Raw genomic sequence first — 57,671 nt, forward strand, 5'->3', positions numbered from 1 at the left:
GGTGTTGCCATTGCGGCTTGGCTGCCGCTCGGTTTGCTGTCAAAACTCCAAAGCGGTGTTACAGCGCCTTGATACTGACTACCATCGCTTTTCAGCTCAACAAAAGTCATTGAGCTTAATGTAACCTCTGAAGGCGCTGAAATAACCGCTTTAAGAGCTGGCTGGTTATCTACAACGATGACTTTTTCCGATTTGCTATGCGATGATTTACCATCATAAACGGTTAAAGTAATGGTGTATTCACCCGCAAATTTAGAGGCGAAAGAGGCAAGGTTATTGTTAGGGCTTACTAATGTATATTCATCAACATTAGCAGGTGCAGTGACTTGCCATTTATAACTGAGATTATCGCCGTCTGAGTCTGAACTGTTGCTCGCATCTAACCGTAGATGCTCGTTGATGGCAATTTCCTGTTTTGTGAGTGTGAAATCAGCGACAGGAGGCGTGTTCACACTTGGTGTGGTTTTTTCTTTTACACGGATCTCAAACTGTGTTGTCGATTCGTTACTACCTGACTTGATTGTTAGCCCTACAATGTAGCTACCTGCAACATCAGCGGTAAAGTGCGCTTGCTTAGCATTGGGGTTAGATAACTGAGCGTTACTGCCTTGAGGTTTGGCTTGCCACTGCCATGTTATTTCGGCATTTTCAGGGATCGTACTTCCCGCTGTGCTAAGCTGAATGACGTTGCCTGTCTCCCCAAAGGCACTTGCCTGAATTTTAGCGACAGGCTTAGTCGTGGTATCCGTTCCTGAATCTGTATTATCGTTATTTGAATCCGTGTTGCCATTATTTCCATTTTTGCCGCTATCCTGATTGATTGGTGTGGTGTCACCGCCTGAACCGCCGCATCCTGCTAGTAATAGTGAACAACAAAGTATTGATGTTATTAAGTTTTTGTTCATTTAATTATCCTTTTAAGTACCTCAACTGGGAAATGTATCCTGATGACCAAAATATTTCCAGTTAAAATTTGTTCAGTGCAAAATTTAACTTGTTTAGGTTTTGAAGTTTCGACTATAATCGCCTTAAATTTCGAAACGAAACTTATTTAATGACTAAACGAAACACTCAACAGCGCAGACATACTATTCTTTCATGGGTAAATGAATACGGTGAAGTAAGCGTAGAATCACTCGCTGCTGAGTTTGAAACGTCAGAAGTTACGATTCGTAAGGATTTAACAGCACTAGAAAAAAGTGGCCTGTTACTACGCCGCTATGGCGGTGCGATAGCCCTTCCTAAGGAGATCACCGCATCAGGTAAAGACGAGCAAGACTCGGTACGTAAAACGGCCATTGCCAAAGCGGCCGCTGAGCTGATTAAAGATCACAATCGCATCATTATCGATAGCGGCAGAACCACAGAAACCCTAATTCCTGAGCTTGCACAAAAGCGCGGCTTAGTCGTGATGACCAATGCGATGAATATCGCTAATCGATTGTTATCACTAGAAAATGAGCCAACCTTATTGATGACCGGCGGGACATGGGATCCGCACTCAGAATCCTTTCAAGGGCAAGTAGCAGAACAAGTACTGCAATCCTATGACTTTGACCAGCTTTTTATTGGTGCCGATGGCATTGATGTAGAGCGCGGCACAACCACATTCAACGAATTAATTGGGCTGAGCCGTGTGATGGCAAAGTCAGCCCGTGAAGTGATTGTGATGGTCGAATCCGACAAGATTGGCCGTAAAATTCCAAACTTAGAAATACCTTGGGCACAGATCACCACTTTGATCACCGACAACAACTTGGCCGATGACCTCCGCCAAGCGATCGAAGCGCGTGGCATACAACTTATCTGTGCTGAACTACACACAACGTGCAAATAATGGAGAGATTATGTGTGGAATCGTAGGCGCTGTTGCTGAGCGTCCAGTAAACAAAATTCTTATCGAAGGCCTAAAACGCCTTGAGTACCGTGGTTATGACTCTGCGGGTGTCGCGCTTTGCGAAGGCGGCGCACTCAATAGCGTGAAAGCCGTAGGTAAAGTGGTAAACCTAGAATCTGCGCTTGAAAATGCAGAAGTAAAAGGTACTACTGGTATCGCGCACACGCGCTGGGCAACACACGGTGGCGTAACAGAAGCTAACGCGCACCCGCATATTTCTAATAGCGAAATTGCGCTGGTACACAACGGTATTATTGAAAACCACGAAGGTTTGCGCGCGGCGTTAAAAGAAGACGGCTACGAGTTTTTATCTGACACCGACACCGAAGTGATGGTACACCTGATCCATCAACTCAGACAGCAACACACTACATTACTTGCTGCCGTGCAAGCAGCGGTAAAACAGCTTGAAGGTGCATACGGCACGGTATTATTTGATAAAGCCAATCAAGATGAAATCATCGTGGCACGCTCAGGCAGCCCACTGGTTATCGGCCTTGGCCTTGGCGAAAACTTTATTGCCTCTGATCAACTCGCGCTATTACCAGTAACACGCAGCTTTATCTTCCTAGAAGAAGGCGATGTAGCACGCATTACTCGCGAAACGGTAGAAATCTTCGACATTAACGGCAATTCTGTAGAGCGCGAAGTGGTTGAGTCTAACATCACGCAAGATGTGTCGGGCAAAGGCGAATACCGCCACTACATGCTAAAAGAAATCTACGAGCAGCCAATGGCCGTACGTAATACACTTGAAGGCCGTTTAGACAACGATCGCGTTAGTATCGACGCATTTGGCGACAAAGCCAACGAAATCTTTAAAGATGTAAAACACGTACAGATCATCGCATGCGGTACGTCTTACCACTCAGGCATGGTGGCACGCTACTGGCTGGAGCAATTTGCAGGCGTAAGCTGTAACGTTGAAATCGCCTCAGAATTTCGCTACCGCGACTCATTCGTTCACGAAAACAGCCTACTGGTAACCATTTCACAATCGGGCGAAACCGCAGACACGCTCGCGGCACTGCGTCTTGCCAAAGAGCAAGGCTATATGGCGTCGATGACCATCTGTAACGTACCTGGCTCATCGCTAGTACGTGAGTCAGATCTTGCCTTTATGACCAAAGCCGGCGCTGAAATTGGGGTGGCATCAACCAAAGCATTTACGACTCAATTAGTTGGCTTATTGATGCTAACTGCATCGATCGCGCAGGAAAAAGGCCGTGACCAAAGTGCAATCGTCAACGCCATTAAAACCCTGCCAACCAAGCTTGAAGAAACCCTAAGCATGGCTGACGGTATTGAGCTACTGGCAGAAGAATTCGCCGACAAACATCACTCATTGTTCCTTGGCCGTGGTTCACAATACCCAATCGCAATGGAAGGTGCGCTTAAGCTTAAAGAGATCTCCTACATCCACGCCGAAGCTTATGCAGCAGGCGAGCTAAAACACGGGCCGCTAGCGCTTATCGACGCTGATATGCCAATCATCGTCGTTGCACCAAACAACGAGCTGCTTGAAAAGCTCAAATCAAACGTTGAAGAAGTGCGCGCACGCGGCGGTATCATCTACGTATTCGCGGACAAAGACTCAAACTTTGCCTCAGACGACACTATGCGAGTAATGAACGTCAACCACGTAGAAAACATCATCGCCCCAGTGGTTTACACCATACCACTACAGCTACTTTCATACTATGTCGCCGTGATCAAAGGCACCGATGTTGACCAACCGAGAAATCTGGCAAAGAGTGTAACGGTAGAATAAGAGAAGGCGCGCAAGCGCCTCAGATTGTGAGAGAGTAATAAAGTCTCATACCAAGTAATAAAGATTCATACTAAGTATTAAAGTATCATACTAAAATGGCAGCTAGCGAGTCGATACGCTGCCATTTCTAAATCGAAAATGCCCCTTTCCGTGTTAGAACTATTGCTCGTATGAGTTCTGATACGTGTCATTTGACCAAATTATCCTAATCAACTTACTATGCAGTTAAGCACCTACTAGGTAGGCGCAATTTACGTCACATAGATATTTGAGGTGCCATTTTGTTAATGACGAGAAATGAACTTAATGATTTCAGTAAAGAAGCCGATCAACATATCATCAGTCATGATTACGCCTCTTTGGAGAAGTTAATTGAGAGACTCACAAAGCTAGATTTTGACTTTGAACACTCTCTATATGAGGCTCATTACTTCTATACATTAGCAAATTGCTACTCTGTTCTTTATGAAGCTAGAAACGTTGAGTGGTACTCAGATGATTTGATGAAAGCTGTGATTTTTTATCGACAAGCGTTACATAGCATTCCTGAAGTCAATTGGAATGAGGATGTTAACAATGTCCGTGCATATGAAAACCTCAGGTCTATGGTTTTGACTAATCTGGCAAATTGTCTTTCATCTCAAGGAAGAGCTTTCTGTTGTATACCACTCTATGATCAAGCCATCTCGATAAACAATAAGATTGAAGCCATTGCTTCGAAAGCTCGAAACCAACTCTTCTTAGGAGAGTCGCTTTATGATAATGGGCATAAAGAGTATCACTATTTGGTGGCATACCAACTAATAAATGAAGCAATTAACAACATTGATCAACTGTATCCTGAGCAGAGAATAGACCTTGAAGGTGAAGGTTATCTATTGAGATTCAAAGAATGGTTTGAGCAAACGTTTGAAGTCTCTGATTTTGATTATTTTAAAGATAAATTTGATAATTATGAAACAAAAAAGCACAAGCAGTATTTGGAGTGGTGTGCAAGAAACGCGCTTTTTATCAATGACTTAAATGACGTTTGCGAATATGAGATTTCTTATCAAGATGTGCTTACTTTGCCCTCATTCGCTAGAGCTATAAACACATCTCTAAATATGCATGAAGAGCTAGCTTATCACGGCAATTTTGACGAGCTAAAAAATGATTACTGCTATGCTCGTTACCTGATTTTTTCAGCAGAAAGTATACCAAATGATGCCCAGCACTTTTTTAATTCTACCTACCAGCATGTTGATGATATGTCACACTCAATCGACAACTTAAAAATTGGTCACTATAAATCAGCATTTAGAATACTGTATTCACTATTTGATAAATTGGCATACTTTGTGAGTCGTTTTCTCGATTTGAATGAACTCAAAGACGACAAGATGATCAGTATCGATAATCTTTTCAGGGATTTCAAAGCTAAGAACTGGAAGAAGAACTGGAAACCACATCAGAAGCTGAAAGACAGCGATAATCATTTCATTCATGCGTTGTTTTACATATTGAAAGATATTCGAGACGTTACAAACTCCACTTCTGTCTCTAAGTGGATTGATCCAGATGCAAAAGCGTTTGCTGAAATTAGAAATGCAATGGAGCATCGGTCGCTCAAGATTGTCGATGATTTCGGTTATGAACTTACTCAGTCTCATAACAGCTATCATGAAGATGAGCTGAACAAGATAAAGCTAGAGATTTTAAAACTCCAAAACCAATTGAAAGAAGTTTACAGCGCCAAGAAAAAAGCTAAAAAAGATGGTAGCAACTCTCTAATGACTCAGTTTGAAGAGCAAGAAAACACGCTGAACTCAAAAGTATCAATTTTAGAGTCAAAGATTCGTGAGAAAGAAATGCTTTCTTCTCATACACTTTTAATACCTATTAGTCAGTTTGAATCACATTTAATGACATTGATAAAATTGGCTAGAAATTCAATTATGTATCTATCGCTGGCTCTTCATTTCGAAGAGAAAAAACGACCAGATGAAGGGTTATATATACCCATGGATGTGCCATTAAAAGACTAGTAGATCATTGAGGGGGATTCATACTGCTGATTGTAGTGTGTTGGTGAATCTATCTTGCTCAATAGAGGCAAGTTCCCTTATTTAGGGTAGAAAAACTAATCTTAAAGAATCTGTACAGTAATCTGGTCTTAACACGGAAATGTCCAGAAACGTGTTTGAATGGGGCCGATCAATCTGTGGATGCTCAAGACAACCAGTATGATACTTTATTACTCAGTTGTAGCGTGACTCAGACTTTGTAGTAGGAATTAGTATGAATATTTATTTCTGGGCGAGTATCATTTAGAGCACTAGCAGCACTGACACCCACGATTATTTACTCACGATGGTTATGGCAGTTTCGACTTAGCTTTGTACAAGGTTGTTCATTATGTGTATCAAAAGCGCTTCTAAAATAAGGTAGCTGTTGGTGTTTGCTCATTTTTCGACACTAAAACTAGTGTATCACGCACGACAAGGGCGCTGTAATTTGCACAGCTTGAGGGGTTATCGCTAAAGGCGTTATTTGGTTAAGCTAGCAAGCGTTCACAATTTGCTAGATTTGTGCGCCGTCGTTTTTTAAGGGTTCCACAATAAGCTGTGAGTACTTGCTCTCGACCCACCGCGCCGTGGAAAACCCGAGAAAATTGTGTAGTGAGCTTCATCCAGTTATCAGGTTCGATGTTTAGTCGAGACAGAATAGGTTGAGACTCAAAGATGGCACCGCTTTTGTCGGTGCGAATACATTGACCGGTAAGCTCAACTAATTCTATATAAAACTTGAGTTCAAAAGGCAGCCCTTTTGGCATATGTTTTCGGGGGCTTCCCGCAAACCGTAATAGGCTTTTTGGTTGTTTCCCTTGCCTTGCATGGTCGATACGCTTTTTGATACTGGTAAAGTCAGAGGTTTCAGGTGTTGGGGCTAATTTAGCTCGAATAGGGTTTAAGTCAACGTATGTCATACAAGCAGCTAATGCTGCTTCGTCCAGCAAGGGCTGAGATTTAAATCGTCCTTCCCAGAACCGGCCTGTACACTCATCCTCTTTATTTGCTCTACGGGCAATATCCTCGTTGAGTACCCGCATAAACCAACTAATATCAGCCAGTCTTTGTCTGTATTTGGAAGTATATTCACTGAGTATCAACTGCTCCGACTCGCTTAGAGGCTCTTCCTCGATAAACTTCCAAGTTACCCAATTACCTTTAAACAGCTTGTGTCAGCGTATTACAACGGCTTTATCTGATAAGCGCTTGGCCTTTTTATCATCAACGTGCAGAACAAGGTGAGTGTGGTTACTCATCACCGCATAAGCACAGACGTCGATACAGAAAACAGCTGCCAATATCAGGAGCTTTTCTTCAACCCAATCACGGCGATGTTCATAGGATTTTCCGGTCAATTTATCTTCACCGCATAAAAACGCGCGCCTCACGCAACGGGAGATACAGTGGTAGTATTTGGTGTCGGTTAAGCTGATTTGATTTTTACGGGCAGTAGCCATCCTTTGTTTTCCTCAATCCTTTGAGTGCAGAATTAGAGCGTAGACGACTTTTAAAAAAGGCACAAATTAGTGGTGGGTGTCTTTGGTTTACTTGCTCAAAATCAAGATACTAAAGGCGCATTCAGCGCCTTTTTTATAACGGTTCAAATTAATCCGTCTTAAAAATCTCATGACTCATTTCCCCTTATGGGTTTCTGAAGTTTGCATTCTAAAAGCCAAAGCAGAAAACTTATTTATTAAATACAATTTCTTACTAGATATTTTTCTATTTATTTAAATCGTAAGTTTGTGGTACTACGCACTTAAAAAGACAGTATGAGTAACAATCAGGCACAATTCATCAAGACGTCAGGTTTTTTGTATTTGAACTGCTAATGTCAGTGGTTCTTAAATCACCATTAAGGACAAACCATGAAGTCGAATTTAGCTTTACTCACCCTATTATTTTTAAATCTCAGCGGTTGCTCTATGAATCATGCTGAAGATAAAACCAATGTAAAAGAAAGTATGTATTTTGGTGAGCAGCCACCGGGTTTAGTGCCGAAGATCTTTGAGCCTAAAATAGTTTCACCAAACGGGGAGTTTGAAAGCGGTACATTCACGCCAGATATGCAGTCTTTTTACTTCACCAAAGCGATAGGCGAAGACAAAAAGCGAGGCTTCTTTGTTATCCATAAAGAAAATAGTCAGTGGGGAAAGGCGTCAGAAACAGATCTACGTTGGCCGCAGTTTTCTTATGACGGAAACAAAATGTTTATAGGCAAAATGTATCGAGAACGCGAAGGAGATGGTTGGTCAGAGCCTAAAAGCCCTGGCGCGTTCATAAAACATATGGCGCATGGACGATCGGTTTCTGCGAGTGGCACTTATTATTTCACCGGATATAAAGAGCGGGGCATTGTTGGCGCTTTGTATTATTCGCGTCTTATTAACGGGCAGTATGAAGAGCCTATAAAGCTAAGAGACGATATGAATCAAGGAGAGTACATTGCAGGTTCTATGATAGCGCCCGATGAGTCTTATTTGATTTGGAGTGTGCAACGAGCTGAGGGTTTTGGACAATCTGATCTCTATATTAGTTTTAAAAAGCAAGATGGTACTTGGTCAAAGGTTATAAATATGGGGGCTGCAATAAACACGGAGAAACAAGAAAGCTCTCCTCAATTATCACCTGATGGAAAATATTTTTTCTTTAATCGAGGCGATTGGCATGTGAATGGAAGCGGTAAACGTGTTTATGAAGGAAAACAACATTGGGTAGATATCCAAGTGATTAAAAACTTGAGACTAAAAAGTGAGTCTACTTAATTATCTTGTGGTTTCAAACAAAGGCGCATTTGGCGTCTTTTGACTAATATCTATAGGACACGTAACTGTTCAACGAGTATGCTTATTTATGAGTTACATGGTAAGCAACCAAGCTACAAACTGTTTTGCTTCAACAGCATTGCTAAGGCTTACTTTTCTGAAATTTGAATGATCTTTATAAACAACATTTTGTTTGTTTACAGAAATCGATGAAATTGGTGGGGGGGCTTCTATGTCAGGGGCGGAGCATACTTTGATTACTTATAAGCCAAAGAACACCTGTGCCCTAAATTTGTCGTTCCAGCCAGCTGTTTTCAATTTGCTGCGTTGACTCGGTAAGCCGCATTCACACTGCTTGAGCATATTCATTACAAAGCGCCTGAATAGGGCCATATTTTCCACCGCACCATCGAGACAAATTCTTGATGAATCCTCTTTAAATGGGGTTATAAAGACACCCATAATTATTTGTCATCAAAGCTGCACTATCCATACACAACCTAATACGATTTGCATTGGCTTAACCGAAAAACGAAAATGATTTCTGTCCAGCAAACAATACTGACAGCCACTACTATTTGCTTACCATGGTTATGGCAGTTTCGACTTAGCTTTGTACAAGGTTGTTCATTATTCGTATCAAAAGCGCTTCTAAAATAAGGTAGTTGTTGGTGTTTGCTCATTTTTCGACACTAAAACTAGTGTATCACGCACGACAAGGGCGCTGTAATTTGCACAGCTTGAGGGGGTATCGCTAAAGGCGTTATTTGGTTAAGCCAGCAAACGTGCACAATTTGCTAGATTTGTGCGCCGTCGTTTTTTAAGGGTTCCACAATAAGCTGTGAGTACTTGTTCTCGACCCACCGCGCCGTGGAAAACCCGAGAAAATTGTGTAGTGAGCTTCATCCAGTTATCAGGTTCGATGTTTAGTCGAGACAGAATAGGTTGAGACTCAAAGATGGCACCGCTTTTGTCGGTGCGAATACATTGACCGGTAAGCTCAACTAATTCTATATAAAACTTGAGTTCAAAAGGCAGCCCTTTTGGCATATGTTTTCGGGGGCTGCCAGCGAAGCGTAATAGGCTTTTTGGTTGTTTCCCTAATTTCGCATGGTCAATGCGCTTTTTGATGCTGGTGTAGTCTGAGGTTTCAGGCGTTGCGGCGATTTTGGCTCTAATTGGGTTTAGGTCTACGTAAGCGAGACAAGCAGCCAGTGCTGCCTCATCCAGTAATGCTTGGGATTTAAACCGTCCTTCCCAAAACCGACCTGTACAATTATCTTCGTTATTTGCTCGGCGGGCGATGTCTTCGTTAAGTACCCGCATAAACCAGCTAATATCTGCGAGCCTTTCTCTGTACTCATCAACCAACTCGTCGAATATCAATTGTTCCGACTCGCTGAGAGGCTCTCCTTCAATAAACTTTTGGCTTATCCAATTACCTTTAAACAACTTGTGCCACCGCATCACAATCGCTTCATCCGAAAGACGCTTAGCCTTTTTATCATCAACATATAAAACAATGTGAGTGTGATTACTCATCACAGCATGAGCACAGATATCAATACAAAACACAGACCCCAACATCAATAGCTTCTCTTCAACCCAATCCCGGCGATGTTCGTATGATTTTCCGGTGAATTTATCTTCACCACACAGAAAGGCACGCCTCACGCAACGGGAGATACAGTGGTAGTATTTGGTGTCGGTTAAGCTGATTTGGTTTTTACGGGCAGTAGCCATCCTTTGTTTTCCTCAATCCTTTGAGTGCAGAATTAGAGCGTAGACGACTTTTTTAAAAAAGGCACAAATTAGTGGAGGGTGTCTTTGATTTACACACAGAGGGTGTCTTTGATTTACACACACTAACCTTATTGACTATCTGTGGTAAGTACTAAGCACTAAGCTCTGCAACATATCTGTGGTAGCCGTTTTCTTCTAGAGCTTCGATTATATCGGCAACGGGGAATGCTGTGTCCCGGGCTATTAATGCGGTAATGGTGTCTGCGTGTGCTTGTTCAAATTGAATCTTAAACTAGTTACGTGGTGTGTTAAAAAATATTTAAACTTGTTTTGTTTTATTTAAATTTGTTGTGTGTTAAGTTTGCAATGCCTTAGATTTCAAGGGCTTTTCTAATAAATGAACTTAATAAATGTATAAAGGAATAATATACAATGAAAGCATTAAACAAAGTTTTGGGTGCAACCGTTTTAGCGTTAGGTGTATCTGCAGGGTCGGCTTCTGCTGCTGAAGTAAAAATCACAGAAGTAGATTATGGTAGCGTGGTCATCCAAACTGCTGAAGTTGTGTTAAACCACAGCCAAGCAGGCACTTTCTCTATGAATGTGAGCGAAAACCATTTAACGGTAAATGCTCAAGACTCTAATGGACGTAAGTTCCGCTGCGTAATGAATGGCACTGTAAGCTACAGCGATCCTACTATTCTTGAAAGAGTAACAAACATCGCAGCGACAATCTCTGAAGGCGACAGAGTACAATTTGAGGTGCAAAAAAATGTATTACCTCAAGTTTGTCATGTTAAAAAAATGCTAAGCTTCTAAGCCTTGCTATTTCGCAATGGAAAGTGTGTACACCTTCCATTGCTTTAGGTACTTTTTCTCACATCCATATACAGAGTGTCTATTTACCGTTAATTTTGACTACCCAGTGATAAAAGCTTGGGCAAAGTCATGACGGCTATATCTTATCAAACCACTGAATTATGCAATGACCCACTAAAAGTTGATTCAAGTAGGTAGGCAATAAATAAGTATCCTCTCGATCCTTTCAATTTTTTGATGATTCTCACTTTAATTACCATATAGGCGATAAAGGGACTATATCTACCGCTTTTGCCAACCATCCTTGATACTGTGTAAATACCTGTTTGGTGTAAGCTTGCTGATGATGAAAATCGAATGCGGCTTGATCGATGAAGCGCTCAACTAAGGTAAGCTGGGTGCGGTTTTCATTTTCATAAAGTTCAAAGCGTAAACATCCTACTTCTGCTCGAGTGGCTGGCAAGATCTCTTGAATGGCGTTAATACAATCTTGATAGTGCTCGGTTTTAGGCGTGATATGGGCGATAAAGTTGACGTTATTGTGGCTGTTGGCCATGATATTTCTCCATAATGCGTTTAGTAACGGCGGTAACTGGGGCTGATAAAACATAGGCGGCGATGAACGAGGCCGGCCAAGCATTAGCAAAGGCATGCGCCCATCGCGTGGTGAAGTCTGCCACTAATCCCAAATTGATGTACGTGACCCATCCAGACACCATAAACGACAGGCACAATGACAGCAGTAATGTAAAAATGAGTTTTTGCATGTTTCCTCCTTTGGCTGTTGGTATGATTGTAGGGAGTTGCCAGCCGATCAGAATGGCAAAAATGGAAAGCTAAGATTGCGGAGATAACCATGCTAGATGACTTACGACTCTTTGTTGAGGTAAGCCGCCGAGGAAGTTTTGCGAAAGCGGCAGAAGACCTTGGCATAGGCGCGCCGACCTTATCTAAGCGGATGTTAGCGCTGGAAGAAAAACTCGGTTATCCGCTCTTACTGCGTAGCGCCAGAGGACTTACATTAACGAATCATGGTCAGGCGGTGGTGGATAAAATGGCGGAGTCTTTGCTCGCCTTACAAGCGCAAAGTGAGGCGTTATCAACACTAGAAGCGTCTACTTTTCACCTGTTATGCCCGCAAAACTTAATGATTGGTCCTTTGTATAATGCGCTGCAATCGTTTCAGGCCCAGCATCCTGAGATCCAATTGCATGTGGAGCCTGCTAATAGCGTGGCCTTACTCAGCCAAAAGCGGTTTGATTTAACCGTGCGAGTTGGGGAGCTGGATGATTCAAGCGTCTATCAAAAGCGGCTGGGGCAAATTGCGGTAAGAGCGGTGGTAGCCAAGAATATTGCGACTACAAAAACCTTGTTTTTGCCCTTTAAAGCATCGCAACTACCCGCAACCGATGAGTGGCGAGCACTGCTGGCGCAGTTTAGCCACGTCTCTTATGTGGGTGATATTACCTTAGTGCGTAAATTGGTAAGCTCGGCTAACGGTGCGGGCGTATTGCCGATGACAGAAATTGCAGCGTTGGCAGCGCAATCTCAAACCGCATTTAGCTATATCGGTGACTGCCAATTTACTCGCAACATCTACGCGCTTTGGCCAAATCAACGGACTCCACCGACTTACACCAGAGATTTTATTGAGTTACTGCAAATGCGGTGTCAGGAGCTTGATTATCTGCAAGGGGCAGTTTTATCTTTGAACTGAACACTGCCACAACCGCATTTTTATCCTAAGCTCAGATTTCGCTCAAAATGCACAATATCGACATCAGGCTTTAGTTTATAGAGCTGTGCTAACCGTCCGCCTGACTTGACCTTTTCATCCAGTGCTTCAAACATGTTTGAGGCTTCAATTCGTCTTACCAAGCTCTTGCGCTGAATGGGTTTGGCGATAATGGCTTCAATGGCGGTTTTGAGTTGTCCAATGGTAAATTGATCAGGCAAACAATAAACCGGGATCATGGAATATAACGCCTTTTGCTGCAGCCTTGCCTTGGCCTTTTCAATAATGTGTTTATGATCAAAAGCCACGGCGAGATCTGGGATCTCGCTAAGATCCACCCATCTCACATCATCTACCGAGTCAATTTGCGTTGCCACTTGCTGAGGTGAAATCAAGGCGTAATAAACCAAGGTGACACTAAAGCCTCGCGGATCACGGTTGATCCCAGAAAAGGCCTGAAGTTGCTCTAGGTATTGTGGGGCGACACTGGTTTTCTCTTTGATCTTACGTAGCGCGCTCATATCCGTGTTGTCATCCAGTTCAACATCAACAAACCCTCCAGGTAATCCCCAGCGGCCTTTAAAGGGAGCGTTAGCGCGTTTCACCAGCAGCACTTTTAAGCTGTCCTGCAAAATTGTAAATAGCACGCTGTCTACCGTGAACAGTGGGTTTTGGTATTGGGTTAAATCGTAATCAGGGCTCATGATATTTTTAGTTTGTGTCTTTTAGACACAATAAACAATTGTGGCCAGTATGGCAAATATACTGAATATCCCTATGTTAAAAATAAACATTAAATGTCTTTTAGACATAAAGTTGTTGATTGATCAAAAAATGTTTGATACCTTATTTGTGTCTTAGGGACATTATTAAGGAAAGGTTATGAAAGTCACGAGTTATGAATTCTCTGGAAACAAAAAAGATGTTAAATATGAAGCGTTTACCTTCTCTGGTGGGGAAGAGCATGTTCGTTTCAAAGCATTTGATTTCCGTGATTGCGAAAAAGTTCAAATCACAGCCAGAGTGACCAATTCTTCTCATATCATGCGTTTACTGATGGCGGTGGATGCATTGAAGCGACTTTGTTTGGCGCGGACGCCAATAGAACTAGTGTTACCCTATTTCCCCTACGCGCGCCAAGACAGAGTATGCGTATCGGGTGAGGCGCTAGGTGCAAAAGTGATGGCGTCACTTATCAATCAACTGGCGCTAGACAAAGTAACCGTGTGGGATGCACATAGCGAGGTTGTACCTGCACTCCTTGAGCGAGTGGAGAATGTTGAGCAAACGACATTGATATCTCAGTGTCCGGCTTTACAGCAACAGTTACAGTGCGGTGCACTTAGTTTAGTCTCACCAGATGCTGGAGCGAGTAAAAAAACACTGAAAATTGCGCAGCATTTTGGTGGTGAAGTTGAGGTGATCCAAGCACAAAAAGTACGTAACCTTAAAACGGGGGAGATTGTACAAACGCAGGTACTTGGTGAGGTAAAGGGTAAAGATTTACTGATCGTTGATGATATTTGCGATGGTGGCAGAACCTTCACTGAACTTGCTAAGGTACTAAAAGCACAAGGCGCTAACTCAATTGCGCTTTACGTAACACACGGTATTTTCTCTCAAGGATTAGGCGTTTTTAGTGGACTGATCGATACCGTTTACACGACTAATTCGTGCCGTGATAAAGGCGACTTAGCCGAGCACCACGATGTGCAACTCAACATGATTGAATTATAAGGAACATTGCCATGACAATTACCGCAGCAAGTATGCAAAAAGACGTATATAAAGAATTTCACAGCCGCGCTTATCACCCCGAAGTAACAGAGGTTTATGCAAACTTTACTTCGCGTAGCGGCAAACTAAGCAATGTTGCAAATAACGATAAAGTGGCTTTTGTGGGGCTGCAGTATTTTATCAAAAGTTACTTACAAGAAGAGTGGCAAGACTTTTTTGCAGCAGACAAGCACACCGCTGTGGCAAATCATAGACGGATCATGACAGCAATGTTGGGCTATCCTGTAGACGTGGGTTATCTCGAGGCGCTACACGACTTGGGCTATTTACCGCTGAGGATTAAAGCGCTGTCAGAAGGGACTTTAGTACCGTATCAGGTACCACCCATCACTGTGGTCAATACTAAGCCTGGATTTGAATGGCTAACCAATATGATTGAGACGGTATTAAGCTGCGAAAACTGGCCAATCCAAACGAGCGCTACCACCTCAGTTGCATATTTAAAAGTGTTCCGAGAATTTGCTCAAAAAACCGGTTTACCTCAGGAGATTGTGCCGTTTCAGGGTCATGACTTTAGTTTTCGTGGCATGTTTGGTAAGCACGCTGCGGCTATGAGTGGTTTCGGTCACCTCGCGGCTGGTCTTGTAGGGACGGATACCATCCCAGCAGTACTATTTGCTGAAAAGTACTATGGCGCGGATGTCGACAAAGAGCTGGTTGGCTGCTCAGTAGATGCAACCGAGCACTCTGTAACCTGTTCTTGGATCCAAGAAGGTGAAATCGAGTTTTTCCAATATTTGATGCGTGAGCAGTCACCGACTGGGATCCTCAGTGTGGTCTCTGATACTTGGGATTTTTGGAAGCTAGTCACTGAGTATTTGCCAGAATTAAAAGCAGAGATCATGGCGCGTGATGGCACTGTGGTGATCCGTCCAGACTCCGGAGATCCGGTGAAAATCCTGACTGGGTATTGTGTCTCACCAGTATCAGAATATAGCGAATTGGTTGACTCTCAGCAGCAAGCGCAAGAAATGGCAATGACAGATGGCTTTGAAGCGTATCGTTGGCAGGGAAATTACTATTCAGTCGAACCACATTCAACGCAGCTGCAAGAGTGTGAAGTAAAAGGACTGATAGAATGTCTCTGGGATACCTTTGGTGGCACTGTGACTGATAAAGGCTTTAAATTGCTAGATGAGCATATTGGCGCAATATATGGCGATGCAATTACCCTTGAGCGTCAGCGTCAAATTCTACAGCGACTGATGGATAAAGGATTTGCGTCCAAAGTGGTGCTTGGTATTGGCTCATACAGCTACCAATATGTCACTCGCGATACCCATGGCTCTGCGGTAAAAGCAACTAGTGTGGTTAAAAACAACCAGCGTGTGGCAATTTTTAAAGAGCCAAAAACCGACAGCAAAAAGCGCTCAGCAAAGGGACTGCTCAAAGTAGAACGCGTAAACGGTGAGTTGATCTGCAAGGACAATGTGACCGAGGAAGAAGAAAAGCAAGGTTTGTTAGAAGTGGTGTTTGAAGATGGAAAATTACTAAAGGAAACCACTTTGAGTGAGATCAGAGCTTTGATCGGCGCGCAAATTAGTTAGATTCCATTGTTGTTCTCAATTATCTTTTGGTCGCGATAGGTTCCAGCCATCGCGACTTTTGTACTTCACAATTGTACATCTAATAATTACAATCAGTACAAAAAGCGCCTCCCTATGTCTGACCAATATACAGTTTTATATGTAGAAGATGACCCAAGCAGTGCTGAGATCTTACGTTTATATCTGGCACAAGCGGATATGCAGGTTGTCTATTTCGATAACGCCCCAGATGCCCATAGGGCACTGCAAAACCTAACATTTCAACTCGCTATTTTAGATGTCATGCTACCCGGCGGTGATGGTCGTGAGCTACTAAAAAACGCCGTTGCGCGCAACATTCCTACCATTATGGTGACCGCCAAAGTATCTGAAACCGATCGTCTTGAAGGGTTTGAGCTTGGTGCGGACGATTATGTATGTAAGCCTTACAGCCCACGAGAAGTGATCTCACGAGCAAAAGCACTATGTAAACGCAGCTATCGTGGTCAGCAGAGTGCCGCTTTGTTGTTTGATGGCTTAAGTATCAATCTTGAGAGCAAATCGGTGACGGTAACACAGCAAACACCAGCGTTAACGGCTGTGGAGTTCGAGTTATTACTGACTATGGCCAAGCAGCCGCAACAAGTATTTAGCCGCGCGCAATTAATCGAACAAGTATGGGGAAGTGATGCGCCTATTACGGATCGGGCAGTCGATACTCACTTGGCTAACTTGCGTAAAAAACTAGGTGACAGTAAGGCTGAGCCCAAGTTTATCGCCACTCGTTACGGGCAAGGCTATCAATTTATCGCGCGTAAGGTGTCTTCATGAAGCTAAAAACCAAATTTACCTTACTCGTGGCGCTTTGTACCTTTGCGCTACTCGGGAGCTTCTATCAGCTATCTAAAAACTCAGCCGAGCGCACTTTTTTAGCATTTAATAAGCAAAGTGCGGTGACGTTTGGTGATTCATTGCTTGATGATGACTTAGTGGAAGAAGCATTGACTGGCAAAACCTTTGCGAGCCCAGAAGCGACGCTAACGTTTTTAGCATCAACCTTTCCTGAGCAGTTATTTATTTGGCGAGATGCTAACTCAACAGCGGATGTAAAAATCCTCAGCCCCGAGCTCACCATAGACTACGAACATGTCAAATCCGGTCATCAATTTGCTATCCATCATCCCGGTGTCGCGGCGTTTGTGGTGCAATTTAATGAGGCGCAATATGCGTTATCACCACATGGTGAGTTGTTTTGGTTACCTGAGGTATTGCTAGATAGGTCGTTTGAAAAGGAAGCGCTGCAGCAAGCTATGCTGGACGATTTTATGCTTACTTTGGTCATCTTATCGATTATTGCAGCATTACTGGCTTGGTTGGGTTCATGGTACTTTTTGTCGCCACTTAAACAGCTCAAACGTAGCTTTAAGGCGATAGAATCGGGCGAGTTAGACACCCGCTTAGCGCTAAAACGCCATGATGAAGTGGGTGAAATCATTAGTAGCTTCAATAATCTTGCTGCTTGGCTACAAGGTTTGCATCAGCAGTATAAACAAATGAATTCCGACTTATCTCATGAGCTTAGAACACCACTTAACGGCATTCGTTCGCGCTTGGAGGCGATGGAAGACGGTATAGTCCCGATGGATAAGGCTCAGTTAGCGGTGATAACCCAAGACCTTCACAACGTTAACCGTATTATCGACGACTTGTGTTTATTATCATTAACCGAGTCAAAGCAGCTGACTTTGTCACCTGCACAGGTGAATGTCTCTGAGTTGATGACTTCGCTTTTGGTGCGTTATCAAGCGCAAGCTGAGGAGCAAGGTGTGGCGTTGACAGCGGATATTCAAGCGGGCGTAACGGTGACACTCGATGCTGGAAGAGTCAGACAGATAGTGGTGAATCTACTCGATAATGCGTTTAAATACGGCGCTGATGGCGGCATTGTGATGCTACATCTACATTATCAGGACAATGAACTGGTTATCACGGTCACTGACCGCGGGCAGGGTATGTCTCCTACTCAATTAACACAAGTATTTGAACGTTTTTACCGAGTGCAGGCATCACGCCATGATACATCCAGTTTGGGGCTCGGCTTACCAATTTGCCGTCAACTTGCTGAACTGATGGGCGCGACATTGACCGCGACCAGTACTGAAAATCAAGGCGCTAGCTTTTCAATTCGGTTTTCTCGACTAACTTGATAATTGCTTGACAATTGCTCGGCATAGTTAGCTCAACAACGACATCAACAGTTTGAGAGCAAGATTATGAGAGCAATTATTTTATCAGCATTGGCATTTACCACCGTTGGCTGTGGGAACACCGCGTCTACCGCGCCACAAACGCTAACCTTACCGATGAAATATACCGAGAAAGGTCATGCCTATGTGATGGCAACGCTTAACCATACGGTTACCCATCCTATGATTTTAGATAGTGCTGCGAATGTTGGTATTTTACCGGTTAATCTGAAAGCAGCACTAGCCTTGCCTGAAGACAAGCTAAGCAAAATGGACGTGCAAGGCGCAAGTGGCAGCTCAGAGCTAGTATTGGCAACGATAGACCACACCAGCGTCGGTCACTTTGCAATTGAGTCGCTTCCTTATGTATTTAAAGATATGACCCGCTTAGATGTGGAAGGCGTCTTGCCTGGAATTTTGGGGCATGGATACATGTCGCAATATTGTAATGTGTTTGATTTTAAAAATAATGAACTGAGTTTGTATCAAGGGGCTTGCCCAAATAGCGTGACACAAGGCTTAGAGAGTGAAAGTTTTAAAATAGATAATAATTTCATCAAGCTAACTGCAAGTTTTAATGGCGAAGAGGTAGACGCCGTGCTTGATACCGGCGCCCCAACCAACTACATCAATTCACACTTGGCCAATAAACTGGCATTAACGCTGGGCGAAGAAGACATCAGCCGAGGGTTAAACGACCAAGCAACTAAAAAGGTGGCCATAGAATCACTGCGTTTTAGCTTAGGTGGCAGGGAAATCATCAATACTGAAAGTCACTTATCGGATATGCCAGTGTTTGAGGTGCTTGGATATAAAGACGAGCCGTTTATCCTGCTGGGTTTAAGTAATTTCAACGATGATAAGCTAATTATCGACTACGCTGAGAACAAAATTTACTTTTGATCCCAACGCTGCTGGCTTGACCCGACCAGTCAGTAGCTAATTAAATTTCATATTAATTTAGACAGTTATTGTGTTTACTATAGCGAATAGTTATTTGAATGATCATTCAAGTAAGGTTAGTCTAGCACCCAATGAGTGGTTACCCTGATATTAGTTAGATCTCGGGTTATACCAATACAAAATGCACCAAGAGGAGCAACTGATGACTGACTTTACAATCCATACTGTAGAAACTGCACCACAAAAAGGTAAACCACTACTTGAGAAATCCCAGCAAGCGTTTGGACGTATTCCGAATCTTCATGGTGTGATGGCGGAATCACCAGAGCATCTGCATGGCTATCAAGTGTTACATGAGGCTTTTTTAAATAGCTCGTTTAATAACGATGAAAAAACCGTGGTGTGGCAAGCGATTAATGTAGAACATGAATGTCACTACTGTGTGCCGGCTCACTCTGCCATCGCAAAATCAATGAAAGTAAGTGATGAATTGGTCAAAGCGCTGCGTGAGCAAGCACCACTTGGCGATGAGAAACTAGAAGTGCTGCGTGCCACTACACTTGAAATGCTGCGCGAGCGTGGCAAGTTGAGCGATGCAAAAACGAAAGCGTTTTTTGCCGCAGGTTATACTAAACAAAATCTGCTGGAAATTATCTTAGCGTTAAGTCAAAAAGTGATGAGTAACTACGTGAATCATATCGCGCATACTCCGCTGGATGATGCTTTTAAAGCGTTTAGCTGATCAGTAGAGAGGCATTTAGCCTCTCTACTAGGTATTTACTCGCTTTCCAAACCGCCAAGCTGTAAGCCTATCTGAGTACTCATTCCCACTAATATTTTGTTATAAATGTGGCTGTTTTACATCCACGGGGATGACCGAAGGACGTGTAAAAATATAGCTGAGTACGGCTGCCTCAGTTATCGCAACGGACCACACTACCCAAACAGGCGCGCTACTGAAACTCAAAGCCAGTAAACCAACACTCATACCAACCACAGCGCCAATCTTGCCTTTTATGGGGATCACCTGATGTTGCCGCCATGCAACCAGACTCGGGCCAAATTTGGGGTGGGTGAGCAGCCAATTTTCTAGCTTGGGAGATGAACGGGTAAAGCAAGCAAGAGCGAGAATAAAAAAGATGGTGGTAGGCATAACAGGCAGTGCCATGCCGATAAAGCCAAGACCAACAAAGACGATGCCAGCAACATGAAGCCAAAAACAACGATTGAATAAGGGGATTTTTTTACGCATAGGCATCCTCATATTTCGGGAGTGCTGAACTGACAGCGCATCACGATGACCTGAGCCAACATTGTTAACCAGAAGCCAATTATTAAAAGCATATCACAGCGGCTGAAATTCGCGAATTTTCAACTAAGCTAAAGCAAAGAGATTATCAGTCGGACGTCAGTGTTTAAAATAGCGAATCTGATCTCAGGTTAAATACAGGGAAGTGGTGCGACTGAAACGTTGAGGAGCAAAGTATGCAAGTAAATTTAGACCGTCTTAAGTCTACCTTATTTGCGCTCGCGGAGTTCGGCTATAACCATGAGGATAAGGGAATTTATCGCCAAGGTTTTAGTAATGAGGATTTTGCAGCGCGTAAATGGCTGATGGAATGTGCTCAAAGCGAAGGATTTGTGAGTCGCATGGATGGCGCTGGTAATGTGATTATTGAAATGACCAGCCCGGATATTGCAGCAAAACCCGCGGTGATCATCGGCTCTCATCTCGATAGCGTACCAGCAGGAGGTATGTTTGATGGAACCTTGGGCGTCATTGCGGGGTTTGAGTGTATTCGTATTTTAAAAGAGCACAATGTGCAATTAGATAGGCCGATTTGGGTCATCGGTACCAGTGAAGAAGAAGGGCGCTTTGGTGGCATGATCGGGGCGCAAGCGCTCACTGGAAAATTAACGCCTCACCAATTGCTCACAAGTCATGATGCGGATGGCTGTATGCTTAGCGATGCCATGCGTGCGCAAGGGTTAGACCCTATGGATGCACTGAATGCGAGGCTAGAACCTGAGCAAATAAATAGTTTTTTTGAATTACATATAGAGCAAGGGCCCGTACTTGATCAAAAAGGCATTCAAATTGGTGTGGTGGAAGGGATTTCAGGGGTATTTAAATGGATGGTGAAATTAATTGGGAAGGCCGACCACGCAGGTACAGCCCCCATGGAGATGCGCAGCGACGCCTTTATGGGGCTGGCTGATTTTGCTTACCAGTTAGATCGCATTATTGCAGAAGACGGTACGGATACCACGAGGATCACCGTCGGTAAGGCAGAATTAAAGCCGGGTTTTGCACATACGATTGCTGGAGAGGTGGATTTCACCATCGTCGCGCGTGATATGGACGAAACGGTGATGGAGAACCTTGAAATTGCCTGTCGAAAAGTGCTTTCAGCTATCGCTCGGAAACACCATTTAATGTTTGAATACGAGCAGGTGAGTTGGTTGTCTCCAATGAAGTGCACACCTGAGATGGTTGAATTTATTAGTCAACAGGCAGAGGCCTTGTCGCTGAATTATCAAATCATGCCAAGTGGTGCTGGTCACGATAGCCAATTTTTTTCAGAAGTGTGTCCCACGGGGCTGATATTTATTCCATCACTCAATGGCGTTAGCCATGCGCCAGACGAATGGAGTCATTGGCATGATGTTGAAGCAGGGAGTAATTTGCTGCTGCAATGTGTTCAAAAAAGAGCAATAGAAACAAAAGAATAAATGTAAGGCTGGGGTGAAATTGGGTGAGGCTTTACTAGACAAATTTGATCCTTGGGCTAGTCTTTGTTACTACTAGAATAATGTGGATAGCAAAACTTGCGGCGAATTCGGACTTGGATAACCGCAGTTAGGGATTATGAGGATGTGGATCGCCCGAGTAGTAACCTTAGTCTTACTTGCTGCAAGCTTTAATGGGCTTGCCGCCTCGCTGAGGGTGAGCGATGAGGTCGTGACTGCTGGGTTTATTACGCTACACATTGAGCGCACAGGTCCGCCTCTACAGCAATCAACACAGCTATCTATTCAACATCTTTCAGAACCTTACTCCCTCTCCCTTTCGCTTCAGCCGACTCAACAAGCGGTAACCATTAGTGGCTTGGCTGATGGTGATTATCTCGCAACCTTAGGTGAGCCCTCAGCTAACTCGGCACAAACGTCGGTCTCATTTACAGTCAAACATCATCAGTTAACGCTGGCGCTTGCACTGTTTGTATTGGGCTTGTGCTTATTTGTGCTGCTTGTAGGGATGATTGTGGTGGGTAATAAGCAAACGCACGATAAGGAAAGCGTATGATAAATGCTTCATTGGCGCTCGGTCTCGCCCTGGCGTTTGCTTTGCTATGGGTATTTTTTGGCTGGTGGATTGGCAGGCGCGTACAGTCGCATAATGAATTTGCGCTGGCCGGTAGAAATGTTGGGTTGGCCTTTGCTTGCGCCACTGCGATGGCAACTTGGGTCACCAGTAACACCACTTTAGTTGCGCCACAGCTCACTTATCAGTTTGGTATTTGGGGCATGATTGGCTACGCCTGTGCCGCATTCGGATTGCTGCTATTTGCGCCGCTTAGCCAACGCATCAAAACTTTACTGCCCCACGGCTACACCAGTGGCGACTTTATGCGGTTGCGGTTTGGGCGTTTCTCTTGGTGGGTCTTTTTGCTGATCTCTTTCGTGTATGCCATGAGTTGGCTCGTTAGCTTAGGCATGGCCGGTGGCATTTTGCTACACACCCTAAGTGGCTTAGATTATCACCTTGGTATGTCAATTATTCTGCTGATGTGTGTGGTCTACACGCTGTTTGGCGGTCTAAAAGCGGTGATCGCCACGGACTTTCTACAGGCCATTATTATTTTGGCAGGTGTCGTCGGAATTGCCATTGTTGTAGCGATGAATGTTGGGCTTGAACCAATTCATCAAAAACTCAGTAGCGACCACCCTAAACTACTCGACCTGCTTTTTCCTGCTGCTGTGATGTTTCTGTTCAACAATATCTTTTTTGGTTTAGGAGAGATTTTTCACAGCAACGTATGGTGGTCAAGAGCGTTTGCATTTAAAGGTGGAGTGGGCAAAAAGGCGTATTTTATCGCAGGTCTGCTGTGGCTACCGATCCCAATCGTGACAGGGTTTATTGCGCTGGCAGCGCCGAGTTTAGGTTTGTATCCCGCTAGCGCCGATATGGTGGGTCCCTTGGTTGCAAGTCAAGTGCTCGGCTATACCGGCTCGATCATTCTGTTCATTGTGGTGTTCTCAGCGCTGGCATCGAGTTTGGACTCCTTGCTCGCCGCAACGTCAGATCTCATCAATCAAGATATTTACCTGCAATACATCAAACCAAAGGCGAGCGATAGCGAGCGCTTAAAAAGTGCTAAGTGGATTATTGTCATCCTCGGCGTCGTGACTTGGCTCTTGTGTTTACCAAAAATCGCCACGCTGGGTGCCTTGTTGAACTTCGCTGGCGCTTTTGTCGCCAGCACTATTTGGCCTATCGTATTTGGTTTGTACTTTGCGCGAATGACGGGAAATAGCGCTGGCTGGGCTATGTTGCTTGGCACGCTATCAGGTTTGATTGGGTATTTTTATATTGGCTTTTATGTCGCCGCACTAGTTTCTTGTGCGGTGTCGTTATTAATTTGTGTGATTGCTTGGCGTTTTAGTCAGCAATCATTCCATTGGCAAGCGTTGGGCACGCAAAGCAAAGTGGAGGATGTATGATCTCATTGGGCGCATTTTCTAGTTTAGTTTGGCTGGCCATAGTGCTCAGTTGTTTATGTCCTGTTGTCCTTGTCGTTATGTTCCTTATTGATTTTAAAAAGAGGCAGTTATGGTAAGTGCGCAGCAAGTAGAGTTTAATCGAGCGCAGCCGGATGTTTACGGGGATGCACATCCCAAAGCATTACTCAGAGCGATACAAGAAGACGGTGACAGGCTGCATTGTTTGGAGAATAAGCACATTATCAGTGTCGACCATCTTGACCGAGATGTGCTGATCCAGTTGTTTCGCCTCGCCGCGAAGTATGAAAGTAATCCTGCAAGGTTCAGCTCGCCGCTTAGTGGCAAAATTTTGATCAGTGCGTTTTATGAACCCAGCACCCGCACCCGTCTGTCGTTTGAAAGTGCATGGCACCGCTTAGGGGGTGACATTATGTCGATCACCGATCGCTCCTCAACGGGCATCGCGAAAGGGGAGTCGTTGCAGGATGTCGCTGAGATGTTCAATAATTATGGCGATTGTGTCGTCTTACGCGACACCTCAGTGGAGTCTATTGAAGAGATGATCCACAGCCTACGCATTCCAATTATCAACGCTGGTAATGGCATTGATGAGCACCCAACACAAGCTATGTCCGATCTCTATACTATCTTCAAATGGCGGCCGTCGTTATTACTCCCTGACAGTGAAGCTTTTAGTCCTATAAAAATTGGCGTGATTGGTGTGCCGAGCCAAATGCGTACGGTGCGTAGCCTGTTGAAAATGTTTACGCATTTTCCGCGCATTGTGGACGAAATATTCCTGCTCTACGATGAGAGTGTCGAGGAAGCGGTGTCGAGCGAGCAATTAGCCCAGCTAGAGGAGGCGGGGGTTAAGGTATCTATCGGCCATGACTTGAACGCCGTTTTACCTGAGCTTGATGTGGTGTATATCAATTCCATTGCATGGGTTGGTGAAAGCTTCGAAACCTATGGAAAGTCATTTAAATTAAGTGCAGATTCCCCCTTTAAGCCCGATGCGATAGTGCTTCATCCTCTGGCTCGAGGTGAAGAGTTGTGCACCAGTTTAGATGCCACGCCACACAATTGGTATTTTAGTCAGGCACGTGGTGCCGTCTTTTTACGCCAAGCCTTATTGACCTGTATGGTGCAGCGCGCCAGTACTGTGATGGACGTGATTTAGGGAGATATTAACTGTGATGGACGTGATTTAGGGAGATATTATGTGCGGAATTGCTGGTATTTTTTCAACGCAAGCGCAAACACAAATAGATAATCAATTATTGGTAAACATGGCAGCCATTCAACATCATCGTGGTCCCGATGGTTTTGGCTATAAACAAATGGCTGGCGTGGGATTTAGTCACGCCAGACTATCGATAATCGACCTCGACGAGCAACGAGGTCGACAGCCCTTTATTAGTTCTGATAAGCGTCTAATGTTGGCGCACAATGGTGAGTTTTACGATTACGCGCGGATCCGAGCTGAACTAGTAGCAAAAGGGGCAAGGTTCCAAAGTAAGAGCGACTCAGAAATTGCTATGCACTTATATCAGCAGCTTGGTCTCGATGAGATGCTGACGCATTTGCGCGGTGAGTTTGCGTTTGCGTTGTATGACCAACAAACCGATACGTTGCACTTAGTGAGAGACCGCTTTGGTATTAAGCCTTTGTACTACACCCAAACAGAAGACGAAATTGTGTTTGGCTCAGAACTGAAGGTGCTGTTTGCCAACCCTAAAGTTAAGCGCCGATTCTCAAGTGAAGGCCTATTTCATCAACTGATCCAAGTCATGGTGCCCGGCAGCACGGCGTTTGCGAATGTACATCAAATCAAACCTGGACATGTTGTTAGCATCACCAGAAGCGAACAAGGTTTTAGCATTGAAGATAGACCTTATTGGGATGTTAACTTTCCAACGGCGCAATCGTATTTAAATAGCAAAGATGAAGCATACTACATTGATGGCGTGCGCAAACAGCTCCTAGAAGCGGTGCAGTTGAGACTCACCGCAGACGTTCCGGTAGGTTGTTACTTAAGTGGTGGCATAGACTCATGCGCCATTTTGGGTTTGTCTTCAGCTGCGGCACAAGCACCAATTAAGGCCTTTACCATTGGCTTTGATAGTGCAGAGTACGATGAAACGCCAATTGCAAAACAGATGGCACAAGCGACCAAGGCCGATCATCATATTATGTCGTTAAGTGGCGACGAGCTATATGGCCATTTTGAGCGAACTTTATGGCATACCGAACGAACCATTTATAACACGCTTGGTGTTGCTAAGTATTTGATGAGTAAGCAAGTTAACGAGTCTAATTATAAAGTTGTGATGACCGGAGAGGGCTCCGATGAACTTTTTGCGGGTTATCCCGCATTTAGAAAAGACCTGTTTTTATATGGCTTAGATGAACTTGATGACACCGAAAAAGCCCAGTGGCAAACCATGCTGGAAGACAGCAATAAATTATTTAAGGGCGCCATGCTTTCCCGTGAGCAATACGACAGTGCAGCGTTAGACGAAGTCGTAGGCTTTACGCCGAGCTGTTTACAGCCTTGGCTGTCGTGCAGTCACTTTGCCCATCAACTCGTTGCCGCCGAACACAGAGAGCTACTCACGGGTTATGATGCAGGCAAAGCAATCGCTGAGACTTTAGATGATGCCATGTTAGAGTCCCGTCATCCACTCGATAAAGCCCAGTATGTATGGATTAAAACCATGCTTGAGGGACAAATATTAACTTGGGGTGGAGATAGGGTCGATATGGCCAATTCGATGGAGGCAAGGCCTGCCTTTTTAGATCATCACCTCGCAGAGTTTGCCTTTACCATCCCCCCGCAATATCGCATTAAAGATCGTAAAGAAAAATACGTGTTACGCGAAGCGATGAAAGGGCTGCTGCCAGAAGTACTGTATGAACGAGAAAAGTTTGCTTTTATGGCACCACCGGCGCACTCAGATGAGAAAAAGTGGGCTGCAATGCGCGTGTTGGCTGATAAGTACTTGTCTAGACAAGCTGTAGAAGCCGCAGGTTTATTAGACTTTGAAGCGGTAAATGCGCTATTTGAGTTACATGATTCACCAGACGCCGATGATTCACTCAAAGTGCAACTAGATGCCGTGATCAATCATTTGCTTGGTGTGCAAATACTCCACAAACAATTTATCGCCGCAGATTTACCTCAATTTGCCGCCGCTGAAGCGGAACGCCTTGGTTGGAGGGCTGCCACAGAGTAAAGGCTGATCTTATTGGTATTACACAAAACAAGGAAATAAAAAGGCGATGCACCAACTAGCGCATCGCCTTTTTGATTTAATACCTAAGATTAATCCCTTAGATTAAAAGTAATAACCGAAGTTAATATTGAAGCGACACTCGCTTTCGTCACTATCGCCTGCGATTGAACCACCAATAAACGGCTGGTTTTTCGCATGAACTAGATCAACATAGGTGAAGAATGCACCCGCAGCGAGTGACACACCTGTGACATTCATCCAAGTGTCTTCGGAATTATCAGATTTGTCGTAAATAATACCGAAGTCGTTATAAAACTGCAGATCAGTAATTGGACCGAACTCAACTGGCAGATTGTACGCTACATTAAAGTTCGACATAGTGGCTTCTGCTGCGATGGAATCATAAAACGCATAAGCACCTACTGCCATACGGTTTACATCGTCAATATCGTACTGGTACTCACCGTGTTGTAGCTGTAAATTCCAAGGGCCAATGTTGCTATTTAAATGCAGTGCCCACGCGTTGTAATCACCTGCTCGGTCATTACCATCGTGAAGGCCACCGGCAAGACCAGAGACGCCAATTTCAGTTGTGCCACCATTGTGTTCAATATGATACGCGTAGCGACCAACAAAGGTGTTGTATTCCCCGATTGGTTGCGTTGGGTCATCATAAACGCCATCGCCCGCTTTACGGAAACCCACCACGTCATAAGAGTAGCGATCACTGCGGTCATCCACGTAACCATCGACACCACCTAGCTCATCGTTTTTGAAAAAACCAAGGTCAAGCTGCCAGTTGTCCGCCACTTTACGTTTAAATACCACCCCCATGTCGTGGTCGTCTTCAAGACCAATATAATAGGTGGTGTTAAAAAACCAGTTGTGCGAATTGTAAGGTGAGTTACCAAAAGGCACTTTAGTCATACCTACCTGAGCTTGCCAATGGTCGGCAAAGTCATAGTCGAGATAAGCGTATTTTACCGCAGTCATATAGTCGAAAAAGCGGATTTCGGCATTTAAGCCAAAGCCACCGACATTGCCAGAAAAGTTCAACCTGAAAATATCGAAGTCAAAATCACCGCCACGGTTCTTGTTGTCATCGTCATAAGACGTATGGCTGTAGTTTGTTCTGATCGCGCCACCGACTTTGATGGTTGGTTTTGTTTCAGCTGCTGCAACTTGAGTTTTAGTTTCAGCTTTTGCTTCGGCTTTTTCAGCCTTAGCGATTTTTTCCTGTTGTGCTCGCGCCTGCTCTTTTTGTTCTAGCTGCGTGAGTTTCTTCTGAAGTTCAGCCAATTGGCGCTTTAACGCGTCAATTTCTGAGTTTTCGGCAAGCACTGAATTAGAGCAAAGTGCTAGACCTAATCCGAGTGAGATGGTTGAAAGTTTTAACATAGTTGTCCCGTTGTTAAATGGTTGAGCGCAAAAACCTCTTACAAATTGTAGACCACCAAAGCTATCATTGCAGAAAGCAAATAAATTTTATGGTCCTTGATTGAATGATCCATAGTAACACTGTGGTCTATCTGACCTCAAAGTTACCCAACATTTAACCATACCTAAGATGAATATAAGACGAACAAGTGATCACATTTGTATGTAATTCTTGCCCAATAGCCTATCCCTCACTATATTTTTACTATCTGTGAAATGGTGTTTATTCATGAATATATCGCAAAAATTAAAGCTGTCTTTCGCAACGGCAATTGCGCTTCCTTTGTTAATCATTGCGGGGCTTATTATCAGTCAAACTCGGCAGCAGGGAATAGAGACCTTCTCGGAGCTCAGTGATCGAGAGGCGCTACAGGTTGAGAATGGTATACAGATGTTTTTTGATGAAATTGCAAAAAACGTAGACTATTTAGCAACCCATGCGCAGGTCTTGAGTGCGCAGCAAGACGTAAAAACTTATATGGATTCAACCAGCACCACTCGACTTAATTCCAAAGCTGGAAGCAAAACAGAGCAAGCAGCATATTCGTTATTTGAGCACTTTGGTAACACGCACCCCGGCATTGCCTATATCTACATGGGAAATCAGCAAGGTGGTTATATTCAATGGCCTCTAGGTGAAGTGAATGCAAACTATGACCCTAGACAGCGTCCTTGGTATCAAACAGGACAATCGGGAAATGGTGAGACGATCCGCACTAGTGCCTATTATTGGGCGCCGGATGATATGGTGATTGTGTCGACGGTAAAAGCGATAACTGCCAATGGTCAAACCGTGGGTGTCCAAGGTATGGATGTGTCACTACAAGGGTTGACCAAAATCATCCGCAATATCAAGTTGGGCGAGACTGGCTATTTGATGCTAGTGGAAGACACCGGAAATGTGTTGGTCGATGCCAAGTTCTCCGAACATAGATTTAAAAAGTTGGCAGACATTGCTAATGGCCGCTATCGTGAATTGGCTCAAAATAAGGATGGGTTATTTGAGCTCGAAATTAACGGGCAAGACTATTTTGCCAACATCTATACAGCACCCAAATTAGGCTGGAAGTTTATTGGTTTAGTTGAAAAAAGTGAGGTAATGGCTGCAGCCAATGCGATGACACTGACTATTTTGATTCTAAGTGCCATCCTGATCACCGTATTTTTGTTGTTAGCAAGTTATATTTCTAAGTTGATTTCAGCGCCCATTGTAGAAGTGAGTGATGGCTTAACTGAAATTTCGCAAGGCGGTGGTGATTTAACTCAGCGTTTAGACATTAAAGCTCAGGATGAAACGGGCAAACTGGCGACGAGCTTTAATTTGTTTTTAAATCTCATTGCTGAGTTGGTGACGCAAATTAATGAGTGTGCACAGCAAGTTAATGAAACCTCACGACAAACCGCTTCGCAGTCTGATCAGCTCACGGGCGCTACCAGTCAACAACAGCAAGCGCTTGAAATGGCTGCCACCGCAATTAATGAGATGGCGGCAACCGCAAACGAAGTGGCGGCAAGCTGCGCCAATGCGGCTGAGCTGGCAGGACAAACTCAGCAAGCATCTGAGCTGGGCCAAAGGGTGATCACAGAGTCTGTCGAGAGCGTCACAACATTATCTGAAGTGATCAACAAGGCAACCGCAGATATCATGCAGCTCGACACCGAAAGCGAAAATATTATGTCGATACTCAGCGTGATCCGAGGCATAGCTGAGCAAACCAATCTTTTGGCATTAAATGCCGCAATTGAGGCGGCACGGGCAGGTGAGCATGGCCGCGGTTTTGCTGTCGTGGCCGATGAAGTGCGAGCGTTGTCGCAGCGTACCTCTGAATCGACGGAAGAAATCGCTTCTCAGCTTGATAAGCTTAGAAAAATGACAGAAATGGTGTCGGGAGAAATGAAGCGCAGCCTAACGCGCACGGAGAAAACGGTTGAACTGACAAACTCAGCGCAACAACAATTTAGTGAAATTACCCAAGCGATTGTCAATATTAGCGACCTTAACACGCAAATTGCCACCGCAGCTGAAGAGCAGCAACATGTTGCTGAAGACATTAATCGTAACGTGGTGGAAATTAAAAATGCCGCGGATAGCGTGAGTGATATCGCTGTGAATACCAATCAAAATGGCGTGAGATTACATTCATTATCGAGCACGCTCACAGAGCTGGTGGGCAAATTTAAAGTATAGTTTTAGCCCAACCCTCAAGTTCTATAAACCGTGAGAGCAACACTCTCACGGTGCTACCGCATTGGTATAATTGAATAACTTTCAAATTGGATGGATAACAGTTTACTCGTAGTATTTAAGTGGTAAGGTAGGCATATCATTGAGTTGACGTAGGAATCACCATGGAATTATCACCTTCAGTTTCAATCGAGCGCACCGAGTCCGGACTTGAGTATATTTGGGTCGACAGTGCATTTTGCCAAGCGAAGATTTTTTTACAGGGCGCGCAACTTACCGAGTTTACACCAGCAGGAAAAGGCAATTTAATTTGGGTTTCTGAGGCGGAAGATTACCTTGAAGGCAAACCGGTACGTGGTGGTATTCCAATCTGTTGGCCTTGGTTTGGCGTTCATAGCAAAGCGGATTGGCCAATTCATGGGGTTGCTCGCAAGCTACTTTGGCGCGCGCACAGCGTTGAAGAAAAAAGCGATGAAATTACCGTTAAGCTCACACTACCGATGACTTTAGTTGAAGCGCAATACTGGCCACACACGTCACAATTAGAGGTCGAGTTTGTGTTATCAGACAAGCTTGAAGTGCGACTGACGAATACCAATACTGGTGATGCGCCATTTACGTTAACGCAAGCCCTACATACGTATTTCCCAACGCCAGAAGTAAGTAATACCACGGTAGACGGGTTACAAGGCGCGAAATATATCGAGTTTGATGAAGGTCCATTTGAGCAAACCGAAGTGGTTGGCTTTGCCCGCGAAACCGATATGGTATACACCCAAGCAAGCCCAGTACAAACCATCAACACGCCTGCGGGCATTATTGAAGTAAAACGTGAAAACTCAACTTCTTGTGTGCTTTGGAATCCATGGATTGAAAAATCACAGCGTTTAAGCAACTTTAATGATGATGAATACCACAAGATGTTGTGCTTAGAAGCTTGTAACGTAATGGACGATGCCGTGCAACTTGCACCGGGTGAAAGCCATACCCTAAGTACTATCATCCGTTGGTTATAATTTCATATTCGCGGAGCACACCTTGCTCCGCTGAAACCCATAAGAATAAAAATTCTCCCTATGGAAAAGTCCACAATACTGGTTATTGACGATAACGCCGAAGTACGCCTCAGCGCTGTATTCTTTTTAGAAGACCAAGGTTTCAATGTAATTGAGGCGGCAACCTTAGAGCTTGCCAAACCACTGCTCAGCGCTAAGCAAGTGTCATTAGCCTTGCTCGATATGAACTTCTCCCGCGATACCACTTCAGGCAATGAAGGATTGGACTTTTTGCGCTGGCTACGTGACTCCAACCTTAATGTGCCTGTGATCTGTATTACCGGTTGGGGAAATGTCGCGTTAGCGGTGTCCGCAATGCAGCTTGGTGCGAGCGACTTTATCGAAAAGCCGTGGGACAATCAGCAGCTGCTGCAAGCCGTGCAGCAACAACTCAAAATATCATTAAAGCAAGCGAGTATCGTAGCAAAACACAGTGAGCGCGGCGCGTTTCAATGGCGCTCTCAGGCGATGCAATCTCTATATAAGCAGCTTGCTAAAGTAGCAAAAACCGACGCTCGGGTGCTGCTTACTGGGCCAAGTGGCGCGGGGAAAAGTCATTTAGCCCAGTGGTTACACCAACAATCTAATCGTTCAGCAGGACCTTGGGTTGAGGTGAATATGGGCGCGGTGCCAGAATCATTATTCGAAAGTGAGATGTTTGGTCACAGCAAAGGGGCGTTTACGGATGCAAAGCAGCATCGTGTTGGTCGTTTTGCGATGGCAAAGCAGGGCACATTATTTTTGGATGAAGTTGCGACTATTCCACTGCCTCTACAAGCAAAATTACTGCGGGTGCTGGAAAATGGCAGTTATGAAGTTGTGGGTGGCAGTCAGACGCAACAAGCGGATTGCCGCCTTATTTGCGCAACCAATACCAATCTAGACGCTTTAGTGAAAGCTGGTGAGTTCCGAGAAGACTTGTTATATCGCATCAACACGATTGTGATTGAAGTGCCGAGGCTCGCCGAGCGTTTTGGCGATATCGTGCCGTTGGCTGAGTATTTTGTCGCTAAGTTTTGTGCGCAGTATGGTGAGCCAATTCGTGAACTTAGCCCTGCGGTTAAAGCTGCGTTGATTGAACACGCTTGGCCCGGCAATGTGCGTGAGTTAAGTCACGTTATGGAGCGTGCCGTGTTAATGGCGGAGGGCTTGCAGATTGAGCTCAGTGATTGCCAACTACGCTTTACCGCTGCACCTAAAGTGACCAGTGATACGCCAAGTAAGACCTTGCAACAAGTGGAGCAAGAAATGGTGGAGCAAGCGATGCAACGTGCTCAAGGCAATGTCGCAGAAGCTGCTAAAAGACTTGGGCTCACGGCTTCTTCTCTTTATCGGCGTTTGGAAAAATATGGTCTTAAAACATCTGGCTAGCGCCGAGTGGCGACTTGGGGCCTACTGTACGCTGTTGACCATTAGCTGTACGGTTTTACTGACTTTGCTGCTTCTGCAATTACAGCTTGAGGTAACGTGGGTGGCTGCCGTATCGGTGAGTGTGCTGGGGTTATTGGGCAGGCTACAACAAATACTGTTGTCTCATCTTAAACGTATTGCCATGCGTGCTAATTGGCAGCTAGAAGCGATTGCACAAAGTGATTTTACTCAAACCATTAAGCCACATTATACAGTGGGCGTGGTAGCTGAGTTTGAACAGCGCTTGCTGGCCTTAAGTGCACAGCTGCACAGTCAAAAGCGCCGCTATCATAGTCAGCAATTTATCATTTATCAGCTAATAGACAGCCTTAATACGCCTATTATGATGTTTGACGAAAAACTCAAACTTGCCTACGCCAATGGGGCATTTGAGTTGCTTTATCATCGCCCTTGGTTAGAGTGTAAGGGAATAAGCGCGGCTCAGTTTGGGCTGGTGCAACAAGATAATCACTGGCATTTTGCAGACACAGCGCAGCAATCTCGGTGGCAGCTGCAAAGCAGTGAATTCTTTCAAGAAGGTAAGCGGTTTTCCTTACTTGTCGCACTCGATATCACTAAGGCATTACGTAAAAAGGAGCTGGCAGCTTGGCAACATTTAATCCGAGTAATAAGCCATGAGATCCACAACAGTTTGACACCCGTAAGCTCCTTAGCGCAAACCTTATTGGCAAGAGCAAAGGACGAAAAAGATCAGCATGCGCTAAGTGTTATTGGTCAGCGTTGCCAGCATTTACAACAATTTGTGAGCCAATACGCTAAGGTTACGCAAACCCCAAGGTTAGATCGTGAGTCTGTCTCTATCATGCTGTTACTGTTTTCTGTTGCTGCGCTATTTGAGGATACCGACATCCAAGTAAATTGCACCGTGAATACGCTCAATCTTGATAAAGCTTTAATTGAGCAAGTGCTGATTAACTTAATTAAAAATGCCATTGAGGCCTGTGGTGAAAATGCCAAGTTGACGCTACATGCTTATTATCAGCAGCAACAAGCTGTGATTGATGTGCAAGACAATGGCCCAGGCTTTGCCAACCTAGATAACATGCTTACACCTTTCTATTCCACCAAAGAAGGTGGGCAGGGAATAGGGTTAACCTTTAGTCGCACCATTGTGGAGTTACACGATGGACAACTGAGTTGTCACAACACCGACCCAGGTGGATTAATAAAAATCACTTTACCTTGTTGATAATAATTATCATTAGCATATAATTAAAGTTCCTTCAAAACCTTGGCAAGGAGCTACCATGTTAGTCACTTATCTGTTGGCCAGCGGCTTTATCTTTATGGCGTATAGCTACTCCAAATCATTCAACCCACATGCACATACCAAGGCAAAGTTGGCGGTGTTATTGAGCGCGGGTTTAATCGCTGCGGCAAAATGGCAGGCTGGGTTGAGTTCAACCGTGGTATTTTTTGTGTTTGCTGTGTCACTAGGGGTACTTAGCCTGTTTATCACCCTCGCACAGCCACAAAAGCACTGAAAAATTACGTGCACTTTTAGATCAACTCATATCTTGCTTGCCTCAAAATAGACGTTTTAAGGTGTAACGTGCGCAAGAAATTGTTACTAAAAAGCACACTTTTTCTTTACATCTCTTGTTAAGCTAGCGCAACTGAATTTATTTAGGAAAGGTAATGCGAGCGCTACTGATAATTTTTGTTGCTTTTACTAGCTTTGGTTTACAGGCTAAGTGGCAAACCATCAAAACTGAAAACTTCAATGTGCATTATCCTCAGTCGCTTCAGCAATGGGCGTATTCTGCAGCAAATGAGCTGGAGGTAGTGCGAGATAAAGTGCTGGCACAACAAGGTAGAGCCTTGAGTGAACGTGCTGATGTGATTATTTACGATCCAGAAAATGCGGCCAATGGCTTTGCATTACCCAGCACAGATAAACCAATGATGGCACTGCAAGCAACGCCGCCTCAAGCTGATTCCGTCATCGCAAATAACACCAGTTGGCAGCAGTTGCTCATTTTGCACGAATATATTCATCTCGTTCATCTATCACAGCCTAGCCGTAACCAATGGCGACAACATCTCAGAGATTGGCACGATATTACCGACTTGCTCGATGCGGTATTACCGCGTTGGGTCAGCGAAGGCTATGCGACCTTGCTGGAGTCTAGATTAACGGGGCGAGGACGTTTGTACGATAACTATAGTGAGAGCATTGTGCGTTATTACGCGCAGCAAGGCGCATTACCGACCTATAGCGCTTTAGATGATGGCGACAAGTCTTACCTTTCCAATTCCATGGCGTACTTAGTAGGCGTACGTTTTCTAGCTTGGCTTGAGGATAATTATGGTGCACAGACGCTAGATGCCGTATGGACAAGAGTGCAGGCGGTGGAATCACGCAGTTTTGAAACCGCATTTAGTGGGGCTTTTGGAGCGCCAGCCAGCCAGTTATATCGTCGCTTTATTGTTGAATATAGCTATCAGGCCATGCAGCAAGAGAAAGCCTTGATCCCGACACAGAGTGAACTTTGGCAGCAGTTTGCGTATGCTGCTCGAGATATCGCGTTCTCTCCAGATGGCAGTCAGTTTTTGGTGGTAGAGCAAAATCGTAAACGCCAAGTCACACTCAATATCTACGAAAGCAAAGAAAATGTAGAAGCCATTGAGCAATTTAATAAGCGCAATGAAGCGATATTAAATGCCGATCCTAAAGATATTGTGGATATCGCACCTGAAGTCTTTCCAAAGAAGCGACTCGCGCAGCTTAATGCTCATAATTTTGCTGGTATCTATTACCCCCAATGGCTGAATGACAGCCATATTTACTTCGTTGCAAAAACGCCGGCTGCAGACGATAGCTTTATTAATGATTTATTTGTCTGGAAAGTTGGTACTGGAAAGCCTAAACAGCTAACCGAAGGCGCGGGTATTCGCCGCTTTAGTATTGTTGATGCTAATACCGTTATTGCGGAGGTGTCCCGTTTGGGTTACTCACAGCTAGTGATCATGGAGTTGGACTCAGGCAAGCAAGCGCCAATCACCACAAGTAAGCTTGGTGATGTCCATGACTTTCCCGTGCTTTCTAATAAAAAGACGACATTAGCTTATGTGCATGTTACTCCTAATAAACGCTGGCAGCTTGTTGTTAAAGATCTTAGCCACGATACAACCGAAATCGTCTACTTACCCAAGTCACATCAATACCTTTCGGGGTTAACTTGGTCTCATGATGATGACAAGCTGTACTTTATTTCCGGAGTCGCAGGCCACTTAGCGGTGATGCGTTATGATGTGGAAAGTAAAGTACTTGAGACCTTACCTGCAAGTGCTAAACCGCTTGAGCAAATTATTACCCATTCACAGCAGTTACTGGTGAGCTATGCGACCCCTGAAGGTGTTAAGGTTAACAAAATAGTTTCTCCGGCTTGGCGCACTGTGAGCGTGTTGGAGCAAGTGGATGAGGCGGAACAAAAAGAGCTGCATCCCCATCAATTACCTGCGGCTAAGATAGACCAAACTGTGCTGCCCAGTTCTGATTATTCTGTGTTCGAACAGTCTTATTCTATCGCCTTATCTGGCGCATTAAATAGCGCCTCCTTTGATAGTTTGGGCGTGTCACTAAAAGGGCAGGATGTGCTGCGCCAACTTGCTTGGCAGCTTGGAGCCGAGAAAAGTATCAATAATGGCGCGTTGATGGGCGCATTTGCCCAACTTGAATATCGTCATGAAAACTGGAAAACGACGTTTGATGCTGGATATCAAGAGCTAGAAGCGGATAAGCAGTCTCGCTCGCCACAAGCTAATACCTCGAATGAGAGCAGCTTTAAGCAATTTGCCTTGTCATCTAGCTATCGTTTTGGTGAAGCGTTGAACTACCTCGCTCCCGAATTGGGTGTTATTCGTGTGCAACATGGTGAAAAGACATGGAACGGCGGGCGTTATGGCTTTAACGGTCGTGCAATGTGGGATACTCAGCAGCATGGTGTAGCATTGCAAGTCTCTGCAGCTCAGTGGCTAGGTGAATTAGATGGTTTTGATTATCAGGTGAATCTGTTCGCTAAAGCATGGCAAATTCCATTCTACGCATCGGTCGATAGCCGCTACAGCAGCGCATTGCCTCTATCTGTGGGTGGTGGAGCGCTTACCAGCACTAGCATTAGTAACAGTTTACATGCTGTCAGCGAACCTATGTTACCGCATCTATTTGCTACGGGAAGCCGCTATTTAGGCTATGAATTTGCAACTTCATGGCAGCAGGGTAAACCTAAGTTATTTTATAAGCAGCATCAGTTAGAAGGAGAAGTAATTGGGCAAAATTACGGTATTAAGATGCGCTTACCTTTGTCTCGAGTGATATTAGACAAGGCCGCTGATTTTGCTCCCGCAGGATTAACCGATCTGCAGTTTAGTGCTGGAGTGGGTCGTATAGAGGGGCGTAACATGACCAATGAAAACCGTGTTTGGTTTAGTGTTTGGTATGAGTTGTAGGTAATCGCTGAAGATTGCTATCAAAAAAGCGGGGGCGAGCCCCCGCAAATCATTCAGTTTGTTTATTCGAAGTTTGGCTAGTTGTGATCTGCTACGATTTGCAAACCTGAGTATGCATTATATCCGCGGATCATCACCCAATAACGCCCAGCCCCTTCATTGAGGCTGCAAGATTCAGTATTGCCAGAGCGATAAGGGCGACAAGTCCAATTACTGGTTGTGGGTTCTGTGCCTTTGAGCACGTACATATCAGCATCACCAGTGCCACCGCTTGTGTTAAATGTCACTGTATTCGCGCCTGCAGGTGCATCATAATAGAAGAATATCTCACTGTTTCTCGCTCCAGAAAGCCCCGTTTTTGCAACTCCTTTGATAAGCTTTTGCTCTTCACCTGGTAGCGTCACGGCAACTTGTTGTGTTGTTGACGCGGTGTCGCCATTACTATCTGTCACGGTGAGTTCTACGGTATAGCTGCCAGAGTTTGTGAAGCTATGTGAAGTTTGCGCGCCTGAAGCGGATGCGCCGTCACCAAACTGCCAACTATGCTGTGTAATAGAACCATTTGGTGAACTAGATCCTGAACCATCGAAGCTGCAGCTTAGGTCATTACAGCTGTAAGTAAATAACGCAACAGGCAATGGATCGGTCGTGCCGTTATCACCAACAGGAATTTGGCCACCAAAGTGAGTCGAAACCTGAGGCCAAATTAAGCTAATTTTAGCGCCTTTATTGGTACATCCACCTAAGTGGTGTAGCGCAACAACATTATTGGTTGAGGCTGCAAGTACTGGTGAACCTGATGAGCCACCAATAGTGTCGCAGTAATAGCCTATATCTGTACCAGTACCTCGACCATTCGCCGTTGCTTGGTTCACAGAGCATAGTCCATTGGTGTCTTGATCAGACTCAATCGACAGCTCTTTAGGGTTACCTGAACCATGCTGAGGTATGTAAATACGCTCGCCCTGCGATGGATTACGCACATCTAAGCCAAAGTAACCAAACGGCTGGGCCTTAGCGAAATCATTGATGGTAAACAGCGTATAATCTAGCGTGTAATCTGTTTTAAGGAAGTCTTTGCCTGTGACCTTTACCACAGTTTCGCGCTGGCTGCCGTTACAGCTCGTGCTTTGATAGTTAAACCATACCTCAGTATTCGCCAGCTCTGATGCTGATCCCACACAGTGATTATTGGTAAACATGCGGTTATCGGCACCAACGCGCCAACCCGTACATAAACCACTGCCGTTCATGAGCAGTCTGGCGACTGGACGTGAACGCTCGAATTCCACCGGGTGCGATTGCGCCCAGCACTGCACGTCTTTACGTTCCATTGCGCCACAAGTTGACATGGGCGTCACATCGGTCAAGCCCTCAACAGTTGCTTGTCCTTCAGTACCATGATAGTAAAAATCGATTTCGGGTGTTTTGCCAGCATTGCCTTGGCCAGGGGTATATTCAATGATGACTTTATCAGCAGAGACTGACATAGCAGAAAACTGTTTAACGCCGTCATCGCCGAGGTTTGGATCAACTGTTGCAGCGCGGAGGTTTGCTTGGGTATATTCATAGCGCTCGCCACTATCCTCCGAGCGAACAACGAGTTTACCGCCGCTTGCAAGATTGAGGTTCTTAAAGTGTAGTTTGATGTAGCTTGCATCTGGGTGTGAAACCGTTTGCACAATGGTCTGTGTAGACGTTGAAGTATTTTTAGCACTGTTTTGAGTAATAAGTGGAAGGTTGAGATCGTACTTTTTACCAATCATTGCTTTGCTAGCTTTGCTGGTATATTCCATCATCTGAGCTTCCGTTAATGGCGCTTGTGCCATCGCGATACCAGATGCTAAACCTAATGCTGTGACAAGAATGTGTCGTTTCATTGTTATTCCTTTTGAGTGTGTGGTTATCCAACTTGAGATAAAAAGTTGGGCGTCGTTCAATACCGAACCAAGCCTTGGGTGCACTGTAGAGCACGACTAGTTGGTGGTATGTTTTTTGAACATCCACACACCAAAATAGAAACAATAATGTATTTTGTAAAGCTTTATATATATTATTTTAACATAAGTTTTACTTAACTTATGTCATTCCTTATTTTATATCCTCATTACGAACCAATAAATGGTTCAACATTTTTTGCTTGGCGGTGTATAGGTCCTTTTTATACTGCTCTCTGGACTTATTGACTGCTTGCTCGAAGTATTCAGATGCGGTTTGGTATCTTTGCTCTAAATAAGCAATTTTCCCGAGCTCGACATAAACTTCCGGCAAGTAATGATAATTCAACAATAAAGGTTCAATAAGCTCCTTGGCTTTTTTATAGCGCTGTTGCTTTATGTAGCTCGAAGCTAACGAGAGGGTATCGAAAGGGGAAGTAGGGCTTTGTTCAAGCTCCGCTAGGATCATATTCTTGAGATTAGTTTGGTCTTTGGGAATATAGTTAAGGTAATTCAATAACAAATTGGTGCTGGTGAGGTGATTGTTGAAGGCATAATCATAGATTTGCTTCGCACTATTTCTATCACCAACATGCTTATGTAACAGTGCGGCAATATTGATAGCTTCAGCGTCTCTTGGGGCGTATTTGAGCGCAGCAGACAATAAAGAATAACTCATATCATAGTCAGCTTCCAACAAAGCGGAAACGGCCAAATTGGTATAAAACTTTGCGACTAAATCTTCATACTGTGCATTCCCTGAGAATACACTATCCTGCTCAGGGAAATAATCAACAACAGTTCCGCTAAAGGAAAGTCTGTTATTTAGAGTTGCTAATTCTTCCTTTGGTGTAATTAGTTTTGTCTTAAAATGACTTGAGGTGAGTACGAAATTTTGATTTTTTTGATAGATTGGAAAGCTATCGACTTTGGCGTAACTAGTTTCAATACCAAGAATATTGGCATAAGCCTGAGATAATATAGCTAGAGAAATGCAATTTCCGGACTGCTGATTTAGCAATTCACTGGCTATGAATGTTTCACCGTCGTAAGAAAAGTGGCCAATTTTTGCCTGAAGGAAATTACCAAGAATTTCGTCTTTGGTTACATTTTTACCTCTGAACCGCTCAACATACGTTAATAAAGCTTCTTCTTCTTGCTTAGGTAAAGTGAAGATTTGTTGTTCTGAAGGAACAGATTTCAGCGCAAAAAGAGAGTGGTTGAATAGAGAAGTAACATCTACCTTCTGTTTCATGTCTGCTGTAGTGGTGTGAGTGGAATTGCATCCGCTCAAGCCAATGCTAGTAAGTATAATGAGTAGCCACTTCATCGTAATTCCTTGTATTTATTTATATACACCTGTATTCCAGCCTTGCCATCTATTCAAAGTTGGATGTTAGGCGTCCAGTTGTATTTTAAAAGTTAGCTCTTAAAATGCGCGCCTTCAAAAATAAAACCTTAAAAATCATAAATTTACAATGTGTTTTTAAAGGTTTTACAGCACTTTAACTTAGCAACAATTTAGACATTTGGAGTTGGCATTGAGCGAATATTTACCGATCGTTTCTTCTTTCGTTTTGGTTTTAAGCTTTGTTCCTTTGATTAGGAAGATCCGTAAAAATCGCAGTGTGTCAGGTGTATCACTGTTAATGATGAGTTTTGGTGTTGCACAAAGCTCTTACTTTATTGCCTACAACGTTTTCTTTGAACGTTTTTTTATGGTGCTACCTTTTGTTATTACAGGCTCTTTAAGTGCACTTATTTTATATTATTTTATTCGGTACAACGCAAGCTCGAAACAGCGTAATCAATTAGCACTTTTGCTTGGTTTGTCGACGTTGCCATTTGGGCTTTTATTGGCAAAGAACGTCGAAGCTGCTGCGTTATTAAATGCGTTAACTTACTTAGGGCTAGTGATGAGTTCAATTCGAGTCATGCCACAAACCTATAAAACGATTAAAAGCGGTGATGTCTCTAACTTAAGCGCTAGGTATTTCTCACTGCAGTTTTTAGCGGGAGGAATTGGGTTGGCTGCTGAACTGAGCTTAGGTCATGTTAGCGTCGCTCACGTGTTGATGTTTGTGATGATTTTACTGACTAATGCGGCGCAATTAGGTTGTATTCAGCACTATCGCTCGAAACCTGCTTTAGCTTAGTGATATAACCAGACAAAACAAGGGCTAGCAAATTGCTAGCCCTTAACGTTTTCGCTCATTTCACTCGCGTAATACAAAAATTTTCGAGTTACGCTTCTAGCGCTTTTGTGATCATACGGTCAATATACGCTTTATGTGCCTTAGTTGCCTGATCGGCACCCCAAGCTGTGCTCTTATCCAAAATACTCTGCAGTTGGAATAGTGCAGCGGCTTTTGCCAAATTGTCGTATTCGCTCGCTTTGCTCAATCCTGCAACATTAATTAAGCGAGAAACGTACTCAATTTGTAGGTTCTGGCTTAAGGTAGTTGCATTCTTATCGGCAACGAAAATAGCGGCGGTCAGGTCGTTCATAACCTCGTTTAGGCTGTATTCGTTACCATAGTACGCAGAGTCGCTGATACGTTGTAATACATTCGCGTGTAGTACCTGGTCTAGTACCGACTTTTGCATGCCAAGTACCATCTTATGGACTTTAGGATCTTCGTTCTTACCATAGTGGTTAAAGCCACGGCGCTGTGCTTGCATGTAGTTATAAAGAGGCTGCATATTTTCAAGCACGGTCGGTGCGAAAACCATTTCCTTTAGCGCGGTCATTGCTGCTTTTTGGCGCGCAAGTGGTACTGGTGTAAATGGTTTCGTTTCACCTTCTGTACCCACTACGCTGCGCTCAACGTATACACCGCCAATTTGGCGTGAAATCACAGTTGCTTGACCACGGTATTGACCAAACAGCATATTTGCAGAGGTTAATAACTGTTGGTTAGACTGACCATCAACACGTGCTTTGTCTTTTAGTTCGGTGAATAGATGGTTGATCAGGGTCATGCGGTCAACGCCGTATGTCACTGGATCGGACGATAAGTCACCAATCATCACGCGAGGATCAATATGACGGCCTGGCGCACGCATATCGTCGGCATCGTTACCAAAAGCTAAGCCATGCTCGCCTGAGCGAGATAAGATTTTTTCAAGGCGCTGTTGCTCTTGGGTGTCATCGTTAAGTGCCGTGCTATAGCCAAATTCTATCGCCCAGTCATCATATGGACCCGGTTTGGTTTGGAAGATATCACCTTGCTCAACGCCTGGTGGGGCGATGTTAGCTGGCGCGTAGTCCATCACAGAGCCTGTTACGATACCTTGTGTTTTTGACTTGTCGTGTACTTCTTTAGGGCCCCACAAAATTGAAGACTTCATGTTATGGTTTAGGCCTAAGGTGTGTCCTACTTCGTGAAGAACCAACTGTACTAAGCCCTGTCGTAGCATTTCTTTGCGTTCGATGTCAGCACCTGTTGCTAGGCTTGCCGTCATCAATTGACCTTGCATTTCATGTCCAAGCGAACAGTGTAATGTATCGCTTGATGCCTCAACTCCATGGCTCATTTGACCTTGAGAGTAGAGTGAGTCATACATCCAGCGGTTACGCATAAATACATACTCTAGCATGATATCGGAACCAAGAATTTGGCCAGTAAGCGGGTTGGCAGTTGCCGGACCATAGCCGCCAAACGGTGGGCGAGGTGATGAAGTCCAGCGTAGGACATTGTAGTTGATATCGCCTGCATCCCAAGTAGCGTCGTCAGGCTGTACTTTAACCACAATGGCATTTTTAAAGCCGATTTTCTCAAACGCGCTATTCCATCCTAGTACACCATCGCGAACCGTGTCACGCCATTCGACTGGCGTGGTGTTTTCAATCCACCATACGATTGGTTCAACAGGTTCAGAAAGCGCTGCGCTCGGGTCTTTTTTCACTAAGTTCCAACGCTTAATAACGTCTTTATACGGCGCCCAATCTGGTGATGTTTGCACGTCAAACTGATTGGTGAAATAACCGATACGTGCGTCATCGTAGCGAGGCTGGTAGCTATTGTCTGGCAGAGCGACAAAGCTATGTTGTACTTTTAGCGAGACAAAACGTGAGTCTGTCACTGCATTTGAGCCTGCAACTTTTGGGTCTGGGTTACTAAAGACATAATCAACAACGATATCTAAGTTGTTGCTGTATGGACGGTGCTTAACGATTCGAGATTTCTTATCGTCTAATTTGCCAAGGGCAAAACGTTTGCTTGCGTTTTTGTCATCCACACGTTTCCAAGGAGATACTTTGTGTAGTGACTCACTTAAAAATAGCTTATCCGCTTTGAATAAAATTTTACCATCTTCGGCTTTTTCAATTTCGATACTGGCGAGTACGGCTTCACTGATGTTGGCATCGCTCGCGTTGGCGATGGCTGAGTTTTCATCAAAAATAAAACGCGGTGTTTTGCTGATAATATCAATGCGGTCAAAGTGCTTTCTAAATTCAATCAGTTTAGTTTCGCGGTAATTACCTCGAAAATGACCAGCATCGGTAACGCCGTCAACAGTATGTGCGAAGTACAAGAAAGGAGTGTTGAGTTGCGACTCATTGAGCTGCATTAAATACTCGCCACTTTCTTTGTCCTGATAAAGTGGGAAAAGGCCATCAATACTGGTTTTATTTTCGATAATTGAAGCGATGGTTTTTTCTTCTTCTTTTTTGTCTTTTTTAGCAAAGCTTGGGGCGCTTGCAAAGGTGAGCGCGAGGGCAATGCTTAATGCCGTTTTCTTCATAATGTTGACTCGAAATAGTAAAAACTCGAGTGTACCCAAAACATCAGAGCCTGTCAGAAACTCAAGGTAAAATGAATGTAACAAAAGATAAACGACAGACTTGCAACTAAGTTAAAACGTCTGTTCGATTCCGAAAAGCTATGTCCGATTTCGAAAAAGTAGCAATGTTGGGTATTTTATTATTTCTTAATGTATTGAAATTTAAAAATATTTTTAATTTGGCATAGTTCTCGCTCTTAGTGCGTAGTCAGTTAGGAGGGGAAATGGATCTAGTCAAACCGGCAAAGCAAAAAAAAACCACACATTACATCGTTGTTGTCTGTTTAATGGCGGTGATAGTTGTCTATTTGCTGTGGCAACAATGGGCATCTCATTCCAGTGTGATGCGCGCTGAAATACTGGTCGCGGAGGTGAAACAAGGTCCGCTTACGTTGTCAGTAGACAGCTTTGGAGAGTTACGTAGTGCTGAGCAGTTTTTGTTAAACGCGCAAAGTGCGGCCATTGTTAAGGTGATCCATCACAAAGCGGGCGCAATTATTCGTAAAGGTGATGTGATTGCTGAGCTCATGAGTCCTGATCTGGTGTTGCAAGTTCAGCAAGCCAAACAAGCTTTGCGTCAGTCGTGGGCAATAAAAGAGCAGCTGCTACTCTCTCAGCAAAGGGAGCAGTTAAACGAACAAAAACAGCTGATGCAAAAGCGGGGGGAGTTAAAAACCTTAGTGTTGCGTCATCGTGCTGAGCAAAACCTTGCACAACAAGGCATTATTTCCGCGCTTAATTTTGCCCAAACTGAAACTAGTTTGAGTACCTTACAACATGAAATTACCATGCTAGAAGAGCAAGCTAAACAGCTGCAAGCACTGCATGGTTCGGCGCTTACCCTTGCCAACGAAGAAATTAACATTCGCGAGCAAGAACTCAATAACTTACTAGAAAAACAACAACAACTAGAGATTAGAGCTAGTACCTCAGGGGTTATTGAGCGAATGCCTCTGGCGCTTGGGCAACGAGTCAATGTTGGTGACGAGTTAGCATTAATTGGCTCTAACCAGTCGTTGGTGGCGGTATTGTCTGTGCCACAATCCCAAGTGCGCTGGGTTGAAACTGGGCAATATGTGATGGTGAACATGCAAGCCAATAAAGTAAAAGGCGAAGTGATCCGAGTTGACCCGGTGGTGACAAACAATAGCGTGGAAGTAGAAGTGAGTTTACCAAATGCTTTACCGAAGCAGGCGCGAGCGCAGCTGAGCATTTCTGCCAGCATCGCCATTAAGCATCTTGCCAATGCCACTTATGTACAACGTCCCGCCAATGCCAAAGATAATCAAACGCAGACCTTATTTGCACTGACTAGTGATGACACCGCAAAGCCGATAGAAATCACTTTTGGTGCTTCAACTGGGAAATATATTGTTATAGATTCTGGCGTTGAAGCCGGGAGACGATTAATCATTTCTGATCTAGCCTATCTTGCCAGTCTAGATGAGACAATCTTATTAGAGTAGGAATATCAAAATGATAGTGCTTAAAAATATTAATAAAGTGTTCGAAACCGAAGAGCTGCAAACACACGCACTGAGAAATATTTCACTGGAAATAGCAAAAGGCGATTTTATTTCGATCTCTGGCCCATCTGGTTGTGGCAAATCTACTTTGTTATCCATCATTGGTTTAATTGACCAAGCGACAAGTGGTAGTTATACGATTGGTGCTCATGATGTGACAACGCTGACGCTTGATCAAGCCGCTGAGCTTCGCAATGAGCATATTGGGTTTGTCTTTCAGGCTTTTAATCTCATTGATGAAATTTCGGTATTCGATAACGTTGCTTTACCCCTAAAGTATCGCTCTGAAAAGCTGAGTAAGGTTGAAGTAAAGCAGCGAGTCGAGTCTTGTTTACAAAAGGTTGGACTGTCGCATCGCGTTCAACATAAGCCAAATCAGCTATCAGGCGGGCAGCAGCAGCGTGTCGCGATTGCTCGTGCTTTGGTGACCGAGCCAAGTATTCTACTGGTGGACGAACCGACAGGTAATTTAGATTCGAAAAGTGGCGATCAGGTGATGCAATTAATCGCTGAATTGCATCAGCAAGGCACCACAGTTTGTATGGTGACGCACGATCCACGTTATGCCGATATGGCTCCAAGGCAGGTGAAATTGTTTGATGGTGAGCTGTTAGGTACCGTCGCTTCTGCTCAATCTGTTAGTCAACGAGCATAGAGAGGGCACCATGCAAGTGTTCAACTTAGGCCGTGCAAATATTTACCATGTTAGTGTGGTGACTACGCTGAGCTGCGTATTCGTTGTGATGCTGGTCGCGATGGGGATGTTACATAGCCTGTATTTCTCACCTCTACCATACCCGGACGCAGAGCGTATTGTTAAACTTGAATACCCGATGTTTGATGAAAATGGTAACGAGAGCAGCGAAGCCTTTAACTACCCATCATTGATGCATTTATACGAGCATAAACCAGTCGCAATGGAGCAACTGGCGATGGTGCATTATGCCGAGCAGTTACTTACCTCAGATGCTGATACGCCTCAAGTTGAATCAGCTTATGTCTCGCCACAGTGGTTTAGTATTTTTGATATGCCGCTTGCGATGGGGCGGGTTATTACTGAATCTGTCGATGAGAGCAACCCTGTTGCAGTGCTGAGCTTTCAAGCTTGGCAAAGTCACTTCAATGGCGATCCTGATATCTTAAATAAAACGCTGCGTCTGGATGAGCGAGAGTTCACGATTGTCGGGGTGGCGGCAGAGCGGTTTTATGAACCTAACTTAAAAAAGCTGATGCACAACACTGCGGTATGGCTACCTTGGCAATACAACCTAACCTCAGAGGAAGCTAAACCTTACTGGTGGAACCGTTATGCGCTTAACTTGATGGTGGGTAAACTGGCTACAGGGATGGAGCATGAACAAGTCAGCCTCTCGCTTTCCAACGAAATGAACACACTTTGGCGCAGCAAAGTGAGCGACAGTGAGTATTTTGCGAAGTGGCATATTGGCATTCGCGCAGTGTCGTTGAAATCAATTATGCTCGGTAAGTCTCCCTTATTGTTATTTGGAATGTTTGTGGTATCGCTTGGTTTACTTGGTATAGCGCTATTAAATATCAGTAATTTATACCTTGCGAGACTCAGTCAAATCCAGCGCCGGCTGGCAATTCAGGCGGTGGTGGGAGCAAAAATAAGAGATATTGCGCTGATGCAGTGGTTACCGCTGCTAATACTTTGCTTCGTATCACTCGTGGTTGCAATTGGCGCGTCTTATGTTATCTGCCAGTGGCTACAGAAAGAGCTAGTGGGATTGTTGCCGCAAGCGCAGCTGATTTCGTTAACTTGGCAAAGTGTGCTTGCACTGGGATTGGTCGCTTTATTGACGAGCTGGTTATTGTTGTTAGCTGGAATGTCAGCAATACGCTTTCGTCACTTAACGCACATGCTAAAACAAAGCGGTAAGGGGAATACCGTTGTTGTGAGTGAGCGAGTACAACGGATCATGGCGGTGAGTCAGTTAAGTATTTCTATTATCTTGACCTTCTTCTGCTTTAATGTCGGTGTTGTTGCCATCTCTCATCTCAAAAATGCTTATGCGGTAGATCTCAAGAATAAGTACGAAGTCACGTTTTATGCTCCTGACACAATGCCGAGAGACGAATACCGAGAAGTCATGCGTCAAGCCGGTGAAGCCCTAGCGAATACCGCAGAAGTTATCGCGGTGAGTCGAAGCCGTTCACCCATCGGGCAAGGCGTTGGCACTTGGTCATTGCAAGAAGTCGAGACGCTCGAACGCGTGCATCCAGTTGGCCGAGTTGTGGATAGTGGTTATCTTGAATTTTTTTCTTTACCGTTACTTCAAGGTCAGTTTTTCGATAGTGAAGCGGTGCGCCGCGGTGAGCAGCAGTTAATTATCAATAAAACCTTTGCCGAGCAACTAGGTGGAGAGGAAAAAGCGCTAGGCAAGCGCTTGAGTTTTAACATTACAGACCAAGATGCGGCATTTGAAATTATTGGTGTCGTTGCTGATTTAGCCGTGCCAGGCGAACCCGCACTGCCCCATGTGTATCGAGCAGTACAAGGAAGTAATACGGCGTTAATTAAGACTCAGCAGCCAGTTACTAAATCCCATTTTGCAGCGCTACTTACGCAAGTTCATCCAGCATTGAAAATCTTTAGTTTTAAATCACTTACAGCGCAGCGTGAGCAATACCTGTTGACTGATACCTTGGTTACCTATGGAGCACTGTTTATCTTTGCGTTGGCGTTGCTGCTCGTGATTATTGGCCTGTTTGGTGTCTTTCGTTATAGCCAATCACTTAAGGTTTCTTATTACGGCACGAAAATGGTGCTGGGGGCCAAACACAGCGATCTAACTCGAGAGGATCTTACTACCCACTTTAAGCACATAGGTATTGCGTTAATGATCGCCCTGACTGGTTGCTTATTATTGTCGCCATACTTTCAACAAACATTTAATGTGGCAGAGTTTTCGATTGCGGCAGTGGGGATAGTGTTGGTGTCGAGTTCGTGTTTGTACTTTTCACTACAACAAATACTGCGCAGGCCACTCAATGCATTAATCAACCCATCTGAATTAGGGAAGGGATAAGCATGACATTATGGCATCAGCTATTGGGGCGATTGAGGTATAGACTTAGATTAAATCTAACGTTAGCCGGGTTATTGAGCGGCGCTTTCGCCGCTATGATGCTAAGTATTGGCTTATCATGGCAAGCTTATCAGCCGCTACCTTATCCACAAAGCGATAAACTCGTATGGCTACAGGGTGATATGCTAGATGAACATGGCAAGGCAATCATGGAAAATGCTATCTCTACGCCTGTTGCGTGGCAGCTTGCTCAAGATCAGCAATTGTTTGATAAAGCCTCCGCAGTATTGTATAGCCACAGCTTATTACGTGGTTCAGTGGTTGAGCCGAGGATTGAGACAACTTACGTCAGTGATGATTTCTTTTCGCTCTTTAATATTACTTTAAAGGAAGGGAGGTGGTTTTCCCAAAGTAATGGGCTTGGTACCGCACCTAATGAAGTCGTTGTGACAGAGTGCTTTGTGCAGCAACATTTACCCGATGAAAATATTATAGAACAGAGCATTCAACTTGATGACCGTCGTTATATCGTGGTGGGAGTGGTCGCGTGCGATGAGTCCGAACCGCAGTTATATCAATCTAACCGGATGAGTGAGGTATTCTTGCCATTTGCACAGATGATGGGTGACCATATTACGGGTATGGATCACTTGGCGGTAAGAAGCGACTTATTTCTTGTGGGTCGCATAAAACAAGAAAATGCGCTGCTGCAATTAACGCTTTTGCAAGCGCAGTTTCAAGCTGCATTTGAGCAAGCACAATTAGAACAGGCGATATCTGGTCGTGCGACGCTCAGATTTTCGTTGTCACCACTTGCGGATAAATTAAAAGGGCAGCTAAGAACAACGACGCAATGGTTAGCATTTGCAGGCGTTGGGCTGCTTGTCATTACCTTAGTGAATGCATTTTCACTCTACTTGTTAGACTTTAAAGCCAAACAAAACCAGCTGGCACTGGCGATTGTACTCGGTGCTAAGCGCGGCAATCTGCAACTCGAACAGTGGCGTTATATTGCCTTGATTTTTTTGTTTGCGTCATTGCTTGCCATAGGGATAGCGAATGCTGGCGTTTGGCTAATGCAGTTTTGGTCGAAGGAGACCCTAGCCCATGCTGTTTGGCTCAAACTTCCTTGGTGGAGCTTCTTATTGGTAGTTGCTTTTGCTCAACTCTGTGCACTGGTGTTTGTAAAACTGGCAATGTCTCAGGTGTCATTTAAGGATATTCGTAGTCAACTAAGTGGCTCAGGAAAGGGACAGGTCAAACAATTACCTAAGTCAATGAGCCAAGCCTTACTCGGATTGCAAATCGGTGTGGGCATAGTCACAATGAGCTTTGCGTTTTGGCTATTGAGCTACTTTGGCGGGCAGCTAAATACCCCAAGTGGTTTTAACTCAAATAACCTTTATTTTGTTGAGTTACAGCAAAGTAACTACGACCGCAGCTCAGGTGCTATTCAAGCAAGATATAATCAAGCGATGACAAACTTGTCGGCGCTTAGGCAGCACCCAAGTGTCGAGAGTGCTGCTCTGGCTGGCGTATTACCCCACGAGTTTGTGTTTCTGGAGCCGCTAAGCTTGCGTGATGATGGCAGCAACTCAGTTGTCGCTTATTTGCAGCTCAGCGGGCCAAATTACTTTAGCACCTCAGGTCTCAGGTTTATTGCTGGTGGCGGATTCTCTGAGGATGACTTAGCCATCAATAGTTCAGGGAAAAAAGTGGTGCTCAATCAGCTGTTAGCGCAGCGCCTTGGCGTAACAGCAGCAGATATCGGCATGACCATCTACGACAGGAATCAGCGCCCTATTACCCTTGTGGGTATTGTTGAAAACACCTTTAGCCATACCTCCCAAGTACAAGCCTTGGCTTATCTGCCTTTTAATTTTATTAGTGGAAATATTCTGGTGCGAGCCAAAGCGGGAGAGAAGTTTGACTTGCATACGGTTACCGCCTTGTACAAACAACAAAACCCAAGCCAATCTATTTTAAAGCTCGTCGATATTAAATTACGTATGCAGCAACTCAACAAAACAGCCATGCTGAGCTTTTTAGCTGGGCTGATGATCGCACTGATGATGTTGATACAGGTAGTTGCAGGTATGTATGGTTTGCTCGGCTACCTCGCTATATTGAATGCGCCAGTCTTTAATATTAAGCGTTTAGTCGGTGCTAAGGTACGCGATGTTCTTATCGAGCAGTGTTGGAGCCGGGCTTCTCTCGTGTTAGTCGCGGTGTTTATTGCTGTTTTCTTATCTTTAGTTGTGGCGAGTATGTTTGGCATCTTGAGTCCGCTGCTTGGGATCTATCTGTTGTTCGCTATCGTATTGGTAGGCTGTATCGTTCTAGCGCTTGAGCTTCACCATGTCACTAAGCAGATCTAGGGAGATAAATGTGACAAAAAGCCGAAAAAATTGTTATATAACTCACAAAAGTCGCACTTAGAAAGACCTTTATAAATCAAAGGTTTTGGTGCTTAATTGTTTGAAATTACTTTATAATTTCCGCTGTTTTTCGATAGTTATAAAAAGTTGTTCTAAAGGTGTAACAGATTCTTACAAATGTCACATCCGAGAACGCGCTAAACTTGGTACTATACGGTCAGGAAATTATCAATAGGTACTGTCATGCAAGCTAAAACTTTAAAATGGATTCTACCCTTTACCGTGCTTATAGTCGGTGTTGTCGGATTTATGTTCGTCAATGCCGTTGCTAAGAGTGAACCTGAGAAGCAAGAAGTCGATTCTCGTCCTGTTGTTGAAGTTGAAACTCTCGCTGCGCAAGATCACCAAGTTGTGATCCAAAGCTATGGCGAAGTAAAACCGCTAGAAAGTACACAACTTTCTATTCAAGTATCGGGCGAAGTTGAATACTGGCACCCTAACTTTGTTGAAGGCGGTGTGGTACAAAAAGGCGAGGTGTTACTGCGTATTGAGCAAGATAACTACGAAGCCGCGTTGCTACAAGCAGAAGCAGAACTTGCCAGAGCCGAGGCGCAGCTTATCGAAGAGCAAGCACAAGCTGATGTTGCCGCTGATGAAGCAAGAAGATTTCCAAATAAAAAGCATACCGACCTATTTTTACGTAAACCGCAGGTCATGAGCGCCAAAGCCTCAGTAAAATCGGCAAAAGCTGCACTGCAGCGTGCAAAGCGAGACTTAGAAAACTGCGAAGTTATCGCGCCTTATAACGCACTAGTGGTGAAAAAAGACGTTGGTCTTGGTCAGTTCGTTTCTATGGGTAGCTCAGTTGGTACGGTCAATAACATCGAAACTGCCGAAGTGATTATTCCTATCGCGGGTTTTGATTCTGTGTTTTTACCTGAGCGAGTGGCAGGCCTTGCTGCTACGGTTTATCAACGTGGTGTGAGCGCTTTTACTCGTGAAGCGGTAATTGATAGAGATTTAGGTACTGTTGACCAACAAACACGTATGAACAACCTAGTGGTACGTATCAATGACCCGTATGGTCTTACAACGCGCCAGCCAGCGATAAAATACGGTACGTATGTACAAGTTAGCTTTGCGGGTAAAACGTTAAAGCAAATCTACCGTCTACCTCAAGATATCGTGAATAATCAGTCGGTTTGGTTGCTTAATCAAGATAACCAGCTTGAGCCACGTAAAGTGCAAGTTATCCGCGAAGAGGGTGAGTTCTTCCTAATTGGTGATGGCATCACAAGTCGCGATAAAGTGGTCATGACACCACCTGAATATCCACAAAAAGGCATGGAAGTTAAAGTTGCTGGCACGGACTCTTCATCAAAGCCAAGTAGTCAGCCGGAAAAGCTGTAACAGCAAGGAGCGACCATGAGTGATATAGAAAAAGCATCGCAGCGCGGTATTATCGCTTATTTTGCGAATAATACGGTAGCGGCAAACTTGTTGATGGTCTTCATACTGATAATGGGTTTTATCAGTTATATGACTATCCAAAGGCAAATGTTTCCAAACTTTGAGATCAATTATGTAACGGTGTCAGCCGTGTATCCTGGCGCGTCTCCTCAAGAAATTGAAGAGGGGATCTTGATCAAAATTGAAGAAGCATTAAAAGACGTTACAGAAATCAAAAAAGGGGTTTACCGTGCTGCTAGAGGCAGCGGTAGTGCGCAACTTGAGATCTATAAAGATGAAGACTTAACGGAAGTAGAAGATAAAATTCGCTCGCGTGTGAATAGTATCGCGACCTTCCCAGCATCCATGGAGCCCGTGCAGGTTCAGCTTATAGAATTTCGTCAAGACGTGGTGAACGTCGCGCTGGCTGGTAATCTACCGTTGAATGCACTCAAGCCAATCGCCAAAGAAATCGAGGATGAATTACTCGAAATTCCAACGATTTCACTGGTTGACCGTTCAACCCCAGACTATGAGATTGGTATTGAAGTTGATCCAGACGCTCTGCGCCGTTACAACCTAACGATTAGTGATGTAAGTAGCGCAATTAGACGTTATTCGACCAACATTTCAGCAGGTCAAATCAGAACCGAATCTGGCATTATTGCAGTGCGTGTTGAAAACCAAATGTACCGCGGTAATGAGTTTAGAAACATTCCTGTTAAGGTCGGTGATAACGGCGCCAAAATTTATCTTCAAGATATCGCAGAAATTAAAGATGGTCTGACTGAAGGTGAATATTACTTCCGTTTGAATGGTGAAAATGCAGTATTCCTGTCGGTTAAAGCGACCAAAGACCAAAATATGATCCCAATCGCGAAAGCGGTACATAAATATATCGAAGAGAAAAACGCTAAGTTACCTGCAGGCTTAAGATTAGAACCAATCGTTGATATGACGTACTACCTGAATGCTCGACTCGAGATGATGAAGAGCAATATGTTACAGGGGGCGTTACTCGTCGCCATCATGCTGACTATTTTCCTACGCTTCAAATTAGCGCTATGGGTAATGATTGGCTTGCCGGTGTGTTTCCTTGGTGCGTTCCTATTTATGCCAGCACTTGGGATCAGCATTAATATTGTATCGCTGTTTGCCTTTATTATGGTGCTTGGGATCGTGGTGGATGACGCCATCGTCATAGGGGAGTCCGCCTACTCCGAAATTGAACGCAAAGGTCACAGCGTTAAGAATGTGGTGATTGGCGCTAAGCGTGTTGCAACGCCAGCAACCTTTGGTGTATTAACAACTATTGCTGTGTTTGCACCTATGTTGTTCTCATCTGGTCCTGAAAGTGCATTCTTTAAGTCAATCTCGGGCGTTATTATTCTGTGCTTGGTATTCAGTTTGATTGAATCCAAATGGATTTTGCCAGCGCACATTGCTCACACTAAGATTAAACCACTACGTCCAAACAGTCGTCGTGCTGCATTTAACAAGAAGTTCTTCGCATTTGTAAACGGACCATACAGACGCTTTATTCAGCGCTGTGTTGACTGGCGCTGGACCGTATTATTAACTTTTGTGGCGATGCTGGTATTTAGCTTTAGCTTAGTAACTTCGAACTTAGTGCGCTTTATTCCGTTCCCTAAGGTGCCTGAAGATTATCCAAAGATCGAAATTACCATGAACGACAACGTATCAGACGAGCAGACCATTACAGCGATGCAGTCTATTGAGTTAATGGTACGCAATGTCGATAAAGAGATTGCCCAAGAGTTCGGTCAAGGCATGATTAAGGATGTATATTCTTGGAACCAGAGCCGCACTAAGGGCTCAGTGTTATCGACGTTAGTGGACGAAGAGCAAAGACCATTTACGGCTTTTGAACTTGCACGCCGTTGGCGCGAGGCAATGCCAGAGATCACTGCAGTGAAGTCAATTATTGTGTATGACAGTGTTGGCGATCAAAGTGGTGGTGAGGGTGAATTTGGTTATCGCTTGCTAGGTTCTGATATCGAGACTCTCAATGCAGCGGGCAGACAGCTTATTTCAATGTTGCAGCAGCAACCCGGGTTATTTGATATTAGCTCGAGTATTGACCCTGCGAGTAAAGAAATGCAGATCGCGCTTAAGCCAGTGGCTTATGAGCTTGGCTTGCAACTTGCCGATGTTGCGATTCAGGTTGGTAATAGCTTCTACGGTGGCGAAGCACAGCGTGTTATTCGTGATGGCGAAGAGATCAAAGTGATGGTGCGTTATCCTGAACTTGATCGTAAAGCTTTGGCTTCACTTAAGCGTACTATCATCACAACGCCAAAAGGCAAAGAAGTGATGCTAGGCGATGTTGTAGAGTTTACCGAGAAGCCGGGTATCAATTATATTCGTCGTGAAGATGGCTTTAGAACGGTATATGTATACGGTAGCATCGATGAAGAGCTGATTGAGCCAGATGCCGTGGTTAAGAATATCGAAGAAAATATCTTACCAGAGCTACTAAAACAGTTCCCAGGCGTAAAAACTAAGCTAGGTGGTAGCGTGGAAGAGCGTCAAGCGCAAACCAGTGAGCAGATCTTATTCTTTGCCGCTGGTATGTTGATGGTTTATATCCTATTGGCTGTACCGCTTAAGAGCTATGCACAACCGCTTATCGTGATGTCGGTAATCCCGTTTAGCTTAGTTGGCGCGCTATGGGGCCACTTAGTGTTTGGCTTAGATATGAGTACTATGTCTATGTTTGGATTGGTAGCCGCTGCTGGGGTTGTGATCAACGACTCCTTGGTAATGACGGACTATATCAACCAAGCACGTGCTGAGGGCGTTAAGCTTAAAGAGGCTGTTATTGAAGCGGGTTGTGCACGCTTTAGGGCAATCACGCTAACCTCTATCACGACGTTTGCCGGTGTCATGCCAATCATCTTTGAAACCAGTCTACAAGCAAGGTTTGTTATTCCGATGGCGGTATCACTTGGGTTTGCAGTGCTATTCGCAACGCTTATCACGCTTGTGTTAGTGCCAGCCTTATACATCATCTTAACGGATGTGCAGGGTGCGGGTTCACGCTTAAAAGCGAAGATCAGACGCAAGCCTAAATCTGACGATAACCAACTAGAGAAAGCAGAAGCTTAGAAACTCTCGTCTACACTCAATAATATAAAGGCCGCGCAGTGATGCTCGGCCTTTTTTGTGTATTAAAAACCCAACCTGTTTCTAGGAAAGGTAAATTAATGATTTCTTGCTATACCTGTTTTGGGTAATTTTAATATAATTGCAAAAAATTGTTTAATTTAGGGTTGTTTTGAAAGTATCACTTATTTCAGGCGCTATTACATTTGCTCTGGGGGTCATCAGCACATCAGCTAAAGTACAAGCAAGTGATGACGTTGAACGTATTGAAGTTAATGGCTGGAAGCACGAGAGAGAATGCGTAATTAATGTACGTAGTATGAGGCAGGCAAGATGTTTCTCGGGGGGCTGGGGAGATTCTGGCGGTGGCAGTTCAAGTAGCAGTGGAGCATCTTCGGGTGGCGGGAGTAATGGTAATTCAGACACTACAGCAGAGCAAGAAGCCAAATTTAATGAAACAGCAAATGATCTTGCGGTGGCAGCAAAGGAAATACTAAATGCTCTAGAAGAATATCGAAAGAAGGTGAGAACGAATAGAAGGCTACATCAGAAGGTTAGTGAAAAAATAGCAAAAATTAACATGTTGATAGTTGCTACAAATGGAACATTGCAGACGTTTATCCACCTAGCTAACGGCGAGAATCGACTTGCTATTTCAGAGGCGATGACATTTGTTGTAGGGATCAGTACAGGTATGGGAGTGGCCAAAGCTGTGTCAATATTAGCGGGGACCAGTCCACAAGGTATGTTGCTTTCTGCATTTGCTGGTACAGCTTCTAGCTTTTTCGTTGGTAGTAAGTTTGAGTCATTTATGGATCAAGCTATACAGCAAGAGTTTAATATTCCAAGAAGTTGGTCAAATCCGAATGATGGAAGACCAGAAACCGTTACAGATATAGTTTGCGGTATGATGAGTGTAGTACATAGACCTGATGAGCCACCTTGCCGAGGCTATAGAAGCCTAGATACTTTAACTACGTCCGGGCATTTTATCGCACTTGATCTGGCACAGGATGGAGTAGAATGGTCACTTAATCCAAACACCAACTCCATTACAGTGGGAAGTGCTGATGCATTATTGATCATTGATGCAAATCAAAACAATCAGTTAGATAGTGCAAGTGAGATATTATTCAAGCCATTTACTGAGACTCAAGACACTATTTCTCTATTAGATTCAAACCAAGATGCAATACTCGATAAATTTGATAATAATTATCATTACCTTAAGGTTTGGCAAGATGTTAATTACAACGGGGTGATTGATGATGGTGAAGTCATTGCAGCTGCAGACAAGTCTTTAACGATTTACCTTGATGAAATGAGTACAGGGAATAGAAATCAGCAAGGACACATGGATGTTGAGGGGGCTGAATATGCTATTTCAGTGATACGTATTGGCTTTAAGCATGAGTAGTTAGTAGAACTGATAATATTTCTTATCATTAGTTAAGTCATAAATTTTCTGAATTTTATCCTATGCAGACAAAAATTACGTTTACAAAACGCTCCGGCTACCTGCCAATATGAGTCGGTATTGCCACCTCTTTCTTTGCTGCTTTGGCATATGGCAAAAGAAAAAGAGGGCTGTTGGGTCTACATCTAAGCTATTTTAGCTGCTAATTTAACTTCTTAATATGCGT

At 44.3% G+C, this 57,671-nt stretch carries 41 protein-coding genes and 2 pseudogenes (1 of these 43 only partly in view); 31 read left to right on the forward strand and 12 right to left on the reverse strand.

Going from position 1 to position 57,671, the window contains the following annotated elements:
• Positions 1-905: the 5' portion of a PKD domain-containing protein gene (locus NO992_RS09600; protein ID WP_371376482.1), read on the reverse strand. The gene continues 976 nt to the left of window position 1, outside the view; only the first 905 of its 1,881 coding nucleotides appear in the window; the start codon lies at positions 903-905; its stop codon lies beyond the left edge, outside the window.
• A gap of 149 nt (positions 906-1,054) precedes the next feature.
• Here NO992_RS09600 and NO992_RS09605 point away from each other — a divergent pair, with 149 nt between their 5' ends.
• The 3 genes from NO992_RS09605 (at position 1,055) to NO992_RS09615 (ending at position 5,695) form a co-directional block, all read left to right on the forward strand.
• Positions 1,055-1,837, forward strand: a complete 783-nt coding sequence (locus NO992_RS09605; RefSeq protein WP_010377680.1) for a DeoR/GlpR family DNA-binding transcription regulator — start codon at positions 1,055-1,057, stop codon at positions 1,835-1,837.
• A 10-nt stretch (positions 1,838-1,847) separates the two neighbouring features.
• The gene (gene glmS / locus NO992_RS09610; protein WP_371376485.1) at positions 1,848-3,668 is read left to right on the forward strand and encodes a glutamine--fructose-6-phosphate transaminase (isomerizing); all 1,821 of its coding nucleotides are present in this window, start codon (positions 1,848-1,850) and stop codon (positions 3,666-3,668) included.
• 287 nt (positions 3,669-3,955) lie between these two features.
• A complete protein-coding gene (locus NO992_RS09615) occupies positions 3,956-5,695 on the forward strand; it encodes an LA2681 family HEPN domain-containing protein (RefSeq protein ID WP_371376488.1) in 1,740 nt (579 codons plus the stop codon).
• Between the two features lie 509 nt (positions 5,696-6,204).
• On the opposite strand, the pseudogene NO992_RS09620 reads toward NO992_RS09615, so the two are convergent.
• A pseudogene (locus NO992_RS09620) lies at positions 6,205-7,176 on the reverse strand (transposase).
• Positions 7,177-7,587: 411 nt separating this feature from the next.
• Here NO992_RS09620 and NO992_RS09625 point away from each other — a divergent pair.
• The gene (locus NO992_RS09625) at positions 7,588-8,484 is read left to right on the forward strand and encodes a hypothetical protein (protein ID WP_253105889.1); all 897 of its coding nucleotides are present in this window, start codon (positions 7,588-7,590) and stop codon (positions 8,482-8,484) included.
• Positions 8,485-8,745: 261 nt separating this feature from the next.
• Here NO992_RS09625 and NO992_RS09630 read toward each other — a convergent pair.
• Positions 8,746-8,925, reverse strand: a pseudogene (locus tag NO992_RS09630) (transposase); the annotation flags it as partial.
• Between the two features lie 330 nt (positions 8,926-9,255).
• On the reverse strand, positions 9,256-10,227 hold the full coding sequence (locus NO992_RS09635) for a transposase (protein ID WP_371376491.1): 972 nt from the start codon (positions 10,225-10,227) through the stop codon (positions 9,256-9,258).
• A gap of 432 nt (positions 10,228-10,659) precedes the next feature.
• On the opposite strand from NO992_RS09635, the gene NO992_RS09640 reads away from it, so the two are divergent.
• A complete protein-coding gene (locus tag NO992_RS09640) occupies positions 10,660-11,046 on the forward strand; it encodes a hypothetical protein (RefSeq protein WP_010376585.1) in 387 nt (128 codons plus the stop codon).
• A gap of 253 nt (positions 11,047-11,299) precedes the next feature.
• Here NO992_RS09640 and NO992_RS09645 read toward each other — a convergent pair whose 3' ends face one another.
• Complete coding sequence (locus tag NO992_RS09645) at positions 11,300-11,602, reverse strand: putative quinol monooxygenase (RefSeq protein WP_371376494.1); 303 nt, start codon at positions 11,600-11,602, stop codon at positions 11,300-11,302.
• Positions 11,583-11,813: a DUF2798 domain-containing protein gene (locus NO992_RS09650; RefSeq protein WP_010606951.1), complete on the reverse strand. Its 231-nt coding sequence runs from the start codon at positions 11,811-11,813 to the stop codon at positions 11,583-11,585. The genes NO992_RS09645 and NO992_RS09650 overlap by 20 nt, the downstream gene beginning before the upstream one ends.
• An 89-nt stretch (positions 11,814-11,902) precedes the next feature.
• Between NO992_RS09650 and NO992_RS09655 the strand changes: the two genes are divergently transcribed.
• Positions 11,903-12,763 carry a LysR family transcriptional regulator gene (locus NO992_RS09655; protein WP_371376497.1) on the forward strand — a complete coding sequence of 287 codons (861 nt, stop codon included), beginning with the start codon at positions 11,903-11,905 and terminating at the stop codon, positions 12,761-12,763.
• Positions 12,764-12,783: 20 nt separating this feature from the next.
• Here the strand turns inward: NO992_RS09655 and NO992_RS09660 are convergent, their stop codons facing one another.
• Entirely contained in the window at positions 12,784-13,485 is a 702-nt protein-coding gene (locus tag NO992_RS09660; protein ID WP_010376576.1) for an NUDIX domain-containing protein, read from the reverse strand.
• 178 nt (positions 13,486-13,663) lie between these two features.
• Between NO992_RS09660 and prs the strand changes: the two genes are divergently transcribed.
• The 6 genes from prs to NO992_RS09690 all read left to right on the forward strand — a co-directional run bounded on the left by prs (position 13,664) and on the right by NO992_RS09690 (position 19,995).
• Complete coding sequence (gene prs, locus NO992_RS09665; RefSeq protein WP_371376501.1) at positions 13,664-14,518, forward strand: ribose-phosphate diphosphokinase; 855 nt, start codon at positions 13,664-13,666, stop codon at positions 14,516-14,518.
• Between the two features lie 11 nt (positions 14,519-14,529).
• Positions 14,530-16,125, forward strand: a complete 1,596-nt coding sequence (locus NO992_RS09670; protein ID WP_371376504.1) for a nicotinate phosphoribosyltransferase — start codon at positions 14,530-14,532, stop codon at positions 16,123-16,125.
• A gap of 114 nt (positions 16,126-16,239) precedes the next feature.
• The gene (locus tag NO992_RS09675; RefSeq protein ID WP_371376507.1) at positions 16,240-16,935 is read left to right on the forward strand and encodes a response regulator transcription factor; all 696 of its coding nucleotides are present in this window, start codon (positions 16,240-16,242) and stop codon (positions 16,933-16,935) included.
• Positions 16,932-18,311 (forward strand): sensor histidine kinase, encoded by a 1,380-nt coding sequence (locus NO992_RS09680; protein ID WP_371376510.1) that lies wholly within the window; start codon positions 16,932-16,934, stop codon positions 18,309-18,311. Before NO992_RS09675 ends, NO992_RS09680 begins: the two co-directional genes overlap by 4 nt.
• Before the next feature lie 66 nt (positions 18,312-18,377).
• A complete protein-coding gene (locus tag NO992_RS09685; protein WP_371376513.1) occupies positions 18,378-19,253 on the forward strand; it encodes a retropepsin-like aspartic protease in 876 nt (291 codons plus the stop codon).
• 202 nt (positions 19,254-19,455) lie between these two features.
• Positions 19,456-19,995 carry a carboxymuconolactone decarboxylase family protein gene (locus NO992_RS09690; protein WP_253105881.1) on the forward strand — a complete coding sequence of 180 codons (540 nt, stop codon included), beginning with the start codon at positions 19,456-19,458 and terminating at the stop codon, positions 19,993-19,995.
• A 99-nt stretch (positions 19,996-20,094) separates the two neighbouring features.
• Here the strand turns inward: NO992_RS09690 and NO992_RS09695 are convergent, their stop codons facing one another.
• A complete protein-coding gene (locus NO992_RS09695) occupies positions 20,095-20,505 on the reverse strand; it encodes a YbaN family protein (RefSeq protein ID WP_349194606.1) in 411 nt (136 codons plus the stop codon).
• A 233-nt stretch (positions 20,506-20,738) separates the two neighbouring features.
• On the opposite strand from NO992_RS09695, the gene NO992_RS09700 reads away from it, so the two are divergent.
• The 5 genes from NO992_RS09700 (at position 20,739) to asnB (ending at position 27,214) form a co-directional block, all read left to right on the forward strand.
• The gene (locus NO992_RS09700) at positions 20,739-21,986 is read left to right on the forward strand and encodes a Zn-dependent hydrolase (protein WP_371376517.1); all 1,248 of its coding nucleotides are present in this window, start codon (positions 20,739-20,741) and stop codon (positions 21,984-21,986) included.
• Positions 21,987-22,128: 142 nt separating this feature from the next.
• Positions 22,129-22,560: a hypothetical protein gene (locus NO992_RS09705; protein WP_010376563.1), complete on the forward strand. Its 432-nt coding sequence runs from the start codon at positions 22,129-22,131 to the stop codon at positions 22,558-22,560.
• Positions 22,557-23,978: a sodium:solute symporter family protein gene (locus tag NO992_RS09710; protein ID WP_174170204.1), complete on the forward strand. Its 1,422-nt coding sequence runs from the start codon at positions 22,557-22,559 to the stop codon at positions 23,976-23,978. Before NO992_RS09705 ends, NO992_RS09710 begins: the two co-directional genes overlap by 4 nt.
• A gap of 109 nt (positions 23,979-24,087) precedes the next feature.
• On the forward strand, positions 24,088-25,158 hold the full coding sequence (locus NO992_RS09715) for an aspartate carbamoyltransferase (protein ID WP_010376561.1): 1,071 nt from the start codon (positions 24,088-24,090) through the stop codon (positions 25,156-25,158).
• 40 nt (positions 25,159-25,198) lie between these two features.
• Positions 25,199-27,214 carry an asparagine synthase (glutamine-hydrolyzing) gene (gene asnB / locus NO992_RS09720; protein WP_371376521.1) on the forward strand — a complete coding sequence of 672 codons (2,016 nt, stop codon included), beginning with the start codon at positions 25,199-25,201 and terminating at the stop codon, positions 27,212-27,214.
• A 102-nt stretch (positions 27,215-27,316) separates the two neighbouring features.
• Here the strand turns inward: asnB and NO992_RS09725 are convergent, their stop codons facing one another.
• Positions 27,317-28,612: a porin gene (locus tag NO992_RS09725; RefSeq protein ID WP_371376524.1), complete on the reverse strand. Its 1,296-nt coding sequence runs from the start codon at positions 28,610-28,612 to the stop codon at positions 27,317-27,319.
• A 268-nt stretch (positions 28,613-28,880) separates the two neighbouring features.
• On the opposite strand from NO992_RS09725, the gene NO992_RS09730 reads away from it, so the two are divergent.
• The 6 genes from NO992_RS09730 (at position 28,881) to NO992_RS09755 (ending at position 37,774) form a co-directional block, all read left to right on the forward strand.
• On the forward strand, positions 28,881-30,839 hold the full coding sequence (locus tag NO992_RS09730) for a methyl-accepting chemotaxis protein (RefSeq protein WP_371376527.1): 1,959 nt from the start codon (positions 28,881-28,883) through the stop codon (positions 30,837-30,839).
• Between the two features lie 161 nt (positions 30,840-31,000).
• Complete coding sequence (locus NO992_RS09735; protein ID WP_010376554.1) at positions 31,001-31,852, forward strand: D-hexose-6-phosphate mutarotase; 852 nt, start codon at positions 31,001-31,003, stop codon at positions 31,850-31,852.
• Between the two features lie 60 nt (positions 31,853-31,912).
• On the forward strand, positions 31,913-33,262 hold the full coding sequence (locus NO992_RS09740) for a sigma-54-dependent transcriptional regulator (RefSeq protein WP_371376532.1): 1,350 nt from the start codon (positions 31,913-31,915) through the stop codon (positions 33,260-33,262).
• Positions 33,240-34,511 carry a PAS domain-containing sensor histidine kinase gene (locus NO992_RS09745; RefSeq protein WP_371376535.1) on the forward strand — a complete coding sequence of 424 codons (1,272 nt, stop codon included), beginning with the start codon at positions 33,240-33,242 and terminating at the stop codon, positions 34,509-34,511. The genes NO992_RS09740 and NO992_RS09745 overlap by 23 nt, the downstream gene beginning before the upstream one ends.
• A gap of 58 nt (positions 34,512-34,569) precedes the next feature.
• Positions 34,570-34,806 carry a hypothetical protein gene (locus NO992_RS09750; RefSeq protein ID WP_010376548.1) on the forward strand — a complete coding sequence of 79 codons (237 nt, stop codon included), beginning with the start codon at positions 34,570-34,572 and terminating at the stop codon, positions 34,804-34,806.
• Between the two features lie 154 nt (positions 34,807-34,960).
• The gene (locus NO992_RS09755; RefSeq protein ID WP_371376538.1) at positions 34,961-37,774 is read left to right on the forward strand and encodes a hypothetical protein; all 2,814 of its coding nucleotides are present in this window, start codon (positions 34,961-34,963) and stop codon (positions 37,772-37,774) included.
• Positions 37,775-37,851: 77 nt separating this feature from the next.
• Here NO992_RS09755 and NO992_RS09760 read toward each other — a convergent pair whose 3' ends face one another.
• Positions 37,852-39,654, reverse strand: a complete 1,803-nt coding sequence (locus tag NO992_RS09760) for a PKD domain-containing protein (RefSeq protein WP_253105876.1) — start codon at positions 39,652-39,654, stop codon at positions 37,852-37,854.
• A gap of 211 nt (positions 39,655-39,865) precedes the next feature.
• Positions 39,866-41,041 (reverse strand): tetratricopeptide repeat protein, encoded by a 1,176-nt coding sequence (locus NO992_RS09765; RefSeq protein ID WP_371376541.1) that lies wholly within the window; start codon positions 41,039-41,041, stop codon positions 39,866-39,868.
• A gap of 211 nt (positions 41,042-41,252) precedes the next feature.
• On the opposite strand from NO992_RS09765, the gene NO992_RS09770 reads away from it, so the two are divergent.
• On the forward strand, positions 41,253-41,867 hold the full coding sequence (locus tag NO992_RS09770; protein ID WP_010376536.1) for a PQ-loop repeat-containing protein: 615 nt from the start codon (positions 41,253-41,255) through the stop codon (positions 41,865-41,867).
• Between the two features lie 88 nt (positions 41,868-41,955).
• Here NO992_RS09770 and NO992_RS09775 read toward each other — a convergent pair whose 3' ends face one another.
• Positions 41,956-44,460, reverse strand: a complete 2,505-nt coding sequence (locus tag NO992_RS09775) for a zinc-dependent metalloprotease (protein ID WP_371376544.1) — start codon at positions 44,458-44,460, stop codon at positions 41,956-41,958.
• Between the two features lie 263 nt (positions 44,461-44,723).
• On the opposite strand from NO992_RS09775, the gene NO992_RS09780 reads away from it, so the two are divergent.
• The 7 genes from NO992_RS09780 (at position 44,724) to NO992_RS09810 (ending at position 57,445) form a co-directional block, all read left to right on the forward strand.
• A complete protein-coding gene (locus tag NO992_RS09780; RefSeq protein WP_010376533.1) occupies positions 44,724-45,965 on the forward strand; it encodes an efflux RND transporter periplasmic adaptor subunit in 1,242 nt (413 codons plus the stop codon).
• A 10-nt stretch (positions 45,966-45,975) separates the two neighbouring features.
• Positions 45,976-46,680, forward strand: coding sequence for an ABC transporter ATP-binding protein (locus NO992_RS09785; protein ID WP_017218294.1), 705 nt, complete (start codon positions 45,976-45,978; stop codon positions 46,678-46,680).
• A gap of 10 nt (positions 46,681-46,690) precedes the next feature.
• Positions 46,691-49,075, forward strand: a complete 2,385-nt coding sequence (locus NO992_RS09790) for an ABC transporter permease (RefSeq protein ID WP_253105875.1) — start codon at positions 46,691-46,693, stop codon at positions 49,073-49,075.
• Between the two features lie 2 nt (positions 49,076-49,077).
• On the forward strand, positions 49,078-51,453 hold the full coding sequence (locus NO992_RS09795) for an ABC transporter permease (protein ID WP_371376549.1): 2,376 nt from the start codon (positions 49,078-49,080) through the stop codon (positions 51,451-51,453).
• A gap of 243 nt (positions 51,454-51,696) precedes the next feature.
• The gene (locus NO992_RS09800; protein WP_017218297.1) at positions 51,697-52,863 is read left to right on the forward strand and encodes an efflux RND transporter periplasmic adaptor subunit; all 1,167 of its coding nucleotides are present in this window, start codon (positions 51,697-51,699) and stop codon (positions 52,861-52,863) included.
• Positions 52,864-52,878: 15 nt separating this feature from the next.
• On the forward strand, positions 52,879-56,031 hold the full coding sequence (locus NO992_RS09805) for an efflux RND transporter permease subunit (RefSeq protein ID WP_010376521.1): 3,153 nt from the start codon (positions 52,879-52,881) through the stop codon (positions 56,029-56,031).
• Positions 56,032-56,200: 169 nt separating this feature from the next.
• Positions 56,201-57,445: a hypothetical protein gene (locus tag NO992_RS09810; protein WP_371376556.1), complete on the forward strand. Its 1,245-nt coding sequence runs from the start codon at positions 56,201-56,203 to the stop codon at positions 57,443-57,445.
• Positions 57,446-57,671 lie beyond the last annotated feature (226 nt).

It is taken from the genome of Pseudoalteromonas sp. DY56-GL79, assembly GCF_041414765.1.
GTDB lineage: Bacteria > Pseudomonadota > Gammaproteobacteria > Enterobacterales > Alteromonadaceae > Pseudoalteromonas > Pseudoalteromonas piscicida.

Excerpts from the sequence above, each read along its gene's own strand:
- NO992_RS09800 (WP_017218297.1), top strand. The coding sequence starts at position 51,697 with ATGCAAGCTAAAACTTTAAAATGGATTCTACCCTTTACCGTGCTTATA.
- prs (WP_371376501.1), top strand. The coding sequence starts at position 13,664 with ATGAAAGTCACGAGTTATGAATTCTCTGGAAACAAAAAAGATGTTAAA.
- NO992_RS09680 (WP_371376510.1), top strand. The coding sequence starts at position 16,932 with ATGAAGCTAAAAACCAAATTTACCTTACTCGTGGCGCTTTGTACCTTT.
- NO992_RS09740 (WP_371376532.1), top strand. The coding sequence starts at position 31,913 with ATGGAAAAGTCCACAATACTGGTTATTGACGATAACGCCGAAGTACGC.
- NO992_RS09675 (WP_371376507.1), top strand. The coding sequence starts at position 16,240 with ATGTCTGACCAATATACAGTTTTATATGTAGAAGATGACCCAAGCAGT.
- NO992_RS09700 (WP_371376517.1), top strand. The coding sequence starts at position 20,739 with ATGCAAGTAAATTTAGACCGTCTTAAGTCTACCTTATTTGCGCTCGCG.
- NO992_RS09760 (WP_253105876.1), bottom strand. The coding sequence starts at position 39,654 with ATGAAACGACACATTCTTGTCACAGCATTAGGTTTAGCATCTGGTATC.
- NO992_RS09725 (WP_371376524.1), bottom strand. The coding sequence starts at position 28,612 with ATGTTAAAACTTTCAACCATCTCACTCGGATTAGGTCTAGCACTTTGC.
- NO992_RS09615 (WP_371376488.1), top strand. The coding sequence starts at position 3,956 with ATGACGAGAAATGAACTTAATGATTTCAGTAAAGAAGCCGATCAACAT.
- asnB (WP_371376521.1), top strand. The coding sequence starts at position 25,199 with ATGTGCGGAATTGCTGGTATTTTTTCAACGCAAGCGCAAACACAAATA.
- NO992_RS09745 (WP_371376535.1), top strand. The coding sequence starts at position 33,240 with ATGGTCTTAAAACATCTGGCTAGCGCCGAGTGGCGACTTGGGGCCTAC.
- NO992_RS09750 (WP_010376548.1), top strand. The coding sequence starts at position 34,570 with ATGTTAGTCACTTATCTGTTGGCCAGCGGCTTTATCTTTATGGCGTAT.
- NO992_RS09625 (WP_253105889.1), top strand. The coding sequence starts at position 7,588 with ATGAAGTCGAATTTAGCTTTACTCACCCTATTATTTTTAAATCTCAGC.
- NO992_RS09635 (WP_371376491.1), bottom strand. The coding sequence starts at position 10,227 with ATGGCTACTGCCCGTAAAAACCAAATCAGCTTAACCGACACCAAATAC.
- NO992_RS09705 (WP_010376563.1), top strand. The coding sequence starts at position 22,129 with ATGTGGATCGCCCGAGTAGTAACCTTAGTCTTACTTGCTGCAAGCTTT.
- NO992_RS09790 (WP_253105875.1), top strand. The coding sequence starts at position 46,691 with ATGCAAGTGTTCAACTTAGGCCGTGCAAATATTTACCATGTTAGTGTG.
- NO992_RS09660 (WP_010376576.1), bottom strand. The coding sequence starts at position 13,485 with ATGAGCCCTGATTACGATTTAACCCAATACCAAAACCCACTGTTCACG.
- NO992_RS09655 (WP_371376497.1), top strand. The coding sequence starts at position 11,903 with ATGCTAGATGACTTACGACTCTTTGTTGAGGTAAGCCGCCGAGGAAGT.
- NO992_RS09765 (WP_371376541.1), bottom strand. The coding sequence starts at position 41,041 with ATGAAGTGGCTACTCATTATACTTACTAGCATTGGCTTGAGCGGATGC.
- NO992_RS09730 (WP_371376527.1), top strand. The coding sequence starts at position 28,881 with ATGAATATATCGCAAAAATTAAAGCTGTCTTTCGCAACGGCAATTGCG.
- NO992_RS09715 (WP_010376561.1), top strand. The coding sequence starts at position 24,088 with ATGGTAAGTGCGCAGCAAGTAGAGTTTAATCGAGCGCAGCCGGATGTT.
- NO992_RS09690 (WP_253105881.1), top strand. The coding sequence starts at position 19,456 with ATGACTGACTTTACAATCCATACTGTAGAAACTGCACCACAAAAAGGT.
- NO992_RS09685 (WP_371376513.1), top strand. The coding sequence starts at position 18,378 with ATGAGAGCAATTATTTTATCAGCATTGGCATTTACCACCGTTGGCTGT.
- NO992_RS09775 (WP_371376544.1), bottom strand. The coding sequence starts at position 44,460 with ATGAAGAAAACGGCATTAAGCATTGCCCTCGCGCTCACCTTTGCAAGC.
- NO992_RS09795 (WP_371376549.1), top strand. The coding sequence starts at position 49,078 with ATGACATTATGGCATCAGCTATTGGGGCGATTGAGGTATAGACTTAGA.
- NO992_RS09780 (WP_010376533.1), top strand. The coding sequence starts at position 44,724 with ATGGATCTAGTCAAACCGGCAAAGCAAAAAAAAACCACACATTACATC.
- NO992_RS09755 (WP_371376538.1), top strand. The coding sequence starts at position 34,961 with ATGCGAGCGCTACTGATAATTTTTGTTGCTTTTACTAGCTTTGGTTTA.
- NO992_RS09695 (WP_349194606.1), bottom strand. The coding sequence starts at position 20,505 with ATGCGTAAAAAAATCCCCTTATTCAATCGTTGTTTTTGGCTTCATGTT.
- NO992_RS09605 (WP_010377680.1), top strand. The coding sequence starts at position 1,055 with ATGACTAAACGAAACACTCAACAGCGCAGACATACTATTCTTTCATGG.
- NO992_RS09805 (WP_010376521.1), top strand. The coding sequence starts at position 52,879 with ATGAGTGATATAGAAAAAGCATCGCAGCGCGGTATTATCGCTTATTTT.
- NO992_RS09645 (WP_371376494.1), bottom strand. The coding sequence starts at position 11,602 with ATGGCCAACAGCCACAATAACGTCAACTTTATCGCCCATATCACGCCT.
- glmS (WP_371376485.1), top strand. The coding sequence starts at position 1,848 with ATGTGTGGAATCGTAGGCGCTGTTGCTGAGCGTCCAGTAAACAAAATT.
- NO992_RS09650 (WP_010606951.1), bottom strand. The coding sequence starts at position 11,813 with ATGCAAAAACTCATTTTTACATTACTGCTGTCATTGTGCCTGTCGTTT.
- NO992_RS09670 (WP_371376504.1), top strand. The coding sequence starts at position 14,530 with ATGACAATTACCGCAGCAAGTATGCAAAAAGACGTATATAAAGAATTT.
- NO992_RS09640 (WP_010376585.1), top strand. The coding sequence starts at position 10,660 with ATGAAAGCATTAAACAAAGTTTTGGGTGCAACCGTTTTAGCGTTAGGT.
- NO992_RS09710 (WP_174170204.1), top strand. The coding sequence starts at position 22,557 with ATGATAAATGCTTCATTGGCGCTCGGTCTCGCCCTGGCGTTTGCTTTG.
- NO992_RS09735 (WP_010376554.1), top strand. The coding sequence starts at position 31,001 with ATGGAATTATCACCTTCAGTTTCAATCGAGCGCACCGAGTCCGGACTT.
- NO992_RS09785 (WP_017218294.1), top strand. The coding sequence starts at position 45,976 with ATGATAGTGCTTAAAAATATTAATAAAGTGTTCGAAACCGAAGAGCTG.